This window comes from Bradyrhizobium erythrophlei, from assembly GCF_042430365.1.
GTDB lineage: Bacteria > Pseudomonadota > Alphaproteobacteria > Rhizobiales > Xanthobacteraceae > Bradyrhizobium > Bradyrhizobium erythrophlei.
On record NZ_JBHMET010000224.1, the window covers coordinates 176,454 to 222,518 of the forward strand.

44 protein-coding genes are annotated in these 46,065 nt (G+C 65.2%); 17 read left to right on the plus strand and 27 right to left on the minus strand.

All coding sequences use genetic code 11. The features are described 5' to 3' along the window. Positions 1-222 (minus strand): TadE/TadG family type IV pilus assembly protein (locus ACFFWD_RS32100; protein WP_376972230.1); only part of this gene is annotated, 222 nt, incomplete at its 3' end. A 14-nt stretch (positions 223-236) separates the two neighbouring features. Next, positions 237-1,586, minus strand: coding sequence for a TadE/TadG family type IV pilus assembly protein (locus ACFFWD_RS32105; protein WP_376972232.1), 1,350 nt, complete (start codon positions 1,584-1,586; stop codon positions 237-239). A 350-nt stretch (positions 1,587-1,936) separates the two neighbouring features. On the opposite strand from ACFFWD_RS32105, the gene ACFFWD_RS32110 reads away from it, so the two are divergent. Next, entirely contained in the window at positions 1,937-3,466 is a 1,530-nt protein-coding gene (locus ACFFWD_RS32110) for an alkaline phosphatase family protein (protein WP_376972233.1), read from the plus strand. Positions 3,467-3,660: 194 nt separating this feature from the next. Here the strand turns inward: ACFFWD_RS32110 and ACFFWD_RS32115 are convergent, their stop codons facing one another. The 3 genes from ACFFWD_RS32115 to ACFFWD_RS32125 form a co-directional block, all read right to left on the minus strand. Further along, positions 3,661-4,371, minus strand: coding sequence for a hypothetical protein (locus ACFFWD_RS32115; RefSeq protein ID WP_376972235.1), 711 nt, complete (start codon positions 4,369-4,371; stop codon positions 3,661-3,663). A 118-nt stretch (positions 4,372-4,489) separates the two neighbouring features. Continuing rightward, the gene (locus tag ACFFWD_RS32120) at positions 4,490-4,735 is read right to left on the minus strand and encodes a hypothetical protein (protein WP_376972237.1); all 246 of its coding nucleotides are present in this window, start codon (positions 4,733-4,735) and stop codon (positions 4,490-4,492) included. Positions 4,736-4,884: 149 nt separating this feature from the next. Then, complete coding sequence (locus tag ACFFWD_RS32125; protein WP_376972239.1) at positions 4,885-5,886, minus strand: NAD(P)H-dependent flavin oxidoreductase; 1,002 nt, start codon at positions 5,884-5,886, stop codon at positions 4,885-4,887. Between the two features lie 69 nt (positions 5,887-5,955). Between ACFFWD_RS32125 and ACFFWD_RS32130 the strand changes: the two genes are divergently transcribed. After that, positions 5,956-7,518, plus strand: a complete 1,563-nt coding sequence (locus ACFFWD_RS32130; RefSeq protein ID WP_376972241.1) for an AMP-binding protein — start codon at positions 5,956-5,958, stop codon at positions 7,516-7,518. Positions 7,519-7,673: 155 nt separating this feature from the next. On the opposite strand, the gene ACFFWD_RS32135 is transcribed toward ACFFWD_RS32130, so the two are convergent. The 7 genes from ACFFWD_RS32135 to ACFFWD_RS32165 all read right to left on the minus strand — a co-directional run bounded on the left by ACFFWD_RS32135 (position 7,674) and on the right by ACFFWD_RS32165 (position 14,107). Beyond that, entirely contained in the window at positions 7,674-9,770 is a 2,097-nt protein-coding gene (locus tag ACFFWD_RS32135) for an ATP-binding protein (protein ID WP_376972243.1), read from the minus strand. Between the two features lie 212 nt (positions 9,771-9,982). After that, a complete protein-coding gene (locus tag ACFFWD_RS32140; RefSeq protein WP_376972340.1) occupies positions 9,983-10,756 on the minus strand; it encodes a thioesterase family protein in 774 nt (257 codons plus the stop codon). Continuing rightward, complete coding sequence (locus ACFFWD_RS32145; protein ID WP_376972245.1) at positions 10,756-11,727, minus strand: NAD(P)H-dependent flavin oxidoreductase; 972 nt, start codon at positions 11,725-11,727, stop codon at positions 10,756-10,758. The genes ACFFWD_RS32140 and ACFFWD_RS32145 overlap by 1 nt, the downstream gene beginning before the upstream one ends. 190 nt (positions 11,728-11,917) lie before the next feature. After that, a complete protein-coding gene (locus tag ACFFWD_RS32150; RefSeq protein ID WP_376972247.1) occupies positions 11,918-12,445 on the minus strand; it encodes a hypothetical protein in 528 nt (175 codons plus the stop codon). Between the two features lie 48 nt (positions 12,446-12,493). Then, positions 12,494-13,075, minus strand: coding sequence for a YqaA family protein (locus ACFFWD_RS32155; RefSeq protein ID WP_376972249.1), 582 nt, complete (start codon positions 13,073-13,075; stop codon positions 12,494-12,496). Positions 13,076-13,139: 64 nt separating this feature from the next. Further along, positions 13,140-13,541, minus strand: a complete 402-nt coding sequence (hisE, locus tag ACFFWD_RS32160) for a phosphoribosyl-ATP diphosphatase (protein WP_376972251.1) — start codon at positions 13,539-13,541, stop codon at positions 13,140-13,142. A 137-nt stretch (positions 13,542-13,678) separates the two neighbouring features. Further along, the gene (locus ACFFWD_RS32165) at positions 13,679-14,107 is read right to left on the minus strand and encodes a hypothetical protein (protein WP_376972253.1); all 429 of its coding nucleotides are present in this window, start codon (positions 14,105-14,107) and stop codon (positions 13,679-13,681) included. Between the two features lie 240 nt (positions 14,108-14,347). Between ACFFWD_RS32165 and ACFFWD_RS32170 the strand changes: the two genes are divergently transcribed. The 6 genes from ACFFWD_RS32170 (at position 14,348) to ACFFWD_RS32195 (ending at position 21,954) form a co-directional block, all read left to right on the plus strand. Then, complete coding sequence (locus ACFFWD_RS32170) at positions 14,348-15,403, plus strand: ABC transporter substrate-binding protein (RefSeq protein ID WP_376972255.1); 1,056 nt, start codon at positions 14,348-14,350, stop codon at positions 15,401-15,403. A 92-nt stretch (positions 15,404-15,495) separates the two neighbouring features. Beyond that, on the plus strand, positions 15,496-17,274 hold the full coding sequence (locus ACFFWD_RS32175) for a glucan ABC transporter ATP-binding protein/ permease (protein ID WP_376972257.1): 1,779 nt from the start codon (positions 15,496-15,498) through the stop codon (positions 17,272-17,274). A 202-nt stretch (positions 17,275-17,476) separates the two neighbouring features. After that, positions 17,477-18,937 carry a D-alanyl-D-alanine carboxypeptidase family protein gene (locus ACFFWD_RS32180; protein ID WP_376972259.1) on the plus strand — a complete coding sequence of 487 codons (1,461 nt, stop codon included), beginning with the start codon at positions 17,477-17,479 and terminating at the stop codon, positions 18,935-18,937. Positions 18,938-19,095: 158 nt separating this feature from the next. After that, the gene (locus ACFFWD_RS32185; protein WP_376972261.1) at positions 19,096-20,778 is read left to right on the plus strand and encodes a long-chain fatty acid--CoA ligase; all 1,683 of its coding nucleotides are present in this window, start codon (positions 19,096-19,098) and stop codon (positions 20,776-20,778) included. A gap of 26 nt (positions 20,779-20,804) precedes the next feature. Continuing rightward, positions 20,805-21,362: a DUF924 family protein gene (locus ACFFWD_RS32190; RefSeq protein WP_376972263.1), complete on the plus strand. Its 558-nt coding sequence runs from the start codon at positions 20,805-20,807 to the stop codon at positions 21,360-21,362. Between the two features lie 106 nt (positions 21,363-21,468). Then, a complete protein-coding gene (locus ACFFWD_RS32195; RefSeq protein WP_376972265.1) occupies positions 21,469-21,954 on the plus strand; it encodes a peroxiredoxin in 486 nt (161 codons plus the stop codon). Between the two features lie 387 nt (positions 21,955-22,341). Here ACFFWD_RS32195 and rnhA read toward each other — a convergent pair whose 3' ends face one another. Genes rnhA through ispH form a run of 3 tightly spaced genes read right to left on the minus strand, consistent with a single transcriptional unit; the run spans position 22,342 to position 24,751 of the window. Beyond that, positions 22,342-22,794: a ribonuclease HI gene (gene rnhA, locus ACFFWD_RS32200; RefSeq protein ID WP_376972267.1), complete on the minus strand. Its 453-nt coding sequence runs from the start codon at positions 22,792-22,794 to the stop codon at positions 22,342-22,344. Further along, positions 22,791-23,771: a homoserine kinase gene (locus ACFFWD_RS32205; RefSeq protein WP_376972269.1), complete on the minus strand. Its 981-nt coding sequence runs from the start codon at positions 23,769-23,771 to the stop codon at positions 22,791-22,793. Before ACFFWD_RS32205 ends, rnhA begins: the two co-directional genes overlap by 4 nt. Positions 23,772-23,776: 5 nt before the next feature. Then, positions 23,777-24,751 (minus strand): 4-hydroxy-3-methylbut-2-enyl diphosphate reductase, encoded by a 975-nt coding sequence (gene ispH, locus ACFFWD_RS32210; protein ID WP_376972271.1) that lies wholly within the window; start codon positions 24,749-24,751, stop codon positions 23,777-23,779. A gap of 217 nt (positions 24,752-24,968) precedes the next feature. On the opposite strand from ispH, the gene ACFFWD_RS32215 reads away from it, so the two are divergent. After that, positions 24,969-25,670, plus strand: coding sequence for a DUF1013 domain-containing protein (locus ACFFWD_RS32215; protein WP_376972273.1), 702 nt, complete (start codon positions 24,969-24,971; stop codon positions 25,668-25,670). 113 nt (positions 25,671-25,783) lie between these two features. On the opposite strand, the gene ACFFWD_RS32220 is transcribed toward ACFFWD_RS32215, so the two are convergent. Further along, complete coding sequence (locus tag ACFFWD_RS32220) at positions 25,784-25,990, minus strand: DUF6494 family protein (RefSeq protein ID WP_376972275.1); 207 nt, start codon at positions 25,988-25,990, stop codon at positions 25,784-25,786. Positions 25,991-26,005: 15 nt separating this feature from the next. After that, positions 26,006-26,278, minus strand: a complete 273-nt coding sequence (locus tag ACFFWD_RS32225) for a hypothetical protein (RefSeq protein WP_376972277.1) — start codon at positions 26,276-26,278, stop codon at positions 26,006-26,008. A 304-nt stretch (positions 26,279-26,582) separates the two neighbouring features. Between ACFFWD_RS32225 and ACFFWD_RS32230 the strand changes: the two genes are divergently transcribed. Next, complete coding sequence (locus ACFFWD_RS32230) at positions 26,583-27,536, plus strand: heme-binding protein (protein WP_376972279.1); 954 nt, start codon at positions 26,583-26,585, stop codon at positions 27,534-27,536. Positions 27,537-27,654: 118 nt separating this feature from the next. On the opposite strand, the gene ACFFWD_RS32235 is transcribed toward ACFFWD_RS32230, so the two are convergent. Continuing rightward, positions 27,655-29,565: a propionyl-CoA synthetase gene (locus ACFFWD_RS32235; protein ID WP_376972281.1), complete on the minus strand. Its 1,911-nt coding sequence runs from the start codon at positions 29,563-29,565 to the stop codon at positions 27,655-27,657. Positions 29,566-29,655: 90 nt separating this feature from the next. After that, positions 29,656-30,426 (minus strand): hypothetical protein, encoded by a 771-nt coding sequence (locus ACFFWD_RS32240; protein WP_376972283.1) that lies wholly within the window; start codon positions 30,424-30,426, stop codon positions 29,656-29,658. A gap of 137 nt (positions 30,427-30,563) precedes the next feature. Here ACFFWD_RS32240 and ACFFWD_RS32245 point away from each other — a divergent pair, with 137 nt between their 5' ends. Together ACFFWD_RS32245 and ACFFWD_RS32250 are read left to right on the plus strand one after the other, a co-directional pair. After that, entirely contained in the window at positions 30,564-32,108 is a 1,545-nt protein-coding gene (locus tag ACFFWD_RS32245) for a cation:proton antiporter (protein ID WP_376972285.1), read from the plus strand. A gap of 74 nt (positions 32,109-32,182) precedes the next feature. Further along, the gene (locus ACFFWD_RS32250) at positions 32,183-32,953 is read left to right on the plus strand and encodes a hypothetical protein (protein WP_376972287.1); all 771 of its coding nucleotides are present in this window, start codon (positions 32,183-32,185) and stop codon (positions 32,951-32,953) included. A gap of 4 nt (positions 32,954-32,957) precedes the next feature. On the opposite strand, the gene ACFFWD_RS32255 is transcribed toward ACFFWD_RS32250, so the two are convergent. The 4 genes from ACFFWD_RS32255 to ACFFWD_RS32270 all read right to left on the minus strand — a co-directional run bounded on the left by ACFFWD_RS32255 (position 32,958) and on the right by ACFFWD_RS32270 (position 37,481). Next, on the minus strand, positions 32,958-33,764 hold the full coding sequence (locus tag ACFFWD_RS32255; protein ID WP_376972289.1) for an SDR family NAD(P)-dependent oxidoreductase: 807 nt from the start codon (positions 33,762-33,764) through the stop codon (positions 32,958-32,960). A gap of 91 nt (positions 33,765-33,855) precedes the next feature. Further along, a complete protein-coding gene (locus tag ACFFWD_RS32260; RefSeq protein WP_376972291.1) occupies positions 33,856-34,233 on the minus strand; it encodes a DUF1850 domain-containing protein in 378 nt (125 codons plus the stop codon). Continuing rightward, positions 34,230-36,341: a TRAP transporter permease gene (locus ACFFWD_RS32265; protein ID WP_376972293.1), complete on the minus strand. Its 2,112-nt coding sequence runs from the start codon at positions 36,339-36,341 to the stop codon at positions 34,230-34,232. The genes ACFFWD_RS32260 and ACFFWD_RS32265 overlap by 4 nt, the downstream gene beginning before the upstream one ends. Before the next feature lie 192 nt (positions 36,342-36,533). Further along, complete coding sequence (locus ACFFWD_RS32270) at positions 36,534-37,481, minus strand: TAXI family TRAP transporter solute-binding subunit (RefSeq protein ID WP_376972295.1); 948 nt, start codon at positions 37,479-37,481, stop codon at positions 36,534-36,536. A gap of 265 nt (positions 37,482-37,746) precedes the next feature. On the opposite strand from ACFFWD_RS32270, the gene ACFFWD_RS32275 reads away from it, so the two are divergent. Both ACFFWD_RS32275 and ACFFWD_RS32280 read left to right on the plus strand, forming a co-directional pair. Next, positions 37,747-38,754: a Bug family tripartite tricarboxylate transporter substrate binding protein gene (locus tag ACFFWD_RS32275; RefSeq protein WP_376972297.1), complete on the plus strand. Its 1,008-nt coding sequence runs from the start codon at positions 37,747-37,749 to the stop codon at positions 38,752-38,754. Between the two features lie 440 nt (positions 38,755-39,194). Further along, on the plus strand, positions 39,195-40,412 hold the full coding sequence (locus ACFFWD_RS32280) for an EAL domain-containing response regulator (RefSeq protein ID WP_376972299.1): 1,218 nt from the start codon (positions 39,195-39,197) through the stop codon (positions 40,410-40,412). 13 nt (positions 40,413-40,425) lie between these two features. Here ACFFWD_RS32280 and ACFFWD_RS32285 read toward each other — a convergent pair whose 3' ends face one another. Together ACFFWD_RS32285 and ACFFWD_RS32290 are read right to left on the minus strand one after the other, a co-directional pair. Next, a complete protein-coding gene (locus ACFFWD_RS32285; protein ID WP_376972301.1) occupies positions 40,426-41,328 on the minus strand; it encodes an HpcH/HpaI aldolase/citrate lyase family protein in 903 nt (300 codons plus the stop codon). A gap of 18 nt (positions 41,329-41,346) precedes the next feature. Beyond that, on the minus strand, positions 41,347-41,826 hold the full coding sequence (locus tag ACFFWD_RS32290; RefSeq protein ID WP_376972303.1) for a hypothetical protein: 480 nt from the start codon (positions 41,824-41,826) through the stop codon (positions 41,347-41,349). 203 nt (positions 41,827-42,029) lie between these two features. Between ACFFWD_RS32290 and ACFFWD_RS32295 the strand changes: the two genes are divergently transcribed. After that, entirely contained in the window at positions 42,030-42,329 is a 300-nt protein-coding gene (locus ACFFWD_RS32295; RefSeq protein ID WP_376972305.1) for a hypothetical protein, read from the plus strand. 45 nt (positions 42,330-42,374) lie between these two features. On the opposite strand, the gene ACFFWD_RS32300 is transcribed toward ACFFWD_RS32295, so the two are convergent. Both ACFFWD_RS32300 and ACFFWD_RS32305 read right to left on the minus strand, forming a co-directional pair. Further along, entirely contained in the window at positions 42,375-43,586 is a 1,212-nt protein-coding gene (locus tag ACFFWD_RS32300; RefSeq protein ID WP_376972307.1) for a hypothetical protein, read from the minus strand. Positions 43,587-43,708: 122 nt separating this feature from the next. Then, positions 43,709-44,338, minus strand: a complete 630-nt coding sequence (locus ACFFWD_RS32305; RefSeq protein WP_376972309.1) for an NUDIX hydrolase — start codon at positions 44,336-44,338, stop codon at positions 43,709-43,711. Positions 44,339-44,417: 79 nt separating this feature from the next. On the opposite strand from ACFFWD_RS32305, the gene ACFFWD_RS32310 reads away from it, so the two are divergent. Then, a complete protein-coding gene (locus ACFFWD_RS32310) occupies positions 44,418-44,843 on the plus strand; it encodes a PaaI family thioesterase (RefSeq protein ID WP_376972311.1) in 426 nt (141 codons plus the stop codon). Between the two features lie 12 nt (positions 44,844-44,855). Continuing rightward, positions 44,856-45,875, plus strand: a complete 1,020-nt coding sequence (locus tag ACFFWD_RS32315; RefSeq protein WP_376972313.1) for an aldo/keto reductase — start codon at positions 44,856-44,858, stop codon at positions 45,873-45,875. Positions 45,876-46,065 lie beyond the last annotated feature (190 nt).

Here is a 46,065-nt window from a genome sequence, read left to right on the forward strand (position 1 = left end):
GTATTCGACACCCGCCTGGGCTGCGTTCTCCACCTGCATCTTGCGATAGATCGCAAGGCCGATATCGGTCACCGACACCACCATCAGCGCCAGGACCGGCACCAGGACGCCGAACTCGATCGCCGCGGCGCCACGCGCGTCACGCCGGAAAATCCCGAAACCGCGCCGTGAAACGCCATGCCTTCGAGAACGGGACTCACCACCTGCAATGTCCGCTTTCATCGCATATCTCCAGCTTACTCGACGAGTTGCGCTGTCGTCGTGCCAATGGCGCTGCCGCCCATCGCCGCGCAATTGACCTTAAGATTCGAACTGCCGGTAAGGGTGATCGTATCGGCGATGACCTGCGTGCATGAGGTGGTCGTGCCGTTGCCACCGCTGAACTGCAGGTTCGCCTTCGGCAGGTAGATGGCGCCACCGAAATTCTGGGTGCCGCCGCCCTCCAGCGAAAAAGCCGCGCCTGTCGTCATGTTGCGGTCGCCATACATCACGATGCCCTTGGTCGGTCCGGAGGTCGGAGCCGTCAAGGTGACATTGGCGTTGCTGCCGATGTTGGCGGTCGCCCAACCATTGCTGGCCGAACCGGTGAAGACGAGGGTCACTCCCGCGGTGCTGGTGCAGGTGCTGCACGTGACCGTTGCGTTGCCTTGCACCGACAGGCCCCCGCCGGAGCCGTAAAAGTAGTAGATGCCGGGGGTCAGATCCAACGTGTATCCGGATTGGACCGAAACAAGACCGCTGTAACACACCCCCGGGGAGATCGACGTGGCTTTCCCGTTGCTGTTGATTTTTTGATTACTAGGGTCGCACGGGGTCGGCGTCGTGGGGGGAGAAACGGTCGCATAAGGATCGGCGATCGGCCTGATGCCGGTCCGAATGCCATTCGGCGCCGTGATGTTGCTCGCGCCGGAGATGGCACCGACCGCTCCGACCAGGTTGGCGGACACCCTTGCAGTGCCACCGACGTTCAGCGAGGGAGAGCCGCTGGAGTTGCTATAGAGATTGCAGTTGATCAGATTGAGATTGTTACTGCCGCTCACATTCACAGCCGAGCTGGCCGTGGGATCAAGCGCCAACACGCAGCCCGTTCCGATGTTAGCCAATGCGACGGCGCGGGCCGTGACGGGGACTGCCCCGGAGCCGAACAACGCCGACATGAGTCGCTGTTGCGGCTGGGTAATGATGACCTCGACGGCCAGAGAGCTCGAGGTGAAGCTGCCCGTCGACGGCGGCTGGTTCACCGTGACGATGACGCCATTGACCCCGTTCTTGTAGCCGTAGAACGTCGCGATGGCATTGGCCTCGGTCGTGAGGTTGGTGCCGGCGGTGGCGGCGCTCACGGCCGCGGAATCGGCGGCGCTCAGCATGTTCTTGTGCTTGTAGAACCACCACGCGACCTCGGTGCCGAGGCCCGCGGTCCCGACCAGGACCGGCATCACGACGGCGATGACGATGGCGTAGCTGCCGGTCTCGTCGCGTGCAAAACGCTTCAGGAAACTGTCCTGGTGGGATTGGCACCCGTCCGGTGCCGGCCTCATTTGCGAGGAAATTCCAACTTCCGCCTTCCAAGGGATGAAGGCTGCCATGTTGTCCTCGGTCGCTTGATAGTGGAACTTCCCGAGTCGTATCGCGTGACAATTTAATTTCAGCTCAGCGCGACCGACGAAAATCCGGGTTGGTGCGTAACGCTTCGTTATCCAACCAGGCCGGCCGATTGGGATGCCAGGGAGCTGCGGGAGGCGCTTGAACGGACCGGCCACCCAACGCCCGCAGGCCGGCTCAGGGCAGCGGCCCCCCATCCCCGCCGCCCCTCACCTAATCTTGTCTTTACTCCCTTAGGTTGTTTTAGTTACCTGACACCACTTCAGCCGATCGCCGCCGGCGGCCCTTCGGCACCAGCGCATGTTTGGATCATTTATTGTCGTGGAGCAGGATCATGGCCAACCAACTTGGCGCAATCAAACATATCGTTCAGCTGATGCTGGAGAACCGGTCGTTCGACCAGATGCTCGGCTTCCTCTACACAGCGAACGGCAACCGCTCGCCGACCAACCAGCCCTATGAGGGCCTGACCGGCAACGAGACCAATCCCGACGACACCGGCCGCGAGATCCAGGTGTTCCGGATCGACGCCAACGCGCAGCATCCCTATTTGATGCCGGGCGCCGATCCCGGCGAGGGATTCTTCAACACCAACTTTCAGCTGTTCCAGACCGACGATCCCGCGCCGGGCGCAGCGCCGACCAATCGCGGCTTCGTCGTCAACTTCATCGCCGCGATCCAGTCCGACCAGGCGAGGGGATTCAAGGACACGCTGCCGGGCACCGAGCCGTCCGAGATCATGGGGATGTATGCACCGGAGCTGCTGCCTGTGATGTCGGGGCTCGCCAGGGGGTTTGCGGTCTGCGACCAGTGGTTCGCCTCGGCGCCGACGCAGACGATACCGAACCGCACCTTCGCGGCCGCAGGCACCAGCCAGGGCCACCTCGACAATCACGTCAAGGTCTTCACCTGCCCGAGCATCTTCGGGCGGCTCTCTGACAAGAACATCGACTGGGCGATCTACGGCTACAACCGCGATCCGCTGACCCGGCTCGACTTCACCGACACCCAGCACGCCGACGAAAGCCATTTCGGCCATTTCCGCGATTTCCAGCACCGCTGTGCCAACGGCACGTTGCCCGCGTATACATTCCTGGAGCCGAGCTTCGGCGCCAGCGGCAACAGCCAGCATCCGAACTACGACGTGGCAGCCGGCGAGAAGCTGATCTACGACACCTATCAGGCGGTGCGGAGCGGACCCGGCTGGAACGACACGCTGCTGTTGATCACCTATGACGAGCACGGCGGCAATTACGACCATGTGGCGCCGCCCGCGGGTGCGACGCCGCCGGACAATTCGATCGGCGAATTCGGCTTCGACTTCACGCGGTTCGGGGTACGGATTCCCGCGCTCCTGATCTCGCCGCGGATCGCGGCCGGCACCGTCTTCCGCGCCAAGCGCGGCGTCATCGATCACACCTCGGTCTTGAAGACGATCGAGATGCGCTGGAACGTGCCGCCGCTCACCGAGCGCGACAAGGCGGCCGCCGATCTCGGCGACGTGCTGACCCTTGCCAATCCGCGCACCGACGATCCGCTGCAAAACGTGTTGCCGCCGGTGCCCAATGTCTCTCATCCCGAACAGGCGGAGCCATCCTTGATCGAGAGCATCCACGCCCACAAGGTGTCGCTGCTGCCGCTGCGCAACGACCAGGGCAGCTACGACCAGCATGTGCCGCCCGATCTCTCCACCAGTGCGAAGATCGGCGACTACATTCAGGGCCGCACGGCCGCCTGGATCAGGCACCTCGAGCGCAAACGCGAACGCCGCGCGGCGCACAAGCAACCGTCCCGCCCGCGCCGCGGCGGACCAACGATGCGCAAGGCGCCGGCAAGGAAGGCGAAAAAGGCCAGGCGGCGCTAGAGCCATTTCCGTTCCGATGGAATCGGAACGGGGCTCTAGATTTTTGTTTTGACGCGTTTTCTTTACGCGAACCGGTTTCCACTTCGCTCGAAAACGCTCTAGCGAGGGACTGGTGCTGGATGGCAGACGCCGCGGATCGGGCCACGCGGCCCGGTTCGCTCAAGACCTCGATTAAGCAAAATACGCCGCGACGATCAGATCATCGCGGCGACTTTTTCCAGTCCAATCAGGCGCGCGAGCGAGCGCACCTCGCTCTTCTGGTCTTCGCGCAACTGGAATAACAGCGGCATCGCCGCCGACTTTAGCTGCTGGACTTCCTCGGAGTCGGGATCGATCGGCATGGTGCCGGCGCCCGGATCAGCCTGGCGCTTGGCGTGGATCTTGCGCGCAACCGCACGCAGCGCGGACTCGACCGGCGGCCAGTAGGATTCCTGCGCCGACGACAGTTTCAGCCGATCCTTGATGCCGGCGATCTGGGCGTCGCTGAGCAGTGTATAGGTCTTCTGCGAAGCCGGCTTGGCGGCGGCCTTCGGCTTCGGCGGTGGCGCGGCGACCACCGGCGCTGTGGCGGGTTCGGTGACCTTGGGCAAGCCGACATCGACCGGGTCGGTGTAGGCATAGGCCTGACGCACCGGCTCCGGCAGCGCCGGGATCGCGGCCCGCGCCCTGAGCTGCAGGTCCGATGGCGGGGCCGCCTGCGGCGGCTCGAAGGCGGCAGCGGCAAGGGTCGCGACCGCGAGTTTGTCCTGCTTGCTGGCCTTGTTGGAGACCGGCGCTGCGTCGGAGGTCGCGGCGGCAACCTCCGAGGGCGCCGACGGAACGCTGTCGCGGCCGAGGATGGCGGTGGCCGCAGCGCCGGCAAGGAGGAGGCAAGCCAGCGCGGCAAGGGTTATTGTTTTGGTCAAAAACGTCTCCATCCCGACCGATGTGGCCGCAAGCTGAACGGCAAATGCGGCGTTAGCATGCCATTGCGATGGCCGGAGGCCGGTAAATGGCTGAAAATCGTGCGAAAGCGGCCTGGAATCAGGCCGCGGCAGCCAGTTCGTAAGCTTCCTGAATATCGGCCACGATCTCGTGGGCTTCCCACAGCCCGCCGGGCTGCACCGAGCGCATGCTGACGGTCCAGTTGGTGCGGCGGGTGCGCGGCGTAGAGACGATGTCGAATTCGACGCTGCGGCAGAGCGGATGCCGCTGCAGGGCATAGAACACCCGGGTCCTGAGCTCATCGAGGCTCACGGGGGTCTTGGCAAAGCGCGCCTCGAAATCCATGTCACATTCCCATATTCGCCGGTCGGCCCGGCCATGGCGGCGGACCGTCCTGTGGCGCTATTGTTGGGATGGTCGTGGTTAATGGCGCGTTAAGGCAGGCGGCCGACCCAGCTCGTGCGCTTCGGCAAGGATTGGTATTTCGTAGCGAATTAGGTGAGCCTGATCCGCGCGGTGGCCGCCTCGTACTCCGCTAACGTCCGCGCCACCAGTTCGTCGACCGACAGCACACCGGTCACGCCCGACGTCGAGTGGCCGCCGCTCCAGATGTCGCGCCAGCGCTTGGGGCGGCTTTCGCGGGCGCCGATGTCGATGTCCTTGCCGATGTCGATCGCGCCGCGCGCCGGCAGATTGTCGGGATCGAGGCCGGCGGCCGCGATCGAGGGCCGCAGCATGTTGGTCTGCAGGCCGGTGAAGGCGGTCGTGAGCAGGATGTCGTCGGCGCTCGCCTCGACCAGCATCTGCTTGTACCTCGCGTCCGCCATGCTCTCGCGCGTGGCGATGAACTTGGTGCCCATATAGGCGAGATCGCAGCCGAGCGCCTCGGCGGCGCGCAGCGCGTGGCCGTCGCTGATGCCGCCGGCAAGCACGATCGGCCCGTCGAAGAAGCCGCGCACCGCGCGGACGAACACGAACGGATTGAGCCAGCCGGTCTGCCCGCCCGCACCCGCCGTCAACAGCACGAGCCCGTCGGCGCCGGCCGCGACGGCGCGCTCGGCATGGCGGATCGAGGCGACATCGGCAAACACCAGCGCGCCGGCATCGTGCAGCGGCGCGAGCACCGGCGCCGGCGAACCCACCGATGTGATGACGATCTCCGGCCGGTGCTTGACAATCACCGCGAGATCCTGCGCCAGCCGCGTATTGGAGCGGTGCACGATCAGGTTCGGGCAGACCGGCGCGGCCGCACTGCCATTCGCGTCTGCATGCGCACGCAGGCGGTGTTCGATCTCGCCGAGCCAGGCGTCGAGCTGTTCCGTCTCACGGCAATTCACCGTCGGGAAGGAGCCGATTACACCATTGCGGCACGCCGTTACCACCAGCTCGACGCCGGAGACCAGGAACATCGGCGCCGCGATCAGCGGCAGCCGGAGACGATCGCGAAAGCGGGCAAGAGGATCGGCTTCTGGCAAGTTGTTTCTTCCCTCCGTCATTGTGCTAGCGTTGGCGCCAAGATTGGCACGTGAGAGGCCAAATACAAAGCAGGCGGGAGGATGAAAGACATGAGCAATCCGCTCTACGCATTTCCGGCGGTGTGCGAGCAGACGCTGCGGGCCTTGGCGCGCTATCCGTCGCGGACGGCCTTTAGCTGGCCGGGCGGATCGCTGAGCTACCAGGGCGCGACCGACCTGATCGGGCGGATGCAAAGCGTGTTCGCACGGCTCGGCTTTGCCCCCGGCACGCGCGTCGCCTTCCTCACCGCCAACCGCGCCGACACCTGGTGCGCCGGCGTCGCCGCGCAATTGTCGCAGCTTGCGATCACCTGGCTGCATCCGCTCGGTTCGCTCGACGACCAGCTGTTCCAGCTCGAGGATTCCGAGGCGCAGATGCTTGTCGTCGACGGCGTCACGTTTCGCGATCGCGGCGGCGAACTTGCATCGAAAGCGCCTGGCCTGAACACCGTGTTCACGCTGGGGCCTGCGAGCTACGGCGCCGATCTCCTGCAGGCGATCGAAGCCGCGGGCAGCGCAAGCCCAAAGAACTTCGCCGGCCCGGACGACATCGCAACCCTGAACTACACCGGCGGCACGACCGGCAAGTCCAAGGGCGCGCTGCGCTACCATCGTGAATATGGCGGCTTTGCCAACGCGATCCTCGCCGACTTCGAGATCCCCGACACGCCGAGTTACCTCACGGTCGCGCCGATCAGCCACGTCGCCGGCACCAAGGTGCTGCCGACGCTGATGCGCGGCGGCACCGTGCACATGCTGAAGGGATTCGATCCAGAGGCTGTGTTCAAGACCATCGAACGCGAGAAGATCAATTTCACGCTGTTCGTGCCGACCATGATCTACGTGATGCTGGATCATCCCGCACTCGACAAGACCGACCTCTCCTCGCTCGAGCTCCTGCTCTACGGGGCGTCGGCGATGTCGCCGAGCCGGCTCGTCGAAGGCATCGAGCGGATCGGGCCGGTGTTCTCGCAGCTCTACGGGCAGACCGAATGCTATCCGGTCTCGGTGCTGCGCAAGACGGACCACGATCCGAAGACACCGGACCTGTTCCTGTCCTGCGGCTTCCCGATCGCGGCCTGCCAGGTGAAAATTCTGGACAATGACGACCGCGAGGTCGCGACCGGCGAGGCCGGCGAGATCTGCGTGCGCGGCAGTCATGTGATGGCCGAATACTGGAAGCGGCCGGACATCACGGCCGAGACGCTGAAGAGCGGCTGGCTGCATACCGGCGACATCGCCCGCAAGGACGAGCGTGGCTACATGTTCATCCTCGACCGCAAGAAGGACATGATCGTCTCCGGCGGCTTCAACATCTTTCCGCGCGAGGTCGAGGACGTGCTGTCGCAGCACGCGGACGTGGCGATGGTCGCGGTCGTCGGCGTGCCCGACGAGAAATGGGGCGAGGCAGTCACCGCGGTCGTGGTCGCGCGCGACGGCGTGACGCCGAATGCGGAGGAGCTGATCAACCTTGTGAAGGCGAAGAAGGGCTCGGCACATGCGCCGAAGCAGATCCAGTTCGTCAAGGAGCTGCCGATGACTGGCGTCGGCAAGGTCGACAAGAAGATCTTGAAGGCGAGCTTCTGGGCCGGCCGCGACCGCATGGTGGGGTAGGTGCAGGCGCGACCAATCCTCGTCCCGTTATCCTGAGGAGCGCGGAACGCGCGTCTCGAAGGATGCACGGCCCCGATATCTCAGCGCAAATCTCTCCACTCGCGGCAGCAGCAGGGCCGTTCGCCCTTCGAGACGCCGCGCACGCGCGCGGCTCCTCAGGGTGACGGTGTGAGGACGGCGTCGGCTGCTAGGTCAGCCCCCTGCCCCAGCAACTGATCGAGCCGCTCGCGCAGTTGATCCTGGTGGTAAGGCTTCGCCAGCCGCGGCAGGTCGACCTGGACGCCGTCGGGCAATTCGGCATAGCCGGTGGCGAGCAGAACCGGAAGCTGCGGTCTGACCTTGAGCGCGGCGGCGGCGAGCTCGAGACCCGTCATGCCGGGCATCACGTGATCGGTCATCATCAGGTCGAGCGGCTGGTTGCTCCTGAGAATGTCGAGCGCCTGCGCGCCGGAACTCGCGCCGATCACGCGGTGGCCGAGATCTTCCAGCATCTCGATGGTCGACATTGCAATCAGCGGATCGTCGTCGACGAACAGGATCATCGCCGAGCGCTTCACCTTCTGGGTCGCGGGCGCGGGGCCGCCCGATTCCGCCGCCGCGGTCGCAACCGGCAACACCAGCGTGGCGGTGGTGCCGCTGCCGACCGCGCTCGCAAGCTGCAGCGCGCCGCCGAGCTGCACGGCAAGGCCATGCACCATCGACAGGCCGAGGCCGGTGCCCTTGCCGAGCGGTTTCGAGGAGAAGAACGGTTCGACCGCCCGCTTCAGGACATCGGGCGCCATGCCGGTGCCGGCATCGACCACGGACAGTTTCAGGTAGTCGCCGGGCTGCAGCGACGGGTCGTTCTTCGCCTGCAAGGCCGAGAGCGTGATCTCGATCACGCCACCGTCCGGCATCGCGTCGCGGGCGTTGATCGCGAGATTGAGGATCGCAAGCTCGAGCTGGTTGGTATCGACGCAGGCCGGCGGCAATCCGTCGGGAATCGCCAGCCGCAAGATGATGCGCGGCCCGAGCGAGCGCTCGAGCAGGTTGCTCATGTCGCGCACCAGCGCGCCGAGATCGACCGGCACGGCGCGCAAATCCTGCTGGCGCGCAAATGCCAGCAGCCGCTGGGTCAGCGACGCTCCGCGCTCAGCGCCCTGCAGCGCGCCTTCGACCAGGCGACGCAGGCGCGGATCATCCGGCAGGCGCTTGCGCAACAAATCGAGATTACCCACCACCGCCATCAGCAGGTTGTTGAAGTCGTGTGCGACGCCGCCGGTGAGCTGGCCGATCGCCTCCATCTTCTGGGCGTGGCGGAGCTGCTCCTGCGCCTTCTCGCGCGCCGCGACCTCCTTCATCAGGTCGGCGGTGCGCTGCTCGACCCGCTGCTCGAGCGTTGCCGTGAGCTCGGCGAGCGCGGTGCGCTCGGCGGCGAGCTGCGCCAGCAGCGCCTCGCGCTCGATCTCCGCGGTCTTGCGCGCGGTGATGTCGGAGCAGACGCCGACCAGCGACTTGATGCTGCCGTCCGGCCGGCGCACCGCGCGGGCGCGCACGTCGAGCCAATGCTGCGAGCCGTCGGGCCAGATGTTGCGATACTCGATCCTGTAGTCGGCACCGGTCTGCAGCGTATTCTCCACGACCTCGCTCCGCCGGGCGCGGTCGTCGGGATGAACGGCGTCCTGCAGCTCCTGGTAGGTGAACGGCTCGCTTGCGTTGCGCCCGAAGAAGCGCTTGCAGGTCGCGGAGGCCTCGAGCTCGAACTCGGGCACATGCAATTCGAGCGCACCGAGATGGCCGGCGTTGAGCGCGGTCTGCAGCAGCCCTTCGCTTTCGGTGAGATCTTCCAGGATCGCGCGGGTCTGGTACTGACGGCGGCGGCCGCGCACCGCCGACGCGACCAGGCTGACCAGCGTAGTCGGATGAAACGGACGTTCGATGAAGGTGACGTTGCCGAGTTCCCGGCCGAGCCGCGCCACCTCGGGATTGCGCTCCGACCCGCCGCCTTCGCTCATCAGCACGATCGGGAAATCCGACCATGAGGGCTGCGCGTTCAACCAGCGCCGGAGACGCTGCAGATCGGCGTTGATGATCGCCTCATCGGCAATGATTGCGAGGCCCGCCCCGCCCTCGATCTCGCGTTCGAGCTCGGTGAGATCGCTGCAGATGTTGGCGTGGTAGCCGGCGTCCTTGATCAGATGGGCGGTCTTCGCTGCGTCACGCGGGCCCACTGCGAGGATGACCGCGCGTTCCGAGGATGGTCCGGGTCTCACCGCGGCCGCCTTTCCGACCGCGCGGTTCCGGCGCGGACCGACGCGAGATCGCAGAGCCACCGGGCTGTGATGATCATGATTCCGGCGGCGACAACGACACGCGTCATGGAACCCCCTTACGGGAGCGAAACTCGTTCGAGCTATCAACCGTTCCCAGCGGGCGGGATTATTTTTGCCGGAAAGCGGCCGTGGCCCCCGCCCCGCTTGCTGGCCTAGCGCCGCTCGATCACCAGGCTCTGGATCGCGCGGCCGAAATAGCCCTGCCGGTCGGCAAGCCGCGACATCGCAAGCCCGGCCCCGTCGGGTCCGATCCAGGACTGGCCATCGAGCAGGATCCACTCGCCGACCGGCTCGCGCGCGAGGTTCACCGTGAGGTCGGCATTGATGAAGGTCCACCTCTTGAAATCCAGCACCGGCGAGACGCCGTTGGAGAAGTCCGAGGCGACCACCGCGCGCATCGCCTGCGAGACCGGCGAGCCTGCAATCAGCGGATGGTCGACGCGAAACCAGATCGCGCCCGGCCCGATCTGGCCAAAGCGGCCGCGCGCGGCCCGCATCGAGATGCATTTCACGAACGGGCTGTTCGCGAAGTTCGCGGGCTCGGCGGTGCATTGATCGGGGCCCGGCACCTCGACCGGGAGATCGGCGATGTCAGGCGGCAGCTCCGCCACCTGCTGCTTGATCTTCAGCACGCTCGCCGAGACCACGACGACGTCGTCCGCCTTTAGCCTGACACCGCAGAGCTGGATCTTGCGACCCTCGCGCAAGACCTCGCTCTCGATCAAGAGCGGCGCCACCGGAACGGGACGCATCAGGTCGATGGTCACCCGCGCGACCCGCATCGGCACCGGTGTGGCAATAGCTTCCGCGGCCCAGACCACGAGCGTCGCCGGCGCGGAGCCGTGCTGCATCCGCGGGTCCCACGGACCCGCGGCGTCGGGACTGGTGACGACGCGATTGCCGTCAGGACGAAAGATCGGCTCCATCACGCGAGCGGCGGATCGATCGCTTCGTCATATTCCTTCCTGAACCGCGCGATCAGCTCGGCCGCGGGCACCACCTTGGCGATGCTGCCGACGCCCTGACCCGAGCCCCAGATCTCCTTCCAGGCCTTCGGCTTGGCGCGCTCGCCGGAGGAATCCGTGCCGAAGCTCATCTTCGAGGGATCGGAGGTCGGCAGGTTCTCCGGGTCCATGCCGGCCGCGACGATCGACGGCTTGAGATAGTTGCCATGCACGCCGGTGAACAGGTTGGAATAGACGATGTCCTCGGCGCTCGAACTGGTGATCATGCTCTTGTAGCCCTCGACCGCGTTCGCCTCCTGCGTCGCGATGAAGGCCGAGCCGATATAGGCGAAGTCGGCGCCGATGATGCGGGCGGCGCGGATCGCGCGGCCGTTGGCGATGGTGCCCGACAGCGCGATCGGTCCGTCGAACCACTGCCGCGTCTCCGCCACAAACGGGAACGGCGAGATCGTACCGGCGTGCCCGCCGGCGCCGGCCGCAACCAGGATCAGACCGTCGGCGCCCTTCTCGATCGCCTTGTGGGCGAACTTCTGGTTGATCACGTCGTGGAAAACGATGCCGCCCCAGTTGTGGACGGCCTGATTGAGCTCCTCGCGCGCACCGAGCGACGAGATGATCATCGGCACCTTGTGCTTCTCACAAAGCGCCATGTCGTGATCGAGCCGGTTGTTCGACTTGTGCACGATCTGGTTCACGGCAAACGGCGCTGACGGCCGCTCCGGATGCGCCTTGTCGTAGGCGGCGAGCTCTTCCTTGATCCGGTACAGCCATTCGTCGAGCAGCTCCGGCGGGCGCGCGTTCAGCGCCGGAAACGAGCCGACGACGCCGGCCTTGCACTGCGCGATGACGAGGTCGGGCACGGAGATGATGAACAGCGGCGCCCCGATCACGGGTAGAGACAGACGGCCCTTGAACAGAGCAGGCATGGTCATTGGAAGCGGATCCTTCGGGTTATCTGACGGAACGGATTTTAGGCCAATCGATGCCAGGCATCATACCAACAAGGCAATCTTTCCAGTGTCAAGTATTGCGTTTTGGCGCTGCGGGATGGATGACAAAACCTCATCGTGAGCGGCATTTTTCTTGGGGCACCTGGTATCCCAGGCACGATCCGGCCTGCGCCTACTGGCAGAGCGCCCGCGTCACGAAATTCTCGGTCTTGCAGTCGTTGGGGCCGCGCTTGTGGCCCGGCAGATAGACGATCGGCGAGCATTTCTCGGAGGCATCGGTATCGAGGCTCTTGCCTTCCTTATAGCCCTTGCTCTGGCAAAGCCTGTCGGCGCCGGCCTTGCAATCCGGCCCGCCATTGGCGGCGACCACGCACGCCGCGCGCCCGGTCACCATCGTCGAAGGCCGCGCGATGTTCGAGAGATCGTTCATCGTCTCGCTCGGGCTCTTGAGCGGCGGCAGCATCGTCTTGGACTTCTCGAACAGCTTGCCGATTTCGTCGATCAGCCCGGGATTCTCACGCTCGACCGGCGCCGGATCGATCTGCTGCGGTTGCGGCGCCGGCGTCTGCACGCCGAGCGGCGGCGGCGCGGTCTGCGTCCAGCCCCGGTCGGTCACCGCGAAGACCATCGACAAGGCAAGGCCCGCCATCACAACGCGCGCTCTTGCGGGATTCTTGAGATCGTCGATTCCATCAGCCATCGCCGCGAGCGTAACCCGAAGACGGGCCGTCGGCCAACCCGACCACCCCTAAACCAGCTTGAACGCGACGACGAAGCCGAGCACCAGCACGATCGCGCCGATCGTGACCCACAGGCCGAGCCGCTTCTCGAGCTCCTTCCGGATCACGTCGCCGTAGCGGTTGAGCACCACCGCGACCACGAAGAAGCGGCCGCCGCGCGCAACGATCGAGCACAGCACGAACAGCCAGATGTTGTAGCCGGCAAAGCCGGAGGTGATGGTCACGAGCTTGTAAGGGATCGGGGTCAATCCCTTCAGCAGGATGATCACCGCTCCCCATTCGGCGTAGGAGGCGCGGAACGCATCGACCTTGTCGGCAAGGCCGTAGAGATGGATCAGCCATTGCCCGAGCGAGTCGTAGAGCAGCGCGCCGATCGCATAGCCGAGCACGCCGCCGGCAACCGAGGCGATCGTGCAAACGGTCGCGAACCACCACGCCCGCTTTGGCTGCGCCAGCGACATCGGCAGCAGCATGATGTCCGGAGGCACCGGGAAGAACGAGCTCTCAGCGAAGGAGACCGCCGCGAGAATCCAGAGCGCGTAAGGCTTGTCGGCGGCGTCGATGCACCAGTCGTAGATCCGTTTCAGCATAGGCGCGATGAACCATCATGGAGCGGATTTGTCCATGGCGGGAATCGACCGATTTTCGGGCTTTTTACGACTGCCGTTTGCGCAGACGGCTTTCCAGCGCGACAATTCGCCGCCGAACCACGGGAACGGGCGCGACCTTGGGCAATTTGACCGAGGCCTTCGGCAGCTTCTCGGCGATTCCGAGCAGACGCTCGCGCCGCTCCATCTCGCGCCAGACGTCCTCCGGCTTGACGCCGGCCGATGCCCACAGAACCGTCAGATTGTAGAGCAGATCGGCACTCTCGCGGATGACGGCGTCGGACTTGCCGTTGACGGCATCGATCACGACCTCGATCGCTTCCTCGGCGAGCTTCTTGGCCATCTTGGCCGAGCCGCGCTGAAACAGCCGTGCCGTGCGCGACGTTGCCGGATCAAGATCCTTGGCCGCGATCACCGCCTGGTAAAGCCGCTCGATCGAATCACCCATGCATCGAGCCTAGTCCAAACTCGTCGCCAGCGTGTTAACAGCCTGCTGGACAACCAAAAAATCCACCGGCCGCGGGCCGATGGATTTCTTCAATGTGACAGTTGCAAGAAACCGGGCCCGCGCTTCGCGCGTCCGCCTCAGTACGGTATGTAGGGCAGCTGCGACCGGCGCCAGCCACCGCCGTAATAATACGGGCCGCCGCCATAGTAGACCGGGCCCTCATAGTAGGCGGGACCACCGTAATAGCCCGGGCCGCCGTAGTAGCCATAGGAGTCGTAATAATAGTCACGGCGGTTCTGGGCGGCGGCAATCGCAAGGCCCGTGCCGACGATGCCGGCGAAGGCGGCCGCTGCTGCAGCACCTCCACCGCCACGATAGTAGCGGCGACGCGCACTGATATCGGTCGCGCTGCTGGTCCCCTGCGACGCGGTCACCGCGGCCTTGCCCGCCGATGCGGAGCCCGCGAACGCCATCGTCGGCTCAACAGCCGTGAGCGCCACCGCGGCAACGGTTGCCAGCGTGGCTGCGCGGCCAATCGACGAAAACACACCTTCTCGCGCAAACATCTCAGTCATCCCTTGTGGAAGCCAGCCCGACGGGCCTTCGAGAGCTAACCACTGAGCCGAGATTAGGTTCCGCAAACCCAACGCAAGCTGAACGATCCCTGGCGAAATCATGGCAGTCATCGACCATTCAGCTTGCATGGTGCAGAATGCCCCGCAAACTGCCGCTTGCCACGACGCATTCGGCGTCACGAAACAGTCACAGCCGGCGCGGCACTTTGTCTCGCCTCCCGGACCGCGCGGATGCTCATAAGTCGGACCGCTTTCCTCCGCATCATGCTGGGCCTCTCGATCGGCCTTCCGAGCGGAGTGTGGCCAGGTGCTGCGCCGCTTCACGCCGCAAGCGATCCGCCGCCGGTCGCGATCCAGTTCACGCTCGACCGTCCGCTCGACGCCGCCGCGGCGCCGTTCGTGCTGGCCGGGATCGGCGGCCTGTTCGGCGCCGAGGGCCTTAGCGTCGGCACCAATGTCGCCACCAGCTCGGCGGACGCGATCGCCCGCGTCGCCGACGGTTCGAGCGACTTCGCCCTGGTCGACATCAACGCGCTGATCCGGTTTCGCGACAAGCCGGGCGCAGCCCCCGTCAAGGCAGTGTTCGTGCTGTTCAACCAGGCGCCCTACGCGATCGTCGCGCGCAAGAGCCGCGGCATCAAGGCGCTGTCCGATATCGAGGGCAAGACCCTCGGCGTCGCCGAAGGCGACCTGTCGATCCGGGTGTGGCCCGCGGTCGCCCGGCAGAACGGCATCAAGCTCTCGAGCGTGAAGCAGAACAGCATCAGCGCCGCGGTGCGCGAGCCGATGCTCTCGGCAGGGCAGGTCGACGCCGTCACCGGCTTCTCCTATCTGTCGCCGATCAACTTGAAGGATCGCGGTGTGCCGGCCGATGATCTCGCGGTGCTGCGCTTTGCCGACTATGGCTGCGAGGCCTACGGCTTTGCCGTCATCGTCAGCCCGCGTCTCGCCGCGTCCAAGCCGGATGTGGTGAAGGGTTTTGTGCGCGCGCTGATCGGCGGCACCAATCTTGCGGTGAAGGATCCTGCCCGCGCCGCGACCGAGGTCGCAAGCCGCATGGACGGCGGCTCGCGCGAGCTGGAGCTCGAGCGGCTGCGCGCCATCATCCGCGACAACATCCTGACCGGCGAGGTGAAGCGCAACGGCATCGGCGACATCGATCCGGCGCGGTTCGAGCGATCGATCGACCAGCTCGCGGAGGACTTCAAATTCCAGAAGCGGCCGCATCTGACCGACGTCTTCGACGAGTCGTTCCTGCCGCCGCCCGACGGCCGCCTGATCAACTGAGCATAACGCGCGCGCGCCGCTGGCCCTCGGCGACGAACCCTGATTAGATCGTATCCCGCCTGATCGGCGTTCACCGCGAGAGTCCCGCCGGCATGTCCATGCTTCGCCTCTATACCCGCGTCCTGGAACTGCTTGGCAAGGAGGCGCGGCTCGGCTGGATCCTCGCTGCAGCGAATCTGCTGCTCGCCGGTGCGCAATTCGCCGAGCCGGTGTTGTTCGGCAGGATCGTCGACGTGCTGTCGGGCCGGCCGGTGACGGGCCTGTTCGCAACCTCCTCGCCATGGCCGCTGCTGGCGGCCTGGGTGGCGTTCGGGCTGTTCACGATCGGCTGCAGCGCAATCGTCGCGCTCCAGGCCGACAAGCTGGCGCACCGCCAGCGTCAGGCGGTGCTGACCGGTTATTTCGAGCATATCCTGCAACTGCCGCTGACCTTCCATTCCGGCACTCATTCGGGCCGGCTGATGAAGGTGATGCTGAACGGCACCGACGCGCTGTGGCGGCTCTGGCTCGGATTCTTCCGCGAGCATTTCGCCGCGATCATGTCGCTGGTCGTGCTGCTGCCGCTTTCGCTCTATCTCAACTGGCGCCTCGCCATCCTCTTGTTCGCGCTCTGCATCGTCTTCACGATCCTGACCACGATGGTGGTGCGCAAGACCTACGGCATGCAGAGCGAGGTCGAGGAGTATTACAGCGACCTCTCGGCCCGCGCCTCCGACGCGCTCGGCAATGTCGCGCTGGTGCAGAGCTTCGTGCGGATCGACTCCGAGGTGCAGGGCCTGCGCTTCGTCGCCGACAAGCTGCTCGCCGCGCAGATGCCGGTGCTGTCCTGGTGGGCGCTGGTCACCGTCATCACGCGCGCCTCGACCACGATCACGGTGCTCGCGATCTTCACCGTCGGCATCGCGCTGCACAGCCAGGGCCTCACCACGGTCGGCGAGATCGTGATGTTCGTCTCGTTCGCCACCATGCTGATCCAGAAGCTCGAGCAGGTGGTGAGCTTCATCAACAGTGTGTTCATGGAAGCGCCGCGCTTGAAGGAATTCTTCGATGTGCTCGACGCGGTGCCTGCGGTGCGCGACCGGCCCGGCGCGGTCGATCCCGGACGGCTGGCCGGCCTGATCGAGTTCAAGGACGTCTCGTTCTCCTATGACGGCAAGCGGCCCGCGATCGAGGATCTCTCGTTCACCGCGCTGCCGGGCCAGACCATCGCGCTGGTCGGCCCGACCGGCGCCGGCAAATCCACCGCGATCGCGCTGCTGCATCGCGCCTTCGATCCGCAATCCGGCATCATCGAGATCGACGGAATGGACATCCGCGCGCTGAAGCTGACGGCGCTCAGGCGGAACATCGGCGTGGTGTTCCAGGAGGCGCTCCTGTTCAACCGCTCGATCGCCGAGAACCTGCGCGTCGGCAAGCCCGACGCGACCGATGAGGAACTGCGTACCGCCGCGGCGCGCGCGCAGGCACTGGATTTCATCGAGCGCAGCGAGAAGAAATTCGATACCCATGCCGGCGAACGCGGCCGCATGCTGTCCGGCGGCGAGCGGCAGCGGCTGTCGATCGCGCGCGCACTGCTGAAGGATCCGCCGATCCTGATCCTCGACGAGGCGACCAGCGCGCTCGATGCCGTCACCGAGGCCAAGGTCAACGCCGCTCTCGATGAAGTGATGAAGGGGCGCACCACATTCGTGATCGCCCATCGGCTCTCGACCATCCGTCATGCCACACGGATCCTGATGTTCGACCAAGGACAGGTGATCGAAAGCGGAACTTTCGATGAACTGGTGGCGAAAGGCGGCCGTTTTGCCGATCTGGCGCGCGCCCAATTCATGGTCCACGAAGCCGAGCGCGCCGGTATCGAGGCGCCATAATTCTGGCTTTCCAATTGAGGCGGCTGCCGAAATTCAGCCGATTTCGTCCACGATTTAATTGGGCGCCCTCTGTTCTCCGCCGGCAAGCCGGTATAGGGTTTGCACTGCCGCAAAGCGGCCCCCGGACACGCTTGAAACCCGAACGCTCAATCGCAAGACCTCCTTTTTTGAAGGCGGGTCTCAAAGGACCGGAACCGGAATAGTGCATTTTCTTCGGCCGCTGCTGCGCAACCCGTCGTTGAAGTGGATTCTCGCCGTCGCGATGCTCGCCATCGCAACGCCGCGCTTGGCTGAGGCCGAGGCGCTGCTGGTGGTCGAGGCCGACACCGGAAAGGTGCTGCAGGCCGACAATGCGACGATGCCGTGGTATCCGGCCTCGGTCACCAAGATGATGACAGCCTATGTGACGTTGAAGGCGGTCAAGGAAGGCCGCATCTCGCTCGACACGCTGGTCACCGTGTCGCCGGTCGCCGCCTCGCAGTCGCCCTCCAAGATGGGCTTCCGTCCCGGCACCCAGGTCACCGTCGACAATGCGCTGAAGATGATGATGGTGAAGTCGGCCAACGACATGGCCGTGGTGCTCGCCGAGGGCGTCGGCGGTTCGATCGACGGCTTCTCGGCGATGATGAACCAGACCGCGCAGAAGCTCGGTATGACGCAGACGAGCTACGTCAATCCGAACGGATTGCCGGCCGACGGCCAGATCACCTCGGCGCGCGATCTCGCGATCCTCGCCCGCGCCATCATCCGCGACATGCCGGAATACGAATACTTCATGCACATTCCGTCGATCCGCTTCGGCCGCCGGATAACGCAGAACTTCAACAAGCTGATCGGCCGCTACCCGGGCGCCGACGGCTTCAAGACCGGCTTCATCTGCGCCTCCGGCTACAACCTCGTCGCCTCGGCGACGCGCGACGGCAAGCGGCTGATCGCGGTCGTGCTCGGCTCCTCCTCGGGCCGCATGCGCGCGATCCGCGCCGCGCAACTGCTCGATCGCGGCTTTGCCAATAACGGGCTCGGATGGTTGCGTCCCTCGCTCGGCACCGTCGACAATCTGGTGCCGATCGATGCAACGCCGCCGAACCTGCGTGAGGAGATGTGCGGTGGCAAGCACAAGCGGCCCGCCAGCGACGAGGACGAGGACACCGTCGCAAGCAGCTCCGGTCCGAGCTTCGGCGAGGGCGCCGCGACTTTCTTCGCCGCCGGCATGCAGGCGTCGATGCCGAAGCCGTCGGAGCTGATGGCGCAGGCGCCGGCCGCGTCCGAACCGGTCGTGGTTTATACCGGCCCGACCAAGACCGGCGCCGCGCTGATCGCCGCCGTTGCGGCCGACAGCGAGAAGCTGCAGCCGGCCAAGCGCGCCAAGCACACCCGTGTTGCCGCCAAGAAACCCGACGCGAAACCCGACGCGGCGGCCGACACCAAAGGTGACGCCAAGAAGGGCGACACCAAATCCGAATCCAAGCCGGCGGCGGCGAAGCCGGTGCGCCACACCCATGCCAAGCCGGATACCGCAGCTGCGAAGTCGGCTGACAAGCCCGCAGCCGCAAAGCCCGCCGCCACCAAGCCCGCGGACAAGCCGGCCGCCACCGCGAAGCCCGCATCCGCGAAGCCGAAGGCTGCCGCAAAGCCGAAGACCGAGGCCAAGCCGGCGGGCTAACGGTCGCGGACCAGACTTCCATCCAATGCGTCGAGAGCGCGCAGCGGCTTGCCATTGGCCGCGGCATTGCTCAATACTGCCTGAAATAACGCGGTCAGGCCCGGCAAACCCGGCGAAGAATCCGGGGCATCAGGCAAACTCATCAGAGGGGAATTACCATGGAGCGCATCTGGCTCAAGCAGTATCCGGCCGGCGTGCCCGCCGATATTGACATCACCCAATATTCGTCGCTGGTCGAGCTGCTCGAGGAAAGCTTCGCCAAGTTCGCCGATCGCAAGGCGTTCATCTGCATGGACAAGGCGATCACCTATCGCGACCTCGACGAGATGTCGACGGCGCTCGGCGCCTATCTGCAGAGCAAGGGCCTGCAGAAGGGCGCGCGGGTCGCGCTGATGATGCCGAACGTGCTGCAATACCCGGTCGCGACCGCGGCCGTGCTGCGCGCCGGCTTTGCCGTCGTCAACGTCAATCCGCTCTACACCCCGCGCGAGCTCGAGCACCAGCTCAAGGATTCCGGCGCCGAGGCGATCATCGTGCTGGAGAACTTCGCCACGACCGTGCAGAAGGTGCTGCCTAGCACCTCAGTCAAGCACGTCATCGTCGGCAGCATGGGCGACCTGCTCGGCTTCAAGGGCGTGATCGTCAACCTGGTTGTGCGGCGAGTGAAGAAGATGGTGCCGGCGTGGTCGATCCCCGGCGCGGTCGGCTTCAACGAGGCGCTGTCGGCCGGCCGCGGCCTGAAGCTCAACAAGCCCGTGCTGACGCGCCAGGATGTCGCCTTCCTGCAATATACCGGCGGCACGACCGGCGTTTCCAAGGGCGCCACGCTGATCCACCAGAACGTGCTCGCCAACGTGCTGCAGAACGACGCCTGGCTGCAGCCGGCGCTGAAGAAGCCGCCGCATGTCGAGCAGCTGTTCATCGTCTGCGCGCTGCCGCTCTACCACATCTTCGCGCTGACCGCCTGCTACCTGCTCGCGGTGCGCGCCGGCGGCGTCAATCTCCTGATCCCGAACCCGCGCGACATGGCGGGCTTCGTCAAGGAGCTCTCGAAATACCAGGTCAACAGCTTCCCGGCGGTCAACACGCTCTACAACGGCCTGCTGAACACGCCCGGCTTCGACAAGCTCGACTTCTCCAAGCTGAAGACCTCGTTCGGCGGCGGCATGGCGACCCAGAAGCCGGTCGCGGAGAAATGGCTTGCCGTCACCGGCTGCGCGCTGTCGGAGGGCTACGGCCTGTCGGAGACCTCGCCGACGCTGACCTGCAATCCCGCCGATACCGACAAGTTCTCCGGCTCAATCGGTCTCCCCGTGCCCTCGACCTATCTCTCGATCCGCGACGACGACGGCAACGAGCTGCCGATCGGTCAGGCCGGCGAGATCTGCGCCAAGGGCCCGCAGGTGATGGCGGGCTACTGGAACAGGCCGGACGAGACCGCGCGCGTGATGACCGCGGACGGCTATTTCCGCACCGGCGACATCGGCGTGATGGACGAGAACGGCTTCACCAAGATCGTCGACCGCAAGAAGGACATGATTCTGGTCTCCGGCTTCAACGTCTATCCGAACGAGATCGAGGAAGTGATCGCGAGCCATCCGGGCGTGCTCGAATGCGCTGTCATCGGCGTGCCCGACGCGAAGTCCGGCGAGGCGGTCAAGGCCTTCGTGGTCAGGAAGGACCCGAACATCACGGCCGAGGACATCATCAAGTTCAGCGCCACCCAACTCACCGCCTACAAGGTGCCGAAGCAGATCGAATTCAGGACCGACCTGCCGAAGACCAATGTCGGCAAGATCCTGCGTCGCGAGCTGCGCGACGAGAAGAAGGCCGCGGCCTGAAGACGAGTGGAATCGAGCGTTGAACCATGACTGGCGCTCGCGTCGCCACGCCTGCCGACGTCCTCGCGTTCTGGCGCGAGGCCGGTCGCGACCGCTGGTACGACCGCGACGCTGCGTTCGACGAGGAGATCCGCCGCGGCTTTCTCGCCACCTGGCAGAAGGCCGCCGCCGGCGAGTTGTCGTCATGGGAGGCGAGCGATGACGGCGCGCTGGCGCTCGTCATCGTGCTCGACCAGTTTCCCCGCAACATGTTTCGCGACGATGCCCTGACCTATTCCGGCGATCATCTGGCACGCGAGGTGGCACGGCGCGCCATCGACCGCGGCGTCGACGCGCGGATCGAGCCGATCTTGCGTGAATTCCTCTATCTGCCGTTCATGCATTCAGAGGAGCTGGCCGACCAGGAGCGCTGCGTCGCGCATTTCCGGAACGCCGGCGGCAACCCGGAGAACCTGAAATACGCCGAGGACCACGCCGACATCATCCGCCGGTTCGGGCGCTTCCCGCACCGTAACCGCATCCTCGGCCGGGCGACCACGGCGGAGGAGCAGGCCTTCCTGGACGCCGGCGGTTTTTCCGGCTGATGACGGAACAGTGAACGTTTTCCGGCATTGCCGTTTCCGTGCCACCTAATATTGTGCCGTTCGAACCGGGTTTAAGATACGCCCGCTCACTGAGGGAGAATTGACGATGACGATCAAGGTTGGCGACAAGCTGCCGGAAGCCAAGTTTCGGGTGATGACCGCCGAAGGGCCGCAGGTCAAAACCACCGACGACATTTTCAAGGGCAAGAAGGTCGCGCTGTTCGCGGTGCCCGGCGCCTACACCGGCACCTGCCACAAGATGCATCTGCCGAGCATCTTCCTCAACGCCTACGCCATGAAGGACAAGGGCGTCGACACCATCGCGATCGTCTCGGTCAACGACGCCTTCGTGATGAACGCCTGGAAGCGCGACACCGACCAGCGCGACGAAGCCACCTTCCTCGCCGACGGCAATGCCGATTTCACCAAGGCGATCGGCATGGAGCTCGACGCGTCCGGCAACGGCCTGGGCATCCGCTCCAAGCGCTACTCGATGCTGGTCGAGGACGGCGTGGTGAAGAAGTTCAACCTCGAGCCCGCCCCGGGCAAGGTCGAGGTCTCCGGCGGCGACACGCTGCTCGGGCAGCTGTAGTCCCCACCGTCATTGCGAGCGGAGCGAAGCAATCCATCGCACCGCGTACGCCGAAGCATGGATTGCTTCGTCGCTTCGCTCGCAATGACGACCCGTAGGACGGGTAGAGCGTAGCCAAGCCCATCGGCTTCGTTGCGCGGATCGGGATGGTGGGTTTCGCTCCGCTCGCTCGGGCAGCTGTAGTCCCCACCGTCATTGCGAGCGGAGCGAAGCAATCCATCGCACCGCGTACGCCGAAGCATGGATTGCTTCGTCGCTTCGCTCGCAATGACGACCCGTAGGACGGGTAGAGCGTAGCCAAGCCCATCGGCTTCGTTGCGCGGATCGGGATGGTGGGTTTCGCTCCGCTCTACCCACCCTACGCAGCCAGCGTCGTCGGCGCCCGCCCTACCCCTTCAGCTTCGCCATCGCCACGCCCTCGCGCGCCAACGCATCGGCGCGTTCGTTCTCGGCGTGGCCGGCGTGGCCCTTGATCCAGTGCCAGCGCACCTCGTGCGGCTTCAGCGCGGCGTCGAGCCGCTGCCACAGCTCGACATTCTTGACCGGCTTCTTGTCCGCGGTGCGCCAGCCGTTGCGCTTCCAGCCATGGATCCAGCCGGTGATGCCCTGGCGGACATACTGGCTGTCGGTGGTGAGGTCGACGACGCAGGGCTTCTTCAGCGCCTCCAGCGCGGAGATCGCCGCCATCAACTCCATGCGGTTGTTGGTGGTGTGCGCCTCGCCGCCCTTCAATTCCTTTTCGCGATCGCCGAATCTGAGGATCGCACCCCAGCCGCCCGGTCCGGGATTTCCGGAACAGGCACCGTCGGTGAAAACAATGACATGCGGCTTGTCGCTCACGCCACGCACCCGGCCGGCGTCACGCCATAGTCGCGCAGGCTTGCGACATTCTGATGGAAGCGCAGCTTACGCACATATTCCAGCGGGTCCTTCGGCTTCACCAGCGCGCCGGGCGGCACGTTGAGGAAATCGACCAGACGCGTGAGCAGGAAACGCATCGTGGCGCCGCGCGCGAGCAGCGGCAGCGCGGTCTCCTCAGCCGCCGACAACGGACGCTCGCGGCCGTAGCCATTGAGCAGCGCGCGCGCCTTGGTGACGTTGAAGGAGTGATCCGGCTCGAAGCACCAGGCGTTCAGGCAGATCGCGACGTCGTAGGCCAGGATGTCGTTGCAGGAGAACGGGAAGTCGATCAGGCCCGACACCCTGTCGCCGAGGAAGAACACGTTGTCGGGGAACAGGTCGGCATGGATGACGCCGACCGGCAGGTCGGTCGGCCAGTTCGCTTCGAGATGATCGAGCTCGCGTGCGATGAAGTCGGAGAGGCCCGCCTGCACGCTGTCGGCGCGCGCGGAGGCGAGATCGAACAGCGGCCGCCAGCCGCCGACCGACAGCGGGTTCTTCCGTACCAGCGGGAAGTCGCTGCCTGCGAGATGCATCTTGGCAAGCGCCGCGCCAACGCCACTGCAATGCGCCACGTTCGGCCGCCGCGGCCACATGCCCTCGAGGAAGTTGATGATCGCGGCCGGACGGCCGGCCAGCCGGCTATAGACCTCGCCCTTGCGGTTCCTGGCCGGCTGCGGACAGGAGACGCCGCGCTCGGCGAGATGCGCCATCAGCGACAGGAAATACGGCAGGTCGTCCTCCGCCACGCGCTTCTCGTAGAGCGTGAGGATGTAGGAGCCCTGGCTCGTATGCAGCAGGAAGTTCGAATTCTCGACGCCTTCGGCGATGCCCTTGTAGGAGAGCAGTTCGCCGATGTCGTAGCTCTTGAGGAATTCCGCGAGGTCTTCGGCGGCAACGTCGGTGTAGACCGCCATATGGCTTATTCCGCCGCGGCAGCGTCAGGCCGCAGCGAGCGCGGCAGCGGGAAGAACTCGTTCTCTTCCGCGGCCGAAACCGTCTCCACATGCAGTTCAAAGCGCTCGGCGAAGGCGCCCATGATCTCCTCGACGATCACTTCCGGCGCGGACGCGCCCGCGGTGATGCCGAGGCTCTTGATGCCTTCGAAGCGCTTCCAGTCGATGTCGCTGGCGCGCTGGGCCAGAACGGCAATCGGGCAGCCCTCGCGCTCGGCGACCTCGCGCAGGCGCTGTGAGTTCGACGAGTTCGGCGCGCCGACCACGATCAGGGCATCGACCACCGGCGCCACCTTCTTCACCGCGAGCTGGCGGTTGGTGGTGGCGTAGCAGATGTCTTCCTTGTGCGGCCCGTTGACGTTCGGGAAGCGCTCCTTGAGCAGCGCCACGATCTCGGCGGTGTCGTCGATCGACAGCGTGGTCTGGGTCACGAAGGCGAGGTTGTCCGGATCCTTCGGCATGAAGGTCTTGGCATCCTCGGCGGTCTCGATCAGGGTCACGGCCCCGGCCGGGAGCTGGCCCAGCGTGCCGACCACCTCGGGGTGGTGCGAATGCCCGATCAGGAGGATCTCGCGGCCGCGCTTGAAATGGATCGCCGCCTCGCGGTGGACCTTGGTCACCAGCGGGCAGGTCGCGTCCAGCGAGAAGAAATTGCGGGCCTTGGCCTCGGCCGGAACCGATTTGGGAACCCCGTGGGCAGAAAACACCACCGGCGCGTTGGTTTCATCAGGGATTTCGGCCAGTTCCTCGACGAAAATGGCGCCCTTGGTCTTCAGGCTGTCCACCACGTACTTGTTATGGACGATCTCGTGCCGGACATAGACCGGAGCGCCATAGATGGTGAGCGCGCGTTCCACCGTGTCGATGGCGCGGACCACCCCGGCGCAGAAGCCACGAGGGGAACAAAGCACGATTCTGAGGTCTGGTTTTTTCGCTGACATGGGGCAATCCCGGGACCGAATCACCCCTCGCCGGCGGGCGGGGAACGGCCAGTTCTGATAAGGACTTGGGACTGCTTTCGGGCGCTGTCAAGGCACATTTGCAGGCCCATTGCGCCAATACCCCCGGAAGGCTTATATAGGCCCCATATTCCCGTCATCACCGATGACCACCAGCTTCGCCTCAAAACAGGTGGGCGAAGCACAAAGGAGATTTGCCATGAGCAACGCACCGCTGATGCCGAAGGCGACTGCCGTGTGGTTGGTCGATAATACCGCCTTGACCTTCGATCAGGTGGCCGATTTCACCAAAATGCATCCGCTCGAGGTCCGCGCCATCGCCGACGGCGACGCCGCCCAGGGCATCAAGGGCATGGATCCGATCTCCAACGGCCAGTTGACCCGCGAGGAGATCGAACGGGGCGAAAGGGACCAGAACTACCGTCTCAAGCTCCAGGAGAGCAAGGTGGTGCTGCCGACCGCCGCCAAGAAGAAGGGCCCGCGCTACACACCGGTGTCGCGCCGCCACGAGCGGCCGAGCGCGATCCTCTGGCTGGTGCGCAACCACCCCGAGCTGAAGGACGCCCAGATCATGCGGCTCGTCGGCACCACCAAGACCACGATCGCGAGCGTGCGCGACCGCACCCACTGGAACGCCTCGACGCTGACGCCGATGGATCCGGTGACGCTCGGCCTGTGCTCCCAGATCGAACTCGATTTCGAGGTGCAGCGCGCGGCCAAGGAAAAGCCGACCACGACGGTCTATGGCGGCGCAACGCTGCTGCCGGCGTCCGAGACCACGCGCAAGGATCAGCCGGACTACGAGCCGGCCGAGGGCCAGCACGACGACCTCAATGTCGATGCCGTGTTCGCCAAGCTGAAGACGATCGGCGGCAAGAAGGCCGACGACGACGAAGAGTAAGCGATCCACGCGACCAGCTGGCGGAATGAAAAAACGCGGCGGGGTAACCCGCCGCGTTCTTGTTTGCGCGCAAGCGGCGCTGGAAACATCGCGAGACGATGCGCTGACCTATGTCAGCCGAGTTCGATCTCACCCGATATTTCATGGGTGAGGCTGACGCCGTCGATGGTGAGCACCATCTTTGCGCCAAGCTTCTCGTCGCCCTTGAGGCGGCCACTCGCGACAGCGTCGCGCACGGCCTTCTCGATTTCACGCTGCGAGGTGATGCCCACCTTCTTGAGGAAGCCACGAAGGCTGGCGTTGAAGATATCCTCGTTCATCGTCGTCTCCCGAAATTACGGCCGGTCCGGATGGTTCAGCATGTATTCGCCGAGATCGCGCTGCTTGCGATCGGCGCGGGCCTCGAGGCGCTGACGCTGGACGTCGCGGTCCTTGCGGCACGCGACATATTCGGGCGAACCGACCTTCACCGTACCATTGGCCTGGCAGAACTGATCGTCGTCGCCCATGCTTTCCGCAAGCGGTGCGCGTCCGCGCTCCAGGCAGCCCGCGAGCAGCGGCAGCGCGAGCAACAAAGCGAGAGGTGCGCGTGCAGAAATCGGTCGCATCCGTGGGTCCGTTCGTTGAGGCCAATGAAATTGAACCCGGGAATGGCCCGGTAATCCATCAAAATCAAGGCGCTTTTGCTTCCCTGTGTGATCGCGATGCGCCGCCAGTGACCTGCGCATGGCGCATGACCCTCGGTGGAACCGGTGTGACGTCGCGCGCGGCGTGTCACACCGATTTATTACCGAGGCCGCTCGCGCAGTGTGAACCACATCTCAATCAAAGCTAATGATTCTATATAGATTGCATTTCCAAGTTGCATTCGAGGGTGCAGCGAGTTTCATTTCCCAACGATGGAGATTTGCAATGGACGTCTTGGACGATTTCCAACTCACCTCCGTATCCGGACGTATCGAGCAGAATGCAGAAGCCGCATTCGAGGCGACGCCTGCGCGCATGCGCAGCCTGCTTGGCCCGCTGGCGCTGTTACCCGGGACCTGGAAGGGACGCGGCTTCAACCAGATCTGGCGGCCGTTTCACGGCTCGCAGGACCGCTTCCTGGAGTTGAACGAGACGATCGAGACGCTCGAGTTCGAGGAAATCCCTGGCGACATTCCAAACCGCGGCCTCCTGCAAGCCGACATCAATCTGCACGGCATCCGCTATCTGCAGCAGATCCAGGACGCCCATGTGCTCGGGCCAAACCACAAGCTGGCCGGCATCCATATCGAGCCCGGGATGTGGATCAGCACGCCGCCGACCACCGATCCGAAGGACCCGGCCACCGTCGCGCGGCTCGCCAACATTCCGCACGGCACCTCGCTGGTCGCGCAGGGCTCCGCCACGTCGCACAACGGCGCGCCGGAGATCCAGCCGGTGAGCATCACGCCGTTCGTGATCGGCGACCCCAACAACAAGGTGCACTTCCCGGAAAGCAATCTCGGCACGCCCAGCCAGTTCCGCACGCCCCCGGGCGACATCCCCCATGTCACGCAGGCGATGGTCGACAACCCCAACAGCGCGCTGACCAAGGCGATCGCGGGGCAAACCATCATCTCGACCACGACCTTGCGCGTGTCGACCAGGGTGCTCAACCCGCCGACCTCAGGCGGCGGCACCTCCAACATCGCATTCCTGAAAGGTACGAATGACGGCCCGAACGCGGACGCGGTCCAGGTCGACGCCATCTTCTGGATCGAGATCGTCCGCGAGCCGAACGGTGCGATCAAGCATCAGCTGCAATACAGCCAGTCCGTGCTGTTGAACTTCAACGGGCTGAGCTGGCCGCATGTCACGGTGGCGACGCTGGTGAAGCAGTAGGCCCGATCCACTATCCGACGTCATTGCGAGCGAAGCGAAGCAATCCATCTCTCCACTCGTGCGGTGAGATGGATTGCTTCGTCGCTTCGCTCCTCGCAATGACGAAGGATGTCTGGAGCTACACCTTCCCCTTCAGCGCGTCGCCGATCTCGTCGAGCGCCTTGGGTTCTTCGATCGTCGCCGGCATGGTCCAGCTTTCGCCGTCGGCGATCTTCTTGATCGTGCCGCGCAGGATCTTGCCGGAGCGCGTCTTCGGCAGGCGCGCCACCGTGATCGCGAGCTTGAAGGCGGCGACCGGGCCGAGCTTCTCGCGCACCAGCGCCACCACCTCCTTCTCGACCTCGGCGGGCGACTTGGCCACGCCGGCCTTCAGCACCAGGAAGCCGCAGGGCACCTCGCCCTTGATCGCATCCTTGACGCCGAGCACGGCGCATTCGGCGACGTCGGGATGCGAGGCGAGGATCTCCTCCATGCCGCCGGTGGAGAGCCGGTGACCGGCGACATTGATGATGTCGTCGGTGCGGCCCATCACCCAGACATAGCCGTCCTCGTCCTTGTAGCCGGCGTCCGAGGTCTTGTAGTAGCCGGGGAATTCCGAGAGATAGCCTTCCTTGAAGCGTTCGTCCTGCTGCCACAGCGTCGGCAGGCAGGCCGGCGGCATCGGCAGCTTGATCACGATCGAGCCCATGGTGCCTGAAGGCACCGGCCTCGCCGCCTCATCGACCACGTCGACCTGGTAGCCCGGCATTGGCACCGTCGGCGAGCCGTGCTTGACCGGCAGCATGCCGAGCCCCACCGGATTGCCGGCGATGCACCAGCCGGTCTCGGTCTGCCACCAATGGTCGATCACCGGCACCTTCAACTGCTGCTCCGCCCAATCCACGGTCGGCGGATCGGCGCGCTCGCCGGCGAGGAACAGGGTGCGGAAGGCCGAGAGATCGTATTTTCGGATGAACTTGCCTTCCGGGTCTTCCTTGCGGATGGCGCGGAATGCGGTCGGCGCCGTGAACAGCGCCACGGCCTTGTGCTCGGAAATCAGCCGCCAGAACGCACCGGCGTCGGGCGTGCCGACTGGCTTGCCTTCGTACATGATCGAGGTCGCGCCGTGGAACAGCGGACCGTAGACGATGTAGCTGTGCCCGACCACCCAGCCGATGTCGGAGCCGCACCACCAGACCTCGCCCGGCTTCACGCCATAGAGATTGAACATCGACCACTTCAGCGCCACGAGATGCCCGCCATTGTCGCGCACGACGCCCTTGGGAATGCCCGTGGTGCCTGAGGTGTAAAGGATGTAGAGCGGATCGGTCGCGAGCACCGGCACGCAGGGCGCGGCCTTGCCGGCATCGAGCGCCGCGCGGCGCAGGCTCGCCCAGTCATGGTCGCGGCCGGCGGTGAGCTCGCAGCCATGCTGCGGCCGCTGCAGGATGATGCAGGCCTCCGGCTTGGCGTTCGCGAGCTTGATCGCCTCGTCGAGCAGCGGCTTGTATTGCACGATGCGACCCGGCTCGAGGCCGCAGCTTGCGGAGAAGATCAGCTCCGGCTTGGCGTCGTCGATGCGGCTCGCCAATTCCTTCGCCGCGAAGCCGCCGAACACCACGCTGTGCACCGCGCCGATCCGCGCGCAGGCGAGCATCGCTACCACCGCCTCCGGCACCATCGGCATATAGAGGATGACGCGGTCGCCCTTGGTCACGCCGAAATCCTGCATGATCGCGGCGAGCGCCTTCACCTCCTTCAGGAGCTCGGCATAGGTGAGCTTGGTGACGGCGTTGGTGAGCGGAGAATCGTGGATCAGCGCGACCTGGTTGGCGCGGCCGCCCCCGACATGGCGATCGAGTGCGTTGTAGCAGGTGTTGACCACGGCGCCGGCGAACCAGTGGCCGTACGGCCCCATCGACGGATCGAAGATCTTCTTTGCGGGCTCGACCCAGTCGATCTCGCGGGCCGCCTCGGCCCAAAATCCCTCGGGGTCCCGAAGCGAGCGGGCGTGCACCTCATGATACCGGCTCTTCTGCTGCACGTTCATGGCATTTCTCCCTGCGCTGCCGCGCCTTGTTCCCCGCAATTGTCACGGGAAGCGGCAGCGTTTCAAGCCGAAATCACTCCGACCTTGGCACTAGTAACCGTCAACCCCGTTGATCTGCCGCAACCGCTCCAGCATCGCCTGCTTGAGATCGTAGCCCGCCTTGCCGAACTCGGCATTGCGGCGGGCGATGAATTGATCCTGCTTGCGCTGCAGCTCGCGCGCTTGGCGCGAGTCCTGCGCCTCATGGATCGCTCGCGTGCTCGATACGCTGATCTCGCGGTCGAGATCGGCGAGTTCGGGATTGGCACAGATCGCCTTCTCCACCGCGCGGCGGACCTTCCGACAATCGAAGCTCGGCTTGCCGGCGACCGCCTTCAACGCACCGAGCCGCTCGAGCTCCAGCGCCAGCGACTTGTAGTTGGTCTTGGCGGCGGCGTGGTCGCGATCGAGCTTGAGCGCGGCGCCGAAATCCATGATCGCCTTCGGCCGGTCGCCCTTCCTGCGCCAGAGCTCTCCGCGGGCGTTGTAGGCATCGGCGAGCGCCGGATCGAGCCCAAGCACCGTGTCGTAATCGGCAATGGCGCGGTCGATCATCTGCTTGTGGTCGAGCGCCTGCGCACGCGCCATCAGCGCCTTGATCCGATCGGGTTTCGCAGCCTTCTCATTGTCGATCAACGCGCCACAGGCCTCGATGATCCTGTCGTCGTCGGCGGCGGCTGAGGCCGCGACGCACGGCGCCGGGTCGGCCTGGACGTCCTTGGCCGGCTCGGCACCGGTCGCGCGCACAGCGGTCGCCGGCAGCACACAGGACAGCCACACCAGCACGAGTGCCAGAGCCAGGTGTAAGAAATTGAGTCGCATCCGAGATCGCCGGTTGAGTCTTCCGCCGTGCGGCATCGTAGCAATCGGCCTCCCGTTCGGACAGCGGCCAATTTGCGGCAAAACCACACGCTGGATTATACGTCGATCAGGAACGAACCGCTGCGCGAGGCTCCGGCTTGCTGACATTCGAATGGATCATCGGCCTTCTGCTCGGCGCGGTGGCGCTATCAGCGCTGGCGCGGCGGATCAAGGTGCCCTATCCGACCTTCCTTGCCATCGGCGGCATGCTGCTGGCGTTCCTGCCGTCGGGCCCGTCCTGGGCCCTCGAACCGGAGCTCGCACTCGCGCTGTTCGTGGCGCCGGTGCTGCTCGATGCCGCCTACGACACCTCGCTGCGCGACCTCCGCAACAACTGGCTGCCGGTCTCGACGCTCGTCCTCGTCGCGGTCGGCGTCACGACCATAGCGGTCGCGGTGGTCGCACACTGGCTTCGTCCGGACATGCCATGGGCGGTTGCAATCGCGCTCGGCGCCATCGTGGCGCCGCCGGACGCCGCGGCGGCCACCGCGATCTTGCGCCAGGTCAGCCTGCCCTATCGGATCCAGAAGATCCTCGAGGGCGAAAGCCTGCTCAACGACGCCAGCGCGCTGCTGATCTATCGCGTCGCGGTCGGCCTGGTTGCCGCCGAGCACATGAAGGTGCGGGAATTCGTGCCGTCTGTCACCGTGGCGCTGGTCGGAAGCCTTGCCGCCGGCTATCTGTTCGCGCAGGTCTGGACGCTGATCACCCGCCGCATCACCGAGGCGCCGAGCGCGATCATAACGCAGTTCGCCGGCACCTTCATGGTATGGATCGTCGCCGAGCATATCGGGCTGTCGGGCATCCTCACCATCGTCGCCTATGCGATCACGATCGCGCGCACCGCGCCCGAACGTACCCCGGCGCGGTTACGTGTGGCCTCCTACGCGGTGTGGGAGACGGTCGTCTTCGTGCTGAACGTGCTGGCGTTCATGCTGATCGGGATGCAGCTGCGTCCGATCTGGTCGGAGCTCGACGACGAGGTGCGGTTCAAATATTGCAGCTTTGCCGCCGCAATCCTCGCCGTCGTGATCCTCGCGCGCATCGCCTGGGTGATGCCCTATGGCGCCTTCTTGCGCGCGCTGGAGGCGCACGGCCTGCTTCCTCCGCGCGCGGCGACGGCGGTACCGACGTTGCGACGCGGCATCGTCGTATCCTGGTGCGGGATGCGCGGCATCGTCACGCTGGCGGCGGCGTTTGCCCTGCCCGAAAGCTTCCCCTATCGCGACCTCATTCTGTTGACGGCCTTTGCCGTGGTGCTGGGTTCGCTGGTGATCCAGGGGCTGACGTTGCGGCCGCTGATCATGGCGCTGAGATTCGAGGAAGACGATCCGGTCGCGCGCGAGGCCGCCCATGCCCGCTCCGTCGCCTTCCGCGCCGCGCTCGACGCCATCGACGCCGATCCGTCCGAGGAGGCCGAGATCCTGCGGCTCGAATATCGCGCCGTGCTGCTGCGCGCCGAAACCGAGCCCGACGGCGGCGTGGCGACCAGCGAACTGCCGGCCGATCCGCTGCGTCGCCGCGCCATCGGTGCGGCACGCCGCGCGCTGTTAAGGATGCGCCAGCTCGAGGAGATCGGCGACGATGCCTTCCATCAGGCCGAGGAAGAGCTAGATCGCGCCGAGCTCAGCGCGCAGGCATGAGCCCGTGCCGGCCTCCAGGCCGGTCGCAGCGCATTTTTCTTTGAACCGTCGTCGGATTTGTCAGACTTAACATCATGACAATCCTCATCGATCGCAATTCCTCGCGCGCCTCGGCGAAAGTCGAAGCACAAGTATTCTATTTCTACATGGCGCTGTCGTGCATGGCGGTCGCCTTTCTGGGCTTTGCGCCGACCTACTGGGTGCCGATGGCGAAGGGTTCGCTGTCGTCGGCACCGGTGGTGCACCTGCATGGCCTGTTGTTCTTCGCCTGGACGCTCTATTTCGTGTTCCAGAGCTGGCTCGCGGCCTCGGGGCGGATCGCACGGCATCGCAGCGTCGGCATGATCGGCGTGTCGCTGGCGACCGCGATGACGATCATGGGCTTCCTGGCTGCGGTCAACACCATGAAGCGTTCCGCGGCAGCCGGGCTCGCCGACGACGGCATCGCGTTTGCGATCGTTCCGCTTAGCGGCATCCTGTTCTTTGCCGTGGTGTTTGCGCTCGCGATCATCAATGTGCGCAATCGCGAGGCGCACAAGCGGCTGATGCTGCTGGCGTCGATTTCGATCCTCGATGCTGCCGTCGCACGCTGGTTCCTGACCTTCCTTGCGCCCCCCGGTCCGGCGGGCCCGCCGCCGGTCCCGGTGACGATCGCGCCGGCGCTGGTCGCGTATCTGCTCCTCGTTGCGGCGATCGTGTTCGACTGGCGCACGCGGGGACGGCCGCACCCGGTCTACCTCTACGGCGGGGCCGCGCTCGTTGCCGTGAAGCTCCTGAACTGGCCGATCAGCACGACGACGGCATGGCACTCATTGGCTGGCGGCATTCTCGCGCTGGCACAATAGCTCCTCAGGCGCCCGACTTGCAGGTGATGCCGCCATCGACCACGAGCTCGATGCCGGTGACGTATTTCGACTCGTCGGAGGCGAGGAACAGCGCCGCGTTGGCGACGTCCCAGGCGTCGCCCATGTGGCCCATCGGCACCTGTGCGTCGCGCGCGCGCCACATCGCCTCCACGTCGCCCTTGGCGTAGCTCTGCGCAAGGCCCGCCGAATGCGCGACCATCGGCGTTTTCATCAGCCCGGGCAGGATCGCGTTCACGCGCACATGCTTGGGCGCGAATTCAACCGCGGAGGAGCGCGTCATCTGGTTCATCGCGGCCTTGCTCGCGTTGTAGCTGACATAGGAAATGCCGACGTGGCGGATCGAGGCGATCGAGGAGATGTTGATGATCGAGCCGCCGCCCTGCTTCACCATCACCGGAATGACGTGCTTCATCGCGAGATAGGCGCTCTTGAGGTTGACCGCGAACACGCGGTCCCATTCGGCTTCCGCGACCTCGACGACGCTGCCGACCTCCGCGATGCCGACATTGTTGTCGAGCACGTCGATGCGGCCGTAGGCCTTGAGGCAGGCCGCGACCATCGCCTCGACCTCGGCGGCGCGCGAGACGTCGGCGGTGTAGGCGACAGCCTTGCCGCCCTCGCCGGTGATGATCTTGACGGTCTCTTCGGCCGCCGCGCCGTTGCGATCGACGCAGAACACGCTCGCGCCCTCGCGCGCGAAGGTCACGGCGGTCGCCTTGCCGTTGCCCCAGCCGGGCCCGATCGAGCCCGCGCCGACCACCATCGCAACCTTGCCCTTGAGCCGATCCATCGGTTGTTCTCCGTTGTTGTTTTTGTAGCCCGGATGGAGCGTAGCGTAATCCCGGGCCGCTGTTCCCGGATTGCGCTGCGCTCCATCCGGGCTACGGACTTTTGCAGATCTTCATCGTGATGACATTAGCACCGATCGGATGCCCGAAAATCTCCGATAGCGTCTGGCAGCGTCCCTCGTGGCACAGCCGCCATTCGCCGGCGGCGCCGGAATTGCCGAGCACGACCTCCGGTCTCGCTGTGGACGTTGTCGCCCATTGAAACCAGCCATCGACGAGGCGCGCCTCCGGCGGCGGCTCCATGCCGGCGCCAGAGCCCTTGATGCGGGCCTGCCTGAGCTCAAGCCCCGCCGGCGTGATCGTCCAATCTTCCTGCCATGCGGTCTTCTCGATCGAATGCGTCCAGGCGAGCGTGAACGCCGCAATCGACAGCGTCTTCACGACGCCGGCGGAAGCGAGGCAGAGGCTCAAGCCGCCGCCACCGCGTGGCGCGCGCGCTGCCGCCACTGCCAAAGCACGATCGCCGCGGCGAGCGTGAAGCCGGCGGTGTCGCTGAACGGGAAGTCGCCGAGCAGGCAGAGCGCGGCCGCGAAGGCGACGACGATCTCGATCAATGTCAGCCGCGTGAACAGAAAGCCGATTGCGACGATGCCGAACAGCCCGATCGCGACCAGCGCCTTGAAGGTGGCGAGTGCCACCGCGCCGTAGAAACCGAGCTGCGCTGCCATCGGATCATTCGCCTGCAGCATCAGCGCCGGCGAATAGACGAAGATGAAAGGAATGACGTAACCCGCGAGCGCGATCCGCATCGCCTCCCACCCGATCTTGTCGGGGTTCTCCCTGGCGATCGGCGCCGCCGCAAGCGCTGCGAGCGCGACCGGCGGCGAGAGGTCGGCCATGATGCCGTAATAGAACGCGAACATGTGGCTCGCGATCAGCGGCACGCCGAGCTTGGCCAGCGCTGGCGCCGCGAGCGCCGCCGTGATGATGTAGGTCGGGATCGTCGGGATGCCGGTGCCGAGCAGGATCGACAGCAGCATGGTCATGATCAGCGCCAGGAACAGGCTCTTGGCGCCAAGCCCGATGATCCAGCTGCCGAAGATGGTGCCGACGCCGGTCTGCGTCATCATGCCGATGATGGTGCCGACGATGGCGCAGGCCATGCCGACGGTCAGCGCCGACTTGGCGCTGTCGGCGAGCGAGTCGCGGCAGGCGGCAAGCGTGGCGCGGCCACCGCGGGTGATCGCGGCGATCACGATCAGGCCCCCGACAACGCTGATGACCGGGACGATCTCGAGCCCGTGGCGCGAGACCGCGGCAACGACCAGCGCCAGCCCGATCCAGAAGATGTAGCGCAGGATGGTGTTGGAGAAGCCGAGCGTGATGCTGGCGCCGAGGATCAGCGCGACCGTCAGCGCCAGCCCCATGCTGCCGGCGTAGAGCGGTGTGAACCCCTCGAACAGCATGTAGACCAGCGCCGCGAGCGGCAGCACGAGGTACCAGCGCGCCACCAGCGCCCTCCAGGCGCTCGGGATCTCCGAGCGCTTCATGCCGACGAGGCCGTGCTTGCCGGCTTCGAGATGCACCATCCAGAACGCGGAGGCGAAATAGAGGATTGCCGGGATCACCGCGGCCTTGACGATCTCCGAATAGGGAACGCCGAGCGTCTCGGCCATGATGAAGGCGACCGCGCCCATCACCGGCGGCATGATCTGTCCGCCCATCGAGGCGGTGGCCTCGACGCCGGCGGCAAAGGCGCGGCGATAGCCGAACTTGATCATCAAGGGAATCGTGAACTGGCCGACGGTGACGACGTTGGCGACGCCGGAGCCCGAGATCGTGCCCATCATGCCGGAGGCGAACACCGCGACCTTGGCCGGTCCGCCGCGGGTGCGGCCGAACAGGCCGAGCGAGACGTCGGTGAACAGCTGGATCATGCCAGCGCGTTCAAGAAACGAGCCGAACAGGATGAATAGGAAGATGTAGGTCGCCGAGACATAGATCGGCACGCCGTAGAAGCCCTCGGTGCCGAAGGAGAGATGGGTGACGATCTGGTCGAAGTCATAGCCGCGATGATTGAACGGCGACGGCAGGTACTGCCCGAAGAACCAGTACAGCAGGCAGGCACCGCACATCAAAGGCAGCGCCGCACCCATCAGCCGCCGCGTGCCCTCGAAGATCAGGATCGCAAGCAGCGTGCCGACCGCGAGGTCGGTCGTGGTCGGATCGCCGTCGCGCGCGATCAGGTCGGCGTAGAAGATCCACTGGTAGAGCCCGCACAGGAAGCCGGCGCCGCCGACGAGCCAGCTCATCGCGCGGCCGAAATCGGTCTTGGCGGTGAAGTTGCCGATCAGGCCGAACGTCAGCAGCAGCAGGAAGCCGACATGGACACCGCGCACCACCTGGCTGGGCAGGTAATTAAACGCCGCGACATAGAGCTGGAACAGCGCGAAGGCGAGCCCAATGAGATAGGCCAGATGGCCCCAGCCGCCGGGACCGAAGCCTTCCGGGAACCCGTGCTCGAAATTGTCGAACTCGACCTTGACGGGCTCCTGCGTGCCCTCGATCTGCTGCTGCATGTGATTGGTCCCCCCGCCGTGCCCGCGACGCTTATAGCATTTGGGCCGCGGCTGAATACGTCATGGCCGGGCTTGTCCCGGCCATCCACGTCTTAGTGCTGCGACGCCCAAGAACGTGGATGCCCGGGACATCTGCGCGAAGACGCGCTTGGCGCTTTTGCCCGGGCATGACGGCGAATGTCGGTATTGAGGTTACTTGATCAGGCCCTTTTCCTTGTAATAGCGGATCGCGCCGGGATGCAGCGGCACCGGACTGCCGGTCGCGGCGGCCTCGAGCTTGATCTCCTTGCCGGCGGCATGCGCGTTGGCGAGCTCCGGCAGCGATTCGTAGATCAGCTTGGTCATCTGATAGGCGAGATCGTCCGACACCGCGGAGCTGGTGACGAGGTAGTTGACGACGGCCGCCGTCGGGACGTCCTTGTCCTGGCCAGTATAGGTGTTGGCCGGGATAACCACCGAGACGAAGGGCGGGCCGATCTTGTCGACGGCCTCCTTCGGCACCGACACCACGTTGATCTCGCTCGAGGTCGAGAGGTCCTTCAGCGAGGCAACGCCGAGGCCGGCGGACTGCAGCGTGGCGTTGAGCTGGCGGTTCTTCATCAGGTCGACCGATTCGGCGAATGGCAGATACTCGACCTTGGCCATATCCTTGTAGCTCATGCCGGCGGCGGCGAGGATCGCACGCGAATTGAGCTCGGTGCCGGATTTCGGCGCGCCGACCGACAGGCTCTTGCCCTTGAGATCGGCGAGCGTCTTGATGCCGCTTTCGGCGGTCGCCACGATCTGGATGTAGTTCGGATAGATCGCGCCGATGGTGCGCAGCTTGTCGAGCTTGGTCTTGAAGCCGGCCTCCGCGTCGCCTTCCCATGCGGCCTTCAGCGAATCGCCGAGCGTGAACGCGATCTCGCCGCGGCCCTGCTGCAGCAGAACCAGGTTCTCGACCGATGCCTTGGTCGCCTGCACCTGGGTCTTCACACCAGGAATCTTGTCGCCGTAGATCTTTCCGATCGCGACGCCGAGCGGGTAATAGACACCGGACGTGCCGCCGGTCAGCACATTGATAAACTGTTGCGCCTGCGCGGCAGGCGCCGACAAAACACTGGCCGCCACGACCGCGGCGGCCATCCACTTCGAATTCATTGGCATTATTCTCCCCTAAGGTGCCGGGAAATTGGCCGGACACCCCTGCCGGGTCAACCCATCCAATCGACGCATGCGCGGGCAAGGTCCTCGCATCGCGAGCCCGAGGTTCGCCAGCTTTGGGTTCGCCAGCCTTGAGGTCACCAGCCCTGTGCTCACCAGCGCTGGGTTCGTCACGCGGAATTCCAGCGGTATCCATGGAGTGCTAGCCCCGGGCGACTCGACCGAATACGGTGCGCCGCTTTTTCCGAGAAAGGACCGATCCATGCACGCGAAGAACATTCATCCATCACGCCCAAGCCGTCGCGCGGTGCTCTCTGGCGCGGCCGCGCTCGGCGGGCTCGGGCTGCTGCCGCGCGGAGCGCGGGCGGCGGAATGGCCGACGCGGCCGGTCAAGATGCTGGTCCCGTTCGCGGCCGGCGGCACCACCGACATCCTCGCGCGCGTCGTCGCGGCGAAGCTGTCGAAGGAGTTCGGCCAGCAGTTCATCGTCGAGAACAAGACCGGCGCGGGCGGCAACATCGCCGCCGACGCGGTCGCCAAGGCCGACCCCGACGGATACACGCTGCTGGTCGGCACGCCGGGCACGCATGCGATCAACCCCTTCGTGTTCAAGAACATGCCGTTCGACCCGCTGAAGGATATCGCGCCCGTGATCATCATCGCACGGGTGCCGAATCTCTGCTCGGTCACTACCTCGCTGCCGGTCAAATCGGTCGCTGAGCTGATCGCCTATATCAAGTCGAAGCCGGGCGAGCTGTTCTACGGGACGCCCGGCCTCGGCAGCACCGCGCATGTCTCGACCGAGCTGTTCAGATCGATGACCGGCGTCGAGATCACCCATGTGCCCTACAAGGGCAGCGCGCCGGCGCTGACCGACCTGATCGCCGGCCGCGTCCATCTGATGATCGACAATCTTCCGGCGGCACAGCCCTTCGCCGAAGCGAGCCAGATCCGCCCGCTCGCAGTCTCCAGCGCGACGCGCTGGTCCGGATTGCCGGATCTCCCGACGATCGCCGAGGCCGGCGTACCCGGCTATGAAGCCGCGTCCTGGTTCACCATCGCCGCGCCCGCGAAGACGCCGAAGGAGATCGTCGGAAGGCTCAACGCCAGCGTCGACAAATTTCTCCGGACTGACGACGGCGTCGCGCGGTTGCGCAAGCTCGGCGCCGAGCCCGCCGGCGGAACGCCCGACGACATGCAGCGCTACGTCGTGGCCGAAACCGAGAAGTGGGGCAAGGTCGCAAAGTTCGCCGGCATCAAGCCGGAGTGACGCGAGCGAGCGACGTCACCTCGCTGCCGAACGAGCGGTCGTCGTCACACGCAAATCACACTCGAAGGGCACGCCACACAAGGTGACGCGCCCTCATTGCGCGCGAGTCGCTCACCGCGCGGCGCCACGCGGCGTTCGACATTGGTACAGGTCGGCGGGCCGGATCGACACATCACCACAGAGATTAACGCGGTCTCTCGATGAGACACGGCGCAGTCACGGTTGCGGTCTGGTGAACCTGGTCTACCGGCGCAATGAACGACAGATGACGCATTTATTACGGTCGCCTCGGCACCATCGCGCGTCGTTCGCCGGCAATTTGATTCGAAGTTTCAGCTTTAAGGTTATCGATGCAATCAAGGTATAATCCCTAAATTTCCATGATTACCGCCGCTGCGACGATGTACGACTCGGTCGGGGCAAATCCGGACACGGCGGGCATGAACCAAATCAGTCACATCGGATACGCACGAGCCGGATGGTTCGGGCATCGCAAGCTGGCGCCGCGCGCGTGCGTCGCAGACAGCAAAAAGCACCTTCGTACCTTCCTGGCCGATGCACTCGAGGACCTCGGCTTCGTCACCAGCGAATGCGGACAGGCCAGCGAACTCGACGCCGTGCTGGACGCGGAACGGCCTGACCTGCTGGTGCTCGGCGTGTCCGTCGACGGAATTGAAGTCAGTAAAATTCTCGAGACTTTGGTGAGAAAGGAGTTTGGCGGCAAGGTGCTCGTCATCGGCCAGCCGGACTCGATCATAGTAAAAGCCGTCCGGCAAATTGGCGACGAATACGGTATCGCGATGCTGCCGGCGTTGGCGACGCCGTTCAGCGCCGGAACCCTTCGCGACTGCCTCGCGTCGCTGCTGCCGCTCGAACCAGCGCCGAGTCCCGCGGTGGACGTTGCCGAAGCGTTGAAGGCCGGCTGGCTCGAACTTTGGTATCAGCAGAAGATCCATCTGCGCACGCTGGTTCCGAGCGGCGCGGAAGCGCTGGTGCGGATGCGCCATCCCGCATGGGGCGTTGTTCCTCCGGCCTACTTCATCCCCGACGCCGGCGATCCGCATTTCGAGGCACTGTCCGAATTCGTGATCGGCCGGACGATCGAGGACTGGCACTATCTCCTGGAGCAGAAGGGGCCGGTCGATCTCTCGATCAACCTGCCAGTCTCGTTTCTCGCCGATATCAGCGTGGTACGCGACCTCTGCCGACGGATGCCGGAGCATCCCGCGTTCTCCGGCCTCCTGATCGAACTCGACAGCGCCGAGGTGATCGACAATCTGGATCTCGTCATCGACGTCGCAAGACGGGTGCGTCTCTACAATATCGCGATCTCGGTCGACAATGTCGGCGCGAACTGGCCGTCGCTGATGGGGCTCGAGAATTTTCCCTTCGTCGAGCTGAAGGTCGACCATCAATTCGTCACCGGTTGCGCCGATCACCGGCTGAAGCAGACCGTGTGCCGCCGGATCGTCGAGCTCGCCCATGACAACGGCGCGCGCGTCGTGGCCCAGGGCGTCGAGACGCGCGCGGATTTTCTCGCCGCGCACGACATGGATTTCGACCTGGTTCAGGGCTACCTGTTCGGCAAGCCGATGGGCGTCAAGAAATTCGCAAGGTCACGCCTGCAGCTTGCGGCAGAGAAGGAGCCATCGCGCTGAGGCGCGACACGCGTCAGGTCCCGGCATCACGGTCAATCGCCCGCAGCGCCTCGCCGCGGGCGATCAGCCGTTTGGCGTTCGAATAGGTCGGGACTTCCAGCAGCGAACCGTCGAGCTCGACCCGTCCAAGGCCCTGCGCCCGCGCCGCCTCGAACGCCGCAACGATCCGCTTGGCCTGGCGGAGCTCCTCCTCGCTCGGGGTGAGGACGCCATTGACGATCGCCGCATGCGCGGGATCGACCAGGCTCTTTGCGGCATAACCCAGCCGCCGGGCCCAGACCGTGTCGCGCTCGACGCCTGCGGCATCGCTCCAGGTGTAGGGACAATCGACCGCGACGATGTTGGCGGCGCGGCACTCGACGATGAAGCGTTGCCGCGCGTAGGCGAGTTCGAGGCCATCGGTGCCGCGTTCAGCACCAAGATCGGCGGCGAGATCCTCGGACGCCAGCAGGCAACCGATCGTGCGCCGGCTCGCCGCGGCGATCGCCGGCATCTGGACCAGTCCGCGCGCGAATTCGATATTTGGCAGCAACGGCGTCGATCCCTCGGCGATGCCGTAGTTCCGCTCGAAGCGCGTCACCGCCGTGTCGAGGTCGGCCACGTGATGCGGCTCGGCGACCTTCGGCAGCGCGACGATATCCGGGCGGCCGCGCATGACGGCCGCAAGGTCATCCATGCCGTCCTGCGCCAGCGGATTGACGCGGACCGCAACGACGACGCCCTGGGCCCGCCAACCGGCATAGAGATCGACGGCAAGCGCCCGCGCCTTCGGGCGCAGCGATGGTGGCGTAAAATCCTCGAGCTCGTGGATCAGGACATCTGCGCCGCTTGCGGCCGCGCGTTGCAGCACGGCCTCGTTGGCACCCTCGAGGAACAGCCAGGAGCGACAGAGGTGAGCCGGGCGCTTGCTGCGCATCACGCCGCCCGCACCGCGTCACTGGAACGTCATGTCGATGCATTTCGAGATGTCGGAGCCGAGCCCGGACGAGATGATGATGCAGCCACGGATCTTCTGGTTGTTGTTGTCGCTCGCCCAGATCGCATAGCCACCGGGACCGAAGAACGAGTTGGTGTTCGGCGGCTCGGTCTCGGTCGCATCGAAGGAGTAGTTACCGTCGGTGTCGAAGATACGCGGCTTCTTGGCGCAGCCGCCATCGGCCTGCACGTTGATGACTTCCTTGTTGTCCCGCGTCAGCGCCAGCGAAACCTGGCAGCGGAAGTATTCCGAGGTCTTGGCGTTGAACAGATAGGCGTATGACTTGCAGGTCGCGGTGTTGAGCTTGCCGGCCGACAGGCCGCGGCTGCAGGAAATCCGCTGGTTGTTGGAGAGCTTGAATTCGTCCGCCTGCGCGAGCGAAGCCAGCGTCATGAGCGACAGCGCGGCACCGAATCCGATCTTCATGACGAGACTCATGCGAATCATCCCCCGGGGTGTTTTGCCAATCAAGTTCTTGTAGACGGAAATGGGAACATAGTCGCGGAGCTACAAGCGGGAAATGACAAAGTCGCCGACAGGCGCAAGCGGCGATACTCCTTTGTCGTATTGACGACGCGCTCGCGTTCGTGATTTGTTCAAATTGCTGGGACCGACGCCATTTTCGGCTGGGAGGATGGAGCATGCGGCATTTTTCAACCAAGACCTTTTTGATGGCGGCAGGCTTCGCCGCGCTGACGACGTCGGCATTCGCGCAAGGGGCGACGCCGTGGGAGCTCAAGGCGGACATGGGCTATGCCTATGACAAGGAGGGCAAGACCTTCTCCTACAAGATGGGCACCAACAACGCCGGTACGTTGCTGAAGGGGGCCAAGAAGGTGCCGAAGGGCACGCTGTTCTTCATCGGCCAGAACGGCCAGCTCTACATGCGCACCGGCCCCTATCTCGAGGGCGACGGCAAATTCATGTTCGGATCGAACTGAGAGACTGCAGCGCCGCGTGCTTCACCCTCCCCTGGAGGGTGAAGGTCAGAACGCCCCTGCAAGCTCCTTCGCCCCGGGCTTGTTGCTGTTGAAATCCATGCGCTCGTTGGTCACAGCCAGGAGCTTCGCCACCGTGTTGTTGCGGATCGCGACCGGGTTGCGCTCATAGCCGGAGCGCTGGAAGAAATTCGAGGTCGGCACCTGCTCGCGCATCGCCTGCGGCATGGTCACCATGTCGAGCCCGGTGCCGTCGCCGGTCAGGTTCATCATCTCGAGCTCGGCCGCGGTCAACGGACGGTTGTAGCCCTTGGCGCGGGCGAAGATCACCGAGGTCAGGAGCTTGTGGGTCTGCAGCATCGGGCCGACGTCGATGTCGAGCACCATGGCGTGGACCGCCCAGCCCTGCGGCGTGTCGGCGAGCCGCTCATGCGCCGACCAGTCGTCCGGCACCGTGCGCGTGAACGCGACCATCTTCTTCAGCACCGCAAGCTTGCGATCCATCGCTTGGCGCGCCGGCCCGGACAGCGAAGCGGCGCGCTCAGTGAGCGCCTTGACGATCTCGTGGCCCTGCTCGGCCAGCAACTCGACGCTGTTGGTCGTGAGCAGTTGGTTGTAGCCGACCGCGGTCGAGATCGCCCGCGTGCCGGGGCCGCGATAGCCCGACTGCATGTCGTGATTGCCGTTGCCGCCGGTCTCGAACGAATAGACCCGCACCGCCTGCTCCGGCGTCAGGCCGGCTGTGCGCGCGTAGCGGGCGTAGGCGCGCTTGAACTCCGTTTCGGTGGCGGGACGCTGCGGCGTGAACCCGAATTGCTCGGCCGCAGCGTGGACGAAGTCCGTCACCAGCGGGATCGTCTTGGGCGGCCGGCGCGGCTTCTCTTCTTCCTCTTCCGGCGCCGGATTGACCGGCCGCTTCGGTCCGTCATAGACCGGCGGCTGCGCCAGCACGTAATCATCGAGCGTGATCTGCACGCGCTCGCGCCGCTTGGCGTTGCGGCCGCGCCGCTTCTCGGAGATCGCGCTCCAATAGGCGCCGGCCTCTTCGTCGAAAGCGGCGCGCGCCTCCTGATATTCCTTCAGCTTGCGGCGGTATTCGGCGATCGCCTGGGGCGACACCGCCTGCGCCATCGCGTTGGCGGTCGACGGCGACAGCGTCCCGGCTTCGATGGCCAAAGCCTGCGGCGCGCCCGCGGTCAGCGCGAGCACGACAAATCCAAGGAAACATCCAAGACAGGAGCGAATCAATTGCGGGCGCATCTCCCCGTTGTAGCAAGCAGGGCTGCGAAGTCAGCCCGGAATTGCGCGGTCAATGCGCGCCGCGATGCCGCGGAGAGGCTCTGCGAATTCGACATTTTTGCCGGCACGTTCGTGGTTCCGCCCTACTTCCACGCGAACACCGGCTGCTCCAGATCGGCGACGCGGGTGTCGCGCCCGGCCAGCACCTCGCGAAACTGATAGATCAGCGCGGCCGTCGGCGCATGGATCTGCTGGCCCGCGAGGCGGAAACGGATCACGCGCCGCGAGCTCTCCGGAATCCAACCGAAGGTGAAGGCGTCGCTGGCCTCGATCGTATCGAGGACGATGCGATGGACCGACGCGACCTCGTCCGGGTTTGGGGTGATCCCGGCATTGTCGCCGGCCCAGACCACGACCGGCGTGATCAGGTAACCCGACCGCGTCGGGTAGTCGTCGAGCATGCCGAGCACGTCGCCCTCGTGAAGCCTCAGCCCGAGTTCCTCGTGCAACTCGCGCAGCGCCGCCTGGCCCGGCGTCTCGCCGGCATCGCAGCGGCCGCCCGGCAGCGCCCATTGCGCGCTGTGCGAGCGCAGGCGCGCGCTGCGGCGGGTCAGCAGGAACGCGGTGTCGTTGCCATCATCGCCTTGCGTCAGCGCGATCACGACCGCGGCGCGCTTCAGCGTCGGCGCGACGTCCGCCGGCACCAGGCGTGTGAAGGCGGCGCAGAGCTCTGCGATATTCCGCCGGGTGGCATCGTCAAATGAGCGGGCCATTGATCTTGACTACAACACTCCAGCGCCTGATGAAATGACCGCCAAGACATGCCGATCTGCGAACAATGGACCCCAGCACATGACGACGAAGGCCGCGGACAGACTGAAATCCGACGGCTGGAAGATCGTCGACACGTCCGGCTTCCTGCATCTGGTCGGCCCGCTGTGGCAGCGGATGGTCGATAACCTCCCTGAGTACGCGCTGATCACAGAGGACAAGCACCACAACCGCCGCGGACTGGTGCAAGGTGGCGTCATCATGACGTTCGCCGACCGCTCCTGCGGCATGACCGCGCGCTTCGTCTCCGGCAAGCCGACGCTTGCGACCGTGCAGCTCGACACCCATTTCGTCGAGGCCGGCAAGATCGGCGAGATCCTGATCACCCGCCCGCGCGTGGTACGCTCGACACGAAGTCTGATCTTCATCACCACCGAGGTGACGGTCGACAAGCGGTGCATCGCGATGGCCAACGGGGTGTTCAAGATTCTGAAGAGCGACAGCTAGGGAGCCTCCCCGATGCAATACCGCCAGCTCGGCCGCAGCGGCCTGAAAATCTCTCCGATCTGCTTGGGCACCATGATGTTCGGCGGGCCGACCGATGAAGCGACCTCGGCGCGGATCATCGCCAAGGCGCGCGAAGCGGGCATCAACTTCATCGACAGCGCCGACGCCTATAATGGCGGCAAGTCCGAGGAGGTTGTGGGCCGCGCGATCGCCAACAACCGCTCGAACTGGATCCTCGCCACCAAGCTTGCCAACCAAATCGCCGATGATCCCAATCACGGCGGGCTGTCGCGGCGCTGGGTGCTGCAGGCTTCCGACGAGAGCCTGAAGCGGCTCGGCACCGACTACATCGACATCTACTACCTGCACAAGGAAGACCATGCGACGCCGCTCGACGAGACGGTACGCGCGATCGGCGACCTGATCCGCGCCGGCAAGGTGCGCTATTTCGGCGTCTCCAACTACCGCGCCTGGCGTGTCGCCGAGATCTGCAACATCTGCGACCGGCTCGGCATCGACCGGCCGATCGCAAGCCAGCCCTATTACAACGCGATGAACCGCATGCCCGAGGTCGAGCATTTCCCGGCCTGCGGCTTCTACGGGCTCGGCATCGTGCCCTATAGCCCCTTGGCGCGCGGCGTGCTGACCGGCAAATACGCGCCCGACACAGCGCCGCCTGCGGACACCCGCGCCGGCCGTAACGACAAGCGGATGATGCAGACCGAGTGGCGGCCGGAATCGCTTCTGCTCGCGCAGGAGGTCAGGCGCCACGCCGAGAGCAGAGGCATCACCGCCGGGCAGTTCGCGGTGTCGTGGGTCCTGAACTCGTCGTTCGTGAGCGCTGTCATCGCCGGCCCGCGCACCGAGGCGCAATGGGACGACTACATCCGCGCGCTCGATTATCGCTTCACCGCCGAAGACGAGGCGCTGATCGACCGCCTCGTCGCGAGCGGTCATCCCTCGACTCCGGGGTTCAACGACCCGGCCTATCCGATCGAGGGCCGACGCGCCCGCACCGACCAGCCGCAGTAACCGCACCGGCGTCACCGTCATCTCGGAATTGCCGAAGCCTTGCTTCGCAGCTTCCGAATTGCGTGGAACGCGGGCAGGCGGCACCATCAGCGCCTGACAATGCCGGCACTGCCATGAACTCGTCCCACACGCTAAAGCATGATGAAGTTAGGTTCGTCCATATCCTGAGTTTGCGAAGTAGCTTGCGCAT

What these genes read in the sequence shown, in the direction of transcription:
- ACFFWD_RS32265 (WP_376972293.1), bottom strand. Translation starts at nt 36,341, where the DNA reads ATGCAGCAGCAGATCGAGGGCACGCAGGAGCCCGTCAAGGTCGAGTTC.
- ACFFWD_RS32235 (WP_376972281.1), bottom strand. Translation starts at nt 29,565, where the DNA reads ATGAACGTGCAGCAGAAGAGCCGGTATCATGAGGTGCACGCCCGCTCG.
- ACFFWD_RS32140 (WP_376972340.1), bottom strand. Translation starts at nt 10,756, where the DNA reads ATGGAGCCGATCTTTCGTCCTGACGGCAATCGCGTCGTCACCAGTCCC.
- ACFFWD_RS32110 (WP_376972233.1), top strand. Translation starts at nt 1,937, where the DNA reads ATGGCCAACCAACTTGGCGCAATCAAACATATCGTTCAGCTGATGCTG.
- ACFFWD_RS32280 (WP_376972299.1), top strand. Translation starts at nt 39,195, where the DNA reads ATGAACCAAATCAGTCACATCGGATACGCACGAGCCGGATGGTTCGGG.
- ACFFWD_RS32240 (WP_376972283.1), bottom strand. Translation starts at nt 30,426, where the DNA reads ATGCGACTCAATTTCTTACACCTGGCTCTGGCACTCGTGCTGGTGTGG.
- hisE (WP_376972251.1), bottom strand. Translation starts at nt 13,541, where the DNA reads ATGGGTGATTCGATCGAGCGGCTTTACCAGGCGGTGATCGCGGCCAAG.
- ACFFWD_RS32255 (WP_376972289.1), bottom strand. Translation starts at nt 33,764, where the DNA reads ATGGATCGGCTCAAGGGCAAGGTTGCGATGGTGGTCGGCGCGGGCTCG.
- ACFFWD_RS32305 (WP_376972309.1), bottom strand. Translation starts at nt 44,338, where the DNA reads ATGGCCCGCTCATTTGACGATGCCACCCGGCGGAATATCGCAGAGCTC.
- ACFFWD_RS32250 (WP_376972287.1), top strand. Translation starts at nt 32,183, where the DNA reads ATGACAATCCTCATCGATCGCAATTCCTCGCGCGCCTCGGCGAAAGTC.
- ACFFWD_RS32185 (WP_376972261.1), top strand. Translation starts at nt 19,096, where the DNA reads ATGGAGCGCATCTGGCTCAAGCAGTATCCGGCCGGCGTGCCCGCCGAT.
- ACFFWD_RS32165 (WP_376972253.1), bottom strand. Translation starts at nt 14,107, where the DNA reads ATGTTTGCGCGAGAAGGTGTGTTTTCGTCGATTGGCCGCGCAGCCACG.
- ACFFWD_RS32105 (WP_376972232.1), bottom strand. Translation starts at nt 1,586, where the DNA reads ATGGCAGCCTTCATCCCTTGGAAGGCGGAAGTTGGAATTTCCTCGCAA.
- ACFFWD_RS32145 (WP_376972245.1), bottom strand. Translation starts at nt 11,727, where the DNA reads ATGACCATGCCTGCTCTGTTCAAGGGCCGTCTGTCTCTACCCGTGATC.
- ispH (WP_376972271.1), bottom strand. Translation starts at nt 24,751, where the DNA reads ATGTCAGCGAAAAAACCAGACCTCAGAATCGTGCTTTGTTCCCCTCGT.
- ACFFWD_RS32150 (WP_376972247.1), bottom strand. Translation starts at nt 12,445, where the DNA reads ATGGCTGATGGAATCGACGATCTCAAGAATCCCGCAAGAGCGCGCGTT.
- ACFFWD_RS32285 (WP_376972301.1), bottom strand. Translation starts at nt 41,328, where the DNA reads ATGCGCAGCAAGCGCCCGGCTCACCTCTGTCGCTCCTGGCTGTTCCTC.
- ACFFWD_RS32220 (WP_376972275.1), bottom strand. Translation starts at nt 25,990, where the DNA reads ATGAACGAGGATATCTTCAACGCCAGCCTTCGTGGCTTCCTCAAGAAG.
- ACFFWD_RS32120 (WP_376972237.1), bottom strand. Translation starts at nt 4,735, where the DNA reads ATGGATTTCGAGGCGCGCTTTGCCAAGACCCCCGTGAGCCTCGATGAG.
- ACFFWD_RS32130 (WP_376972241.1), top strand. Translation starts at nt 5,956, where the DNA reads ATGAGCAATCCGCTCTACGCATTTCCGGCGGTGTGCGAGCAGACGCTG.
- ACFFWD_RS32270 (WP_376972295.1), bottom strand. Translation starts at nt 37,481, where the DNA reads ATGAATTCGAAGTGGATGGCCGCCGCGGTCGTGGCGGCCAGTGTTTTG.
- ACFFWD_RS32175 (WP_376972257.1), top strand. Translation starts at nt 15,496, where the DNA reads ATGTCCATGCTTCGCCTCTATACCCGCGTCCTGGAACTGCTTGGCAAG.
- ACFFWD_RS32315 (WP_376972313.1), top strand. Translation starts at nt 44,856, where the DNA reads ATGCAATACCGCCAGCTCGGCCGCAGCGGCCTGAAAATCTCTCCGATC.
- ACFFWD_RS32300 (WP_376972307.1), bottom strand. Translation starts at nt 43,586, where the DNA reads ATGCGCCCGCAATTGATTCGCTCCTGTCTTGGATGTTTCCTTGGATTT.
- ACFFWD_RS32310 (WP_376972311.1), top strand. Translation starts at nt 44,418, where the DNA reads ATGACGACGAAGGCCGCGGACAGACTGAAATCCGACGGCTGGAAGATC.
- ACFFWD_RS32295 (WP_376972305.1), top strand. Translation starts at nt 42,030, where the DNA reads ATGCGGCATTTTTCAACCAAGACCTTTTTGATGGCGGCAGGCTTCGCC.
- ACFFWD_RS32170 (WP_376972255.1), top strand. Translation starts at nt 14,348, where the DNA reads ATGCTCATAAGTCGGACCGCTTTCCTCCGCATCATGCTGGGCCTCTCG.
- ACFFWD_RS32195 (WP_376972265.1), top strand. Translation starts at nt 21,469, where the DNA reads ATGACGATCAAGGTTGGCGACAAGCTGCCGGAAGCCAAGTTTCGGGTG.
- ACFFWD_RS32275 (WP_376972297.1), top strand. Translation starts at nt 37,747, where the DNA reads ATGCACGCGAAGAACATTCATCCATCACGCCCAAGCCGTCGCGCGGTG.
- ACFFWD_RS32125 (WP_376972239.1), bottom strand. Translation starts at nt 5,886, where the DNA reads ATGACGGAGGGAAGAAACAACTTGCCAGAAGCCGATCCTCTTGCCCGC.
- ACFFWD_RS32155 (WP_376972249.1), bottom strand. Translation starts at nt 13,075, where the DNA reads ATGCTGAAACGGATCTACGACTGGTGCATCGACGCCGCCGACAAGCCT.
- ACFFWD_RS32225 (WP_376972277.1), bottom strand. Translation starts at nt 26,278, where the DNA reads ATGCGACCGATTTCTGCACGCGCACCTCTCGCTTTGTTGCTCGCGCTG.
- ACFFWD_RS32190 (WP_376972263.1), top strand. Translation starts at nt 20,805, where the DNA reads ATGACTGGCGCTCGCGTCGCCACGCCTGCCGACGTCCTCGCGTTCTGG.
- ACFFWD_RS32230 (WP_376972279.1), top strand. Translation starts at nt 26,583, where the DNA reads ATGGACGTCTTGGACGATTTCCAACTCACCTCCGTATCCGGACGTATC.
- ACFFWD_RS32290 (WP_376972303.1), bottom strand. Translation starts at nt 41,826, where the DNA reads ATGAGTCTCGTCATGAAGATCGGATTCGGTGCCGCGCTGTCGCTCATG.
- ACFFWD_RS32205 (WP_376972269.1), bottom strand. Translation starts at nt 23,771, where the DNA reads ATGGCGGTCTACACCGACGTTGCCGCCGAAGACCTCGCGGAATTCCTC.
- ACFFWD_RS32215 (WP_376972273.1), top strand. Translation starts at nt 24,969, where the DNA reads ATGAGCAACGCACCGCTGATGCCGAAGGCGACTGCCGTGTGGTTGGTC.